The sequence below is a fragment of the Paenibacillus sp. FSL H8-0283 genome, assembly GCF_045040675.1.
GTDB classification, from domain to species: Bacteria; Bacillota; Bacilli; order Paenibacillales; family Paenibacillaceae; genus Paenibacillus; species Paenibacillus amylolyticus.
Genome location: NZ_CP150295.1, coordinates 6,512,809 through 6,570,479, shown reverse-complemented (window position 1 = coordinate 6,570,479; position 57,671 = coordinate 6,512,809). Strand labels below are relative to the sequence as shown.

The 57,671-nt window shown below is 48.2% G+C and carries 36 protein-coding genes (2 of these 36 only partly in view); 31 read left to right on the top strand and 5 right to left on the bottom strand.

Annotated elements, in window-relative coordinates:
* The 6 genes from MHI52_RS28840 to MHI52_RS28815 form a co-directional block, all read left to right on the top strand.
* Window positions 1–32, top strand: the 3' portion of a protein-coding gene (locus MHI52_RS28840; RefSeq protein WP_235193706.1) for an SDR family oxidoreductase. 691 nt of this gene lie to the left of the window's left edge; 32 of the gene's 723 nt are visible here — the last part of the coding sequence; its start codon lies off the left edge, out of view; its stop codon occupies window positions 30–32.
* A 43-nt stretch (window positions 33–75) separates the two neighbouring features.
* Complete coding sequence (locus MHI52_RS28835) at window positions 76–714, top strand: ThuA domain-containing protein (protein ID WP_036667831.1); 639 nt, start codon at window positions 76–78, stop codon at window positions 712–714.
* A gap of 72 nt (window positions 715–786) precedes the next feature.
* Window positions 787–1,167, top strand: a complete 381-nt coding sequence (locus MHI52_RS28830; protein WP_405158073.1) for a phasin family protein — start codon at window positions 787–789, stop codon at window positions 1,165–1,167.
* On the top strand, window positions 1,168–2,838 hold the full coding sequence (locus MHI52_RS28825) for an ABC1 kinase family protein (RefSeq protein ID WP_405158072.1): 1,671 nt from the start codon (window positions 1,168–1,170) through the stop codon (window positions 2,836–2,838).
* A gap of 518 nt (window positions 2,839–3,356) precedes the next feature.
* Window positions 3,357–4,808, top strand: coding sequence for a SulP family inorganic anion transporter (locus MHI52_RS28820; RefSeq protein ID WP_405158071.1), 1,452 nt, complete (start codon window positions 3,357–3,359; stop codon window positions 4,806–4,808).
* Between the two features lie 1,446 nt (window positions 4,809–6,254).
* Entirely contained in the window at window positions 6,255–7,859 is a 1,605-nt protein-coding gene (locus MHI52_RS28815) for a DEAD/DEAH box helicase (protein WP_047840771.1), read from the top strand.
* Window positions 7,860–8,350: 491 nt separating this feature from the next.
* On the opposite strand, the gene MHI52_RS28810 is transcribed toward MHI52_RS28815, so the two are convergent.
* Window positions 8,351–9,283, bottom strand: coding sequence for a hypothetical protein (locus MHI52_RS28810; protein WP_340907305.1), 933 nt, complete (start codon window positions 9,281–9,283; stop codon window positions 8,351–8,353).
* A 408-nt stretch (window positions 9,284–9,691) separates the two neighbouring features.
* Here MHI52_RS28810 and MHI52_RS28805 point away from each other — a divergent pair, with 408 nt between their 5' ends.
* From MHI52_RS28805 to MHI52_RS28705, 21 genes are all read left to right on the top strand, one after another.
* Entirely contained in the window at window positions 9,692–11,485 is a 1,794-nt protein-coding gene (locus MHI52_RS28805; protein WP_340984048.1) for a VWA domain-containing protein, read from the top strand.
* 297 nt (window positions 11,486–11,782) lie between these two features.
* Window positions 11,783–15,172: a tubulin-like doman-containing protein gene (locus MHI52_RS28800; protein WP_076253675.1), complete on the top strand. Its 3,390-nt coding sequence runs from the start codon at window positions 11,783–11,785 to the stop codon at window positions 15,170–15,172.
* Window position 15,173: 1 nt separating this feature from the next.
* Window positions 15,174–17,621: a transcription initiation factor TFIID gene (locus MHI52_RS28795; protein ID WP_405158070.1), complete on the top strand. Its 2,448-nt coding sequence runs from the start codon at window positions 15,174–15,176 to the stop codon at window positions 17,619–17,621.
* Window positions 17,622–17,706: 85 nt separating this feature from the next.
* The gene (locus tag MHI52_RS28790; RefSeq protein ID WP_405158069.1) at window positions 17,707–18,990 is read left to right on the top strand and encodes a vWA domain-containing protein; all 1,284 of its coding nucleotides are present in this window, start codon (window positions 17,707–17,709) and stop codon (window positions 18,988–18,990) included.
* 19 nt (window positions 18,991–19,009) lie between these two features.
* The gene (locus MHI52_RS28785) at window positions 19,010–19,657 is read left to right on the top strand and encodes a hypothetical protein (protein ID WP_036612754.1); all 648 of its coding nucleotides are present in this window, start codon (window positions 19,010–19,012) and stop codon (window positions 19,655–19,657) included.
* A 90-nt stretch (window positions 19,658–19,747) separates the two neighbouring features.
* Window positions 19,748–21,007, top strand: coding sequence for a TRAFAC clade GTPase domain-containing protein (locus tag MHI52_RS28780; RefSeq protein ID WP_024632789.1), 1,260 nt, complete (start codon window positions 19,748–19,750; stop codon window positions 21,005–21,007).
* Window positions 21,004–24,210, top strand: a complete 3,207-nt coding sequence (locus MHI52_RS28775; RefSeq protein WP_405158068.1) for a hypothetical protein — start codon at window positions 21,004–21,006, stop codon at window positions 24,208–24,210. Before MHI52_RS28780 ends, MHI52_RS28775 begins: the two co-directional genes overlap by 4 nt.
* A 654-nt stretch (window positions 24,211–24,864) precedes the next feature.
* The gene (locus MHI52_RS28770; RefSeq protein WP_036612750.1) at window positions 24,865–25,749 is read left to right on the top strand and encodes an ABC transporter ATP-binding protein; all 885 of its coding nucleotides are present in this window, start codon (window positions 24,865–24,867) and stop codon (window positions 25,747–25,749) included.
* A gap of 239 nt (window positions 25,750–25,988) precedes the next feature.
* On the top strand, window positions 25,989–26,468 hold the full coding sequence (locus tag MHI52_RS28765) for a glutathione peroxidase (RefSeq protein WP_405158067.1): 480 nt from the start codon (window positions 25,989–25,991) through the stop codon (window positions 26,466–26,468).
* A 484-nt stretch (window positions 26,469–26,952) separates the two neighbouring features.
* A complete protein-coding gene (locus MHI52_RS28760) occupies window positions 26,953–28,314 on the top strand; it encodes an FAD-dependent oxidoreductase (protein WP_405158066.1) in 1,362 nt (453 codons plus the stop codon).
* A 377-nt stretch (window positions 28,315–28,691) separates the two neighbouring features.
* The gene (locus MHI52_RS28755) at window positions 28,692–29,543 is read left to right on the top strand and encodes a formate/nitrite transporter family protein (RefSeq protein ID WP_036667815.1); all 852 of its coding nucleotides are present in this window, start codon (window positions 28,692–28,694) and stop codon (window positions 29,541–29,543) included.
* Window positions 29,544–29,968: 425 nt separating this feature from the next.
* The gene (locus MHI52_RS28750) at window positions 29,969–32,032 is read left to right on the top strand and encodes a molybdopterin-dependent oxidoreductase (protein WP_405158065.1); all 2,064 of its coding nucleotides are present in this window, start codon (window positions 29,969–29,971) and stop codon (window positions 32,030–32,032) included.
* A gap of 192 nt (window positions 32,033–32,224) precedes the next feature.
* Window positions 32,225–33,448, top strand: coding sequence for an MFS transporter (locus MHI52_RS28745; RefSeq protein WP_405159430.1), 1,224 nt, complete (start codon window positions 32,225–32,227; stop codon window positions 33,446–33,448).
* Window positions 33,449–33,653: 205 nt separating this feature from the next.
* Window positions 33,654–34,568 carry a class I SAM-dependent methyltransferase gene (locus MHI52_RS28740; protein WP_405158064.1) on the top strand — a complete coding sequence of 305 codons (915 nt, stop codon included), beginning with the start codon at window positions 33,654–33,656 and terminating at the stop codon, window positions 34,566–34,568.
* Window positions 34,569–34,837: 269 nt separating this feature from the next.
* A complete protein-coding gene (locus MHI52_RS28735; protein ID WP_405158063.1) occupies window positions 34,838–36,385 on the top strand; it encodes a response regulator in 1,548 nt (515 codons plus the stop codon).
* Window positions 36,386–36,717: 332 nt separating this feature from the next.
* Window positions 36,718–37,578, top strand: coding sequence for an ABC transporter permease subunit (locus MHI52_RS28730; protein ID WP_235193717.1), 861 nt, complete (start codon window positions 36,718–36,720; stop codon window positions 37,576–37,578).
* A 15-nt stretch (window positions 37,579–37,593) separates the two neighbouring features.
* Window positions 37,594–38,463, top strand: coding sequence for a carbohydrate ABC transporter permease (locus MHI52_RS28725; RefSeq protein WP_036667808.1), 870 nt, complete (start codon window positions 37,594–37,596; stop codon window positions 38,461–38,463).
* 27 nt (window positions 38,464–38,490) lie between these two features.
* Window positions 38,491–40,140: an ABC transporter substrate-binding protein gene (locus MHI52_RS28720; protein ID WP_405158062.1), complete on the top strand. Its 1,650-nt coding sequence runs from the start codon at window positions 38,491–38,493 to the stop codon at window positions 40,138–40,140.
* Between the two features lie 92 nt (window positions 40,141–40,232).
* Entirely contained in the window at window positions 40,233–42,008 is a 1,776-nt protein-coding gene (locus tag MHI52_RS28715) for a sensor histidine kinase (protein WP_405158061.1), read from the top strand.
* Window positions 41,987–43,279 (top strand): ABC transporter substrate-binding protein, encoded by a 1,293-nt coding sequence (locus MHI52_RS28710; RefSeq protein ID WP_405158060.1) that lies wholly within the window; start codon window positions 41,987–41,989, stop codon window positions 43,277–43,279. Before MHI52_RS28715 ends, MHI52_RS28710 begins: the two co-directional genes overlap by 22 nt.
* 197 nt (window positions 43,280–43,476) lie before the next feature.
* Window positions 43,477–45,051: a hypothetical protein gene (locus MHI52_RS28705; protein ID WP_405158059.1), complete on the top strand. Its 1,575-nt coding sequence runs from the start codon at window positions 43,477–43,479 to the stop codon at window positions 45,049–45,051.
* 53 nt (window positions 45,052–45,104) lie between these two features.
* Here MHI52_RS28705 and MHI52_RS28700 read toward each other — a convergent pair whose 3' ends face one another.
* From MHI52_RS28700 to MHI52_RS28690, 3 genes are all read right to left on the bottom strand, one after another.
* A complete protein-coding gene (locus MHI52_RS28700; protein WP_036612711.1) occupies window positions 45,105–46,817 on the bottom strand; it encodes an ABC transporter ATP-binding protein in 1,713 nt (570 codons plus the stop codon).
* Window positions 46,818–46,895: 78 nt separating this feature from the next.
* Entirely contained in the window at window positions 46,896–47,924 is a 1,029-nt protein-coding gene (locus MHI52_RS28695; RefSeq protein ID WP_405158058.1) for an iron-hydroxamate ABC transporter substrate-binding protein, read from the bottom strand.
* Between the two features lie 109 nt (window positions 47,925–48,033).
* Window positions 48,034–49,680, bottom strand: coding sequence for an ABC transporter substrate-binding protein (locus tag MHI52_RS28690; RefSeq protein ID WP_405158057.1), 1,647 nt, complete (start codon window positions 49,678–49,680; stop codon window positions 48,034–48,036).
* 724 nt (window positions 49,681–50,404) lie between these two features.
* On the opposite strand from MHI52_RS28690, the gene MHI52_RS28685 reads away from it, so the two are divergent.
* Window positions 50,405–51,394, top strand: a complete 990-nt coding sequence (locus MHI52_RS28685) for a LacI family DNA-binding transcriptional regulator (protein ID WP_127548952.1) — start codon at window positions 50,405–50,407, stop codon at window positions 51,392–51,394.
* A 161-nt stretch (window positions 51,395–51,555) separates the two neighbouring features.
* Window positions 51,556–54,948, top strand: a complete 3,393-nt coding sequence (locus MHI52_RS28680; RefSeq protein ID WP_405158056.1) for a GH36-type glycosyl hydrolase domain-containing protein — start codon at window positions 51,556–51,558, stop codon at window positions 54,946–54,948.
* 79 nt (window positions 54,949–55,027) lie between these two features.
* On the opposite strand, the gene MHI52_RS28675 is transcribed toward MHI52_RS28680, so the two are convergent.
* Entirely contained in the window at window positions 55,028–56,227 is a 1,200-nt protein-coding gene (locus MHI52_RS28675; RefSeq protein WP_405158055.1) for a methyltransferase domain-containing protein, read from the bottom strand.
* 267 nt (window positions 56,228–56,494) lie between these two features.
* Here MHI52_RS28675 and MHI52_RS28670 point away from each other — a divergent pair, with 267 nt between their 5' ends.
* Together MHI52_RS28670 and MHI52_RS28665 are read left to right on the top strand one after the other, a co-directional pair.
* Window positions 56,495–56,995 carry a GNAT family N-acetyltransferase gene (locus MHI52_RS28670; RefSeq protein WP_127548957.1) on the top strand — a complete coding sequence of 167 codons (501 nt, stop codon included), beginning with the start codon at window positions 56,495–56,497 and terminating at the stop codon, window positions 56,993–56,995.
* 27 nt (window positions 56,996–57,022) lie between these two features.
* Window positions 57,023–57,671, top strand: the 5' portion of a protein-coding gene (locus tag MHI52_RS28665; protein WP_076209748.1) for an SDR family oxidoreductase. It continues 140 nt past the right edge of the window; the window shows 649 of its 789 coding nt (coding positions 1–649); the start codon lies at window positions 57,023–57,025; its stop codon lies off the right edge, out of view.

Genomic DNA, 57,671 nt, shown 5'->3' with positions numbered 1-57,671 from the left:
TGGACTACAAGGGAGAGAAGCTCCCCTGGTAGTTGGTTTTATACAGTGAGGTGAACAAGAAAGGAGATTAATTGAATGGATCATCGTAAAAAAGCATTACTACTTGGCGATTATACACATCCGGATTGGCACCCGCTTCAGGGGGTGGATGCGGAGATTAGCCGAATTTTCCATGATACTATGACAGTGCAGTGCAGTGAGAATCGGAATATGTTACTGCAAGAAAATATAACCGGGTTTGATGTATGTATCTCATACATGGACGATTGGAAGGGTAAAGTCTCTCCACAGCAGACAGCAGGTTTGTTGTCCTATGTAAGTAATGGGGGTGGACTGGTCATTATACATAACGGCATTTCGCTCCAAAATCGTTATGAGCTCAAACAGATGATCGGTGCCAAGTTCCTGCATCATCCGGCGTATGCACCGCTTGAATTCACTGTAACGGCGGAAAGCCATCCCGTGACGGAGGGCATTTCGAATTTCACAATGGAAGAAGAACCGTATCAGTTCGAATTTGGTTCTTTTGCCGAAACGAAAATATTGCTGGAATATCAATCCGAAGAAGGACCAAAGCCTGCGGTTTGGGCTCATCGATATGGTGTTGGGCGTATTGTTTATCTGATGCCAGGTCACCATGTGCCGTCTTTTGCACACGAAACGTACCGGAAGTTACTGCTGCAAGCAGGCAAATGGGCTGCACGTTACGTTTGATCGGACTGACATTTTTGCATGCGGAGTGTAAGGGGTATAATATAGAGATCAACGAAGAGGAGGATGACAAAAATGAGCGATTTGTTCAAAAAGGCGATCTCGTTAGGGCTTGGTCTTACTGTCGTAAGCAAAGAAAAAATTGAGAAAACCGTGGATGATTTGGTCAAGCGCGGGGAACTTGCGCCCGGTGAATCCAAAGCTTTGGTTGAACGTCTGCTGGAACGGGGCGATGAAGAGCAAGGCCAGTTCAAGAGAGTGATTCAAGAACAGGTCAAGCGTGTGCTTCAGGAAGCTGGTGTGGCATCCGAAAGTGATGTAACCAGTCTGGAACAGCGCGTTGCCGTTCTGGAGAAAAAACTTGCCGAACTGGGCCACTCACCACAGCTTCAACCTGATGAATCCCCAGCTCCACTTGAAGTTCCTCCTCCTCTCAAAGGAAACGAGATCAAGTAGATGGCAGTGCGAATCAAACATGTCGGCAGATACCGTGAAATTGCCATGGCGCTAGTGCGTCATGGCTTCGGTTATATGGTCGAGGAGCTGGGCTTGTTCCAGCTGCTCGCTCTGCCCAGACGGTGGATGTCGCGTGAAGCACACACCACCAAAACGCTGAGTGAACGTATTAGGCTTGTGCTGCAGGAGCTGGGGCCAGCTTTCGTTAAGCTGGGGCAACTCGCAAGCACAAGGGCAGATCTGTTGCCTGAGTCTGTCATTCGTGAGCTGGTGAAGTTACAGGATCAGGTCCCGCCGTTCTCTTCCGAGACGGCACGGGGTATTTTGGAACAGGAATTGGATACACCGCTGGAGGAGATCTTTTCCCGGTTCGAGGATACCCCTGTAGCTGCGGCCAGCATTGGACAGGTGCATCTGGGCAAACTTCAAAGCGGTGAATCGGTAGCCATCAAGATTCAGCGTCCCGGTATATCGCGTATTGTGCAACGTGACCTGGATATTTTGCGTGAGCTGACAGCCATGGCTGAGAAGCGCTGGGACTGGGTGAAGCAATATCAGATTCCGCAAATGGTCGAAGAATACGCTCAGGCGTTGATGGCCGAGCTGGATTATACAGTCGAAGGCCGCAATACGGAAAAGATTGCACAGCAGTACCAACAGGACAACAAGGCGAAAATCCCGGCAATTTACTGGGATCAGACTTCGTCCCGTGTGCTTACTATGGAGTATATCGAAGGTATCAAGCTCAATGATCGTGAAGAACTGGTCAGACGCGGCCATGATCTGAATAACATTGCCGAGCGGCTGGTGGATTCATTATTGAATCAGATCTTTATCCAGGGATTCTTTCACGCTGACCCACATCCGGGCAATCTAATGGTATTGAAGGATGGACGTCTTGCCTTTATAGACTTCGGTATGGTGGGCAGTCTGAGTGATGAGATGAAACAACAGCTCGCTTCACTTATTATTGGGTTAATGCGCAAAGATACGGACAGTATGATCCGGGCGATTGAAAAATTGGGCATGATGCCAGATGACATGGACCTGCGTGGTCTTCATGTGGATTTGGACAAGTTACGTAGCAAATATTACGATATTCCCTTTTCCAAGATTAGTGTGGGTCAGGCGTTGAATGATTTATTCGGCGTAGCCCAGAGGCACCGGGTTGTCATGCCTGCCGATATTCTGCTGCTCGGTAAATCGTTGCTAACGATGGAAGGTGTAATTGAACATCTCGATCCTTCCCTGAGCATTGTAGATATGGCCGAGCCTTTTGGGCGGAAGCTGATCAAGGAACGTTTTAGCGCTGGAAGAATCAAGAATCGCTTGTTCCGCAGTGCGGCCGATATGGCCGAGAGTGTCATTGGTCTGCCAGGGCAGTTAAGGCAATTATCATCCATTATTAGCAAAGGCAAGCTGAGGCTGGAGATTAGTGTCCCTGAACTCGATGCACTCATGCGCAGAATGGACCAGATCAGCAATCGGCTGTCTTTCAGTATTGTGTTACTTGCCTTCTGTATCATTATGGTGGGCTTGATTATCGGTTCGTCGATCAGTCATCAGTCCACGATGCTGTGGGATATTCCGGTCATTGAGATTGGTTTCCTGGTGGCGATTCTGATGGTGGCTTTCCTGCTCTATTCGATATTCAAATCGGGAAGGTTCTAGCAACAGCATTACATCACAAGAATACCCGTAAAGAGACTTTCTTCAAAGGATCTTTGCGGGTTATTTTTTGTGAATAGAGAATTGGTGAGTAAATTATAGAAAGATTAAGATAATAGAAGAAAAGGTTCTGTTTTTTCGTCTTAACTGTATTAGTACATATCCGGTCCTGTGACTATAATAATAGGTCAGTACATTAACGGACCCGGTTTTTCTGAGAGGGGAAAACCTATGGGCGTCAGGATCAGCTCCTGATGTCGCACGAGTAAGACAACTGAGGCAGTAATGGAACACCAGCGGTACACACTGGAACGGAAAAGACATGAGTGCATATTAACCCGTCAAGGCTATATGGATGGTAAATAATGATGCAACTCAGGGATGAGCATAGGTGAATGACGCGGAGAGGAATCCGTTGTTTTGTGCTGTCCTGGGTAGTTGGTTAGTGTGAACGGCTTCCGTTACTCATCAGCAGGATTGTCCATTATAAGGAATACACGTAGGAGGAACGGCAAGAACATATGAATACTTTAAAACAACAATGGTTTGGCAACATTCGCGGAGACGTGCTGGCAGGCATTACGGTAGCGCTGGCGTTAATTCCGGAAGCCATTGCGTTCTCCATCATTGCAGGTGTTGATCCGATGGTCGGATTATACGCTTCGATTACGATTGCGATTGTGATCTCGATTGCTGGTGGAAGACCAGGCATGATCTCGGCGGCAACAGGTGCCATGGCGGTACTGATGGTTGGACTCGTCAAGGATTATGGCGTGGAATATCTTTTTGCGGCGACGATTTTGACGGGCATTATCCAGTTTCTACTGGGCATATTTAAGGTTGGACGGTTTATTACGTTTGTGCCTCATTCGGTACTGACCGGATTCGTTAACGCACTGGCTATACTCATCTTTATGGCGCAGTTAACCCACTTCACGGGAGCGAACTGGATTATGTATGCGATGGTAGCGGGCACGCTGGCGATCGTTTATATTTTGCCACGGTTTTTCAAAGGCATTCCAGCTCCACTGATTGCAATCGTCGTGATGACGATTATTACCGTGGTGTTCCATCTGGACGTAAGAACGGTAGGAAACATGGGAAATATAACGAGCACTCTGCCGATGTTCCATTTGCCAAATATTGCGTGGACTTGGGACACGCTGATGATTCTGTTGCCTTATTCATTCACCATGGCACTGGTTGGATTGCTGGAATCTCTGCTGACGGCAACCATCGTGGATGAGATGACCGAGACCAAGAGCAGCAAGAACCGTGAAGTACGTGGTCAGGGTATTGCGAATTTCGTGAACGGTTTGTTTGGCGGCATGGGCGGTTGTGCGATGATTGGGCAGTCGGTCATTAATGTGAAGTCTGGCGGACGTGGAAGATTATCTACGTTTACTGCGGGTGCGTTTCTCGCGATCCTGTTGTTGCTGTTTAGCGGTGTGGTGAAACAGGTACCGATGGGGGCACTCGTTGGTGTGATGTTTATGGTGTGTATCGGAACATTCGACTGGAGTTCTATCAAAAATATAACTCGCGTGCCGCGCGCGGAAGCCTTTGTCATGATCGTGACGGTGGCAATTGTGGTCTATACTCACGATCTGTCGATCGGGGTTATGGTCGGCGTTGTGCTCAGTGTGCTGCATTTTGGCTGGAAACAGACCAAGATTCGCGTACAGGCGAGCCAAGAGCAAGGGCAGAAAGTTTATCGGGTTCACGGACCATTCTTCTTTGGCTCTTCGTCCCGCTTTGTAGATGAGTTCGATGCAGAGGCCGATCCGAAGGAAATCACGATTGATTTCGGAGGGTCACATATCTGGGATAACACTGCGGTTGTGGCTATCGGCAAATTGAAGTTCAAATACGCGAAGCTAGGCAAAACCGTGCACCTGCGCGGGTTAAACGAGGAGAGCACTCGTATTCTTGAACGGAGTGGGTTTGCTACAGCTGGAGGGCACGGTTCGTAACTTGGTTGCAACGAAGGTTGTTGTCCAAAGGTGCAATGTCTGACTATAGTTACGCGGACAAGGTGAAAAATGAACGGTTTAGTAAATCTGGAATTAAGGATCTAAACAAGGAATAAAGTTATGAAGGCTACTGTCCTAAAGTAGTGTTGAGCAGACATGCGACAGCCCTATGTAGTAGATAACATAAAAATATACTTCTTATCAGCGGCGCACTTTTTCCCAATGTAAGTCTGGGAGAGGGCGTCGTTGTTTTTTTTTATTAGAGTGTGTGGTGTGTACAGTGAAGAAGAGAACAGAAAAAGAACGAAGAAGAAGTAGTAGTAGTTCTAATGGTGGTAGTGGTAGTTCTAGTAGAAGTTGTAGTTGTAGTTGTAGTTGTAGTAGCAGTTGTAGTAGTAGTTCTAGTAGAAGTATAGGTAGTGCTTGTTGTTGTTCCTAGTTCTAGTATTTGTAGTTGGTGTTCTGGTTCTAGTATATGTTGTTATTGCTGTAGGTGATGTTACTGTGTTGATGCTTGTGTCCTTCCCTATGTGTAAATTCTAACGAACTTAGCACGTCTTATATGGGGTTATTTCATGTTTTCGTTATTCTAACGAATCTTAGACATCTTATTTTGCTGATTCCACCTATACTGATGTCGTTTCGCGGGTATTTCCGAGTAATTAAGTGACTGGAGTTCGTTAGAAAATCCAAACGGCTTTAATTGGCGTAATAGGGTGCCCTGGATTCGTTAGAATCAGTGGTACGTGGGAGGTTCAGCGTTAGAGCTATTTTTGAACCACGAGAAATCTTGAATCTTGATCTCAATGTACGGAGTTATGTGAGGTACTCTTTCAATTCCTGAAACTTTTGCAAAATAGCTTCCTTTTGATCTGTTTCAGAATATCCTGTACAACAATTTATAGAATCATAGCAGCTATCTCAATCTCAACGAAATCTCTAAACTATCCAAGGATTATGAACATAACGATCCAATACATCTTTCTCAAGGAGCGCCATCAGACACTGTAGCCCGCATAACCTCCGCCTGACCATGTGCAGTTCAATCCTCAACCCCATTCTACAGAGTCAGGGTCATACTTCGAGCTAGCGCTTTAGCTTACTCCACTCATCATCATTCTCAGAGGGGCTCCTATAGTTACTCTCAAAACCAACCTCACACACTCTCTCATAACCGTCCTCAAACTCACTTGGTCGATACAAGTTACGCTGATCTTGGGGTTTTGTGCTACAAGTTGGGGGTGTAACGCTGTATCCCCTTTTGTTTTGCTTGACTAACGTGTAAACTACAGGGTATGGAGAAGAAGAGCAACGAGTGGATTGCTTTTTAAAAAATTCATTTCATAATCATGATTGATATAAGGAAAACTAGTCTTGATGGCAGATACTGATACTAAGGTCATTATGAAATGGACTTATCTAAATGAATATACAGAGGTGTAACGATTGGCAAACTTTGAACAACTGGGCATTCGCCCGGAATGGTGCGAGATCCTGAAACATCAGGGCATCGCCGTGCCGACTCCGGTACAGGAGCGTTCGATTCCGGTACTGTTGGGTGGACGCGATATTATCGCTGAGGCACAGACAGGGACAGGGAAAACGCTGGCATTTTTGCTGCCGATTATTCAGAAAATTAACGTATCCGACCGTTCTCCGCAAGCGCTGATTATCGCGCCTACGCGTGAGCTTGCGCTGCAAATTACGGAAGAAGCGAAGAAGCTCACGGCAAATGACGATAAACTGCACGTGCTTGCCGTATACGGTGGGCAGGATGTGGATAAACAACTGCGTAAATTGCAGAACGGTACCCAGATCGTTATTGGTACACCGGGTCGTCTGCTGGATCACCTGCGCCGTGGCACGTTGAAGCTGGATAATGTGAAAAAACTGGTGCTGGATGAAGCCGACCAAATGTTGCACATGGGCTTCCTGGACGATGTGGAGACGATTCTTAGCGAGCTACCACATAAACGTCAGACAATGCTGTTCTCAGCAACGATGCCTAAGGGCATTCGTAACCTGGCGAAGACCTACATGAAAGATCCGGAAGATGTAAAAGTATCTTCCCAATCTGTTATCCCGATCAAACAAATTCGCCAGCAAGTGCTGGAATGTACGGATCGTGGTAAATTAGAAGCGCTTCGCGGCATGATTGATACGTATCGCCCATACTTGGCGATTATTTTCTGTCGTACCAAGCGTCGTGCATCCAAGCTGAACCAAGATCTGCGTGAAGCAGGTTATGCAAGTGATGAACTTCATGGAGATCTGTCCCAATCCAAGCGTGAGAACGTAATGAAAGCGTTCCGCGATGCCAAACTGCAAGTGCTGGTTGCTACAGATGTAGCTGCACGTGGACTTGATGTTGAAGGCGTTACGCATGTATTTAACTACGATATGCCGCATGATGCGGAAAGTTATATCCACCGGATTGGTCGTACGGGCCGTGCAGGCGGTACAGGTCTTGCTGTAACGTTTGCAACAGAGCACGACAGACCGGAACTTGCACGTATTGAACAAGGTATTGACCAAAAGCTGTCCCGTATCCAGTGGACAAGCGAAGGTCCAATTGCTTCAACTGGAGCAGCTAGACGTTCCATCAACAGTCAAGGGGATGACGAACGTTCAGGCGGACGCTCTTCCGGAACTGGCAGTGCCCGTCGCGGTGCAGGCCGTAACGATCGCAGAGATGGCGGACGTGGGGGGCGTGGTTCCCGCGGCGGCGAAGGTGGCCGCAGTGAAGGCGGACGCAGTGGTGGTCGTAGCGGTGGCCGCAGCAGCGACAGCAGTCGTGGTGCAGCGGGTCAAGGTGGACGCGGTGCGGGTCGCAGTGGCGACGAGCGCAGCGCAGGTCGTGGTTCCGCGCGTAGCAGCGACAGCAGTCGCGGAGCAGCGGGCCAAGGCGGCCGCGCAGCTAGCAGCGGCTGGGCTGGCCGTAGTGCCGACAAGCGCACCTCCGGGCGCAGCAGCGAAGGCTCTCGCCGTCCGGAATCCGCAGGACGCGGACCGGCGAAGGGCGACCGTCGCGATTCTCGTCGCGGACGGTAAAGCCTTGGCGCAAGCGGCGATATAGCCGCAATTGCGCAGGCACCATGCCATGCCACAGGGTTTGGCATGGCACATATGAGAGGGTTCGGGTACAGATGTACCGAACCTTCAGATCAAGGGTCGCGACGGAACCACGTCGCGGCCCTTTTTCACCAGGACAGATGCTCATTTCCGCTTATTCTTTTTGTCATCTTCGAGTGCCTGTTGGCGCGCCTGCTTGATCCATGGAAGATGCCATTTAGATATTCCTCATCTAGTTTTTCTTTCTGTCCGTGTACTTCGCATAGCACGTGGCAGACTGCCATAAAATTCAAAACACCTCATCCTAGACCTAAGGATGGGGTGTTTTTGGATTAATTCTTATATCATTAGAAGCATAACCTTCGATCTGTGGTGCTGACGCGCATGCAGGGATGGATGAAATTGCATTCGTCTATATACAGGGAGTGAGTTTGCACTAAACTACGTTTTTCTTTCTCAATATATCATCCCTACAGCTGAACATCTGCATATTGATCCCGATATTTCTCGTTATAAACCCGACCTACCGACTCTGCCAATCCCCCTCGTGCCTTGCTCGGATAGCGTTCAATCGTGTGATAAAGTCTCATGAAGCGATCCTTGGGCATAAAGCGGGCGTAGCGGGTAATAAGACTAGGGAATAACTCAATATATTTGCTCTTGCGCACGGCAGCAGCAGCTACGGCTGTAAGTATCTGAATTCCATTGTGGAGCTGTAAAATGTTCACTTCATAGGTCGCGATATAACGAATCGCATCTTCACGGATCAAATCCGGCTTAAGCCGAGCAATCTCACCAATATATTCAGCCAGCAGCCGCTCGAAGCTGCGTAAGAGCAAGGGCTTGAGCTGCAGATCCATATCACTGCGTAGGACAAAGGATTGTAACAGCGCAACCTGTTGCAGTCGAATCCGGTCATTGTAGACGAGTGAGCCGATCTCGCGGAGCATCTCATAGGCAAGTGCTTCATCCTGCTTTCGAGCTTCGGCGACCAGAGCCCAGTTGCGGTTAATACCCTGGCGGATGAGTTCCTCATCCTGTTGCAACGTGCGCTTCAACTCGCGCTGCTGCTCTACCTCGAACGAACGTTTCTGCATGAAGATGAGTAAGGCCAGAAGCAGCAGGGAAACGCTGGCTGCCGCCATGGTCTGATCTATGGTTTCACCAAAATAGGTGGCAGCAGCACCGAACAATATGGTAATGAACAGGTCGCGTGCAATGCGGCGTTTTACACGGGAAGTTGCCTTCGCTTGAACGGAATTGAGGGTACCCCGGCCACAGGCCGTGCACTCCTCTTCCCACAGGCAGGTGTACTGTCCACAACGTGAGCAGACTTGCAACTTTTCATAGGCATAGGTCGTTCGATGAAATGGTCTTATGGATACAACTAGTTTAGTACTCATGCTTAATCACGCTCACCATTCAGAATAGTGTAGAGGGTACGATCCGTGTCTTCGCGGGAAATTGGTTTCCTCCGATGAAGCTGGAGTGCAATTACCTTTATGATGACAAAAAGAAACAATATGGCGAGGCATCCGTATGTAACCATAATCCGTTCCCTTCTATGGCTTGGTGAACAAGCGTTGTTATATTGCAGTTTGCTGGCAATAACTATATCATATTTCCATAGTTGGTACTTTTGTGCCAGTTCAAGGCATGAAATCGTCGATTTTTGTCAGTCATTACAAAACTGTAACTCAAGATAGGGGTGCTTTTCAGAATTTGTTAGTAGACTGTTAAGATTTCCTTAAGGCTTGACGCCTATAATAAACTATTCCCATTTTAATCTCAAACGTGAAGGAGTACATCCAATGCTGCGGACACGCAAAATACGCTGGCTTAGTGGAACGATGGTTCTGCTGACAATTCTAACGCTACTGTTACCTCAAGCGTTGCTGCCACAAGCTGCAGCGGCTCAGGCACAGACAAGCGGAATCGATGCGGTACTTGTAGCCGATGTAAGTAACTCAATGAATACAAGTGACCGTGACAAGATCAGTAATGAAGCCATGAAAATGTTTATTGATATGCTGCCCGTCCAGGGGGACAAGGTAGGGATTGTCGCTTATACCGATCAGGTGGAGCGGGAAAAGGCTATGCTGGAGATTCAGTCCGATGCGGACAAGAGCAGCCTGAAGGATTTTATTGATCAGCTTGGCCGGGGGCCATATACCGATGTCTCAGTTGGTGTCGCCGAAGCCGTCAACATACTGAATCATGGTGCAGACCCAGCCCACTCGCCAATGATCGTGCTACTGGCGGATGGCAACAATGACTTTAACAAAACCAAAGGCCGTACACAGGCACAATCTGATGCTGACCTGGCAAAAGCCGTGAAGGAAGCACAGGATCAGGGTATTCCGGTGTATACGATTGGATTGAACGCCGATGGCAAGCTGAACAAGAATGCACTTGCAGATCTGGCTCAGCAGACTGGAGGTAAATCATTCATTACCGATACGCCGGATGATCTGCCACAGATTCTGAGTGAAATCTTCGCCGATCATGCCAAACTGAATGTGGTGAAGCTGCCCTCTGTAACGGGAAACGGCAGTTATCAGGAAGTTACCGTGAATGTACCGAATGACAGTGTATTGGAAGCAAACATTTCGATCATGTCTTCGAAGCCGGTGGAAGTGCAATTGACGGACCCTTCCGGACAAGCTGTGGACCTGAAATCGGACGCAGCCAAGCTCTCGACGTCGAAGAGTTATTCACTCGTGAAGCTGTTGAAACCCCAAGAAGGTGACTGGAAACTTCGGGTAAAAGGGGCTCCGAAAGACAGCATCGATATCAACCTGTTGTTCAACTATGATCTTCAGCTCGTTGTGGACCCAATTAAGACCAAGTCCTATACCAAAGGGGACAAGGTAGATCTTGCAGCCAAACTGGAGAATGGCGGTCAGCCACTTCAGGATAATGATCTGTATACAGATATGAAGGCGACGCTGGTGGTGAAAGATGTAGATACAGGCAAAAGTGAAGAACAACCGCTGGAAAACACAGGTTCTGGTTTTGCCGGAACGTTTGAAGTACCGGACAATCATAACTATGAATTAGTCATCCGTGCGGAAGAAGACAGCTTCTACCGTGAAAGTGAGCCAATCACGATCAACGCGAGTGGATCAGCCGGAAGTGGATCTCAACCAACAACGTCAGGCGGTGAACAGGACAAGCCGTTTCCTTGGTTGCCTGTCATCCTGGGTGTTATAGCCCTGATCGTGGTTGGTGTTGGTGCCTGGTTCCTGATGGGCTGGCTGAAACGCAAAAACCGGGGATTTGTAGGTCAGATGGTTGTGGAGATTCGTGATGAGAACACGGGAGACAAGTCTTATCCGCAATATAAAAAGCTGGTATCCTTCCGGGGCAGATTCCATCTACATCAGTTGTTGCAACTGGACCCTGAGCTGAAGGAAACCGAAAAATATGTATTTACGCCCAGCAATGGGGATCGAATTATAATCCGTAACACCGCAGGCGGTACGTTGGAGAAATCCGGTCGTGCAGTCGATGCAAGCTCAGGCGTTGAACTGAAGAACGGTGACCGACTGAGCATCCCGCTGCAACAGGCGGACAAAACGATTTTGATCGAGTATTTGGTGTGAAGGATTATAGCTAAATGAATGTAAGCTATATAAGTTGAACTAATCCATTTACACGAGAACGCAGAGGACAGAAAAAAGCTGGAGAAGCGAAAGCGTTCGCCTAAAAGCTTTCTGAAAGAAAGCTACATCGGAAGCATACGCTATCCCCAGATTTTCACCGTTGAAAAAGAGAATCAAAAAATCTGGGGATAACAGCGATCGGAAGGTTGTTCTGTCAACGGAGTGGCAAGTGTAAATATTCTTTAGTTTAATTATATAGATTGAAGCATACGTGCGTTAATCTAAGGAGGACATGGAATGAAACCGATTGTTAGAGAACATATTCAGCAACTGGATGTATCACTTGGCGGAGGTATTGTCAGTGAGAAGATCAGAGTTGATACGATTGATAATCCCATTCTGATTATTGGTCTGGGAGGAACGGGAATTGATGCGTTGCTGCGTCTCAAATATCAAATCAACCGTCGTTTCAAGCTGCCACAGGACCCGGTATCCAAGAAAAAAATGGACAAGCCGGACAATGTGGAGTTTCTGGCTTTTGAGACAAACGAACAGGATCGTGCCAAAAAGTATAAAGGGATCGGACTTGATCCGATCAATGAATTCGTATTGCTGTCCAATGCCGAAATTGGCGGACTTCTACAGAACCGTAGCGTGCTTGAACCGTATATTACGGACTGGCTGTCTCCCGAACTGAGCATTACGGACGGCATGAACGGCGCCGCAGGGGTGCGTCAGGCTGGACGTCTGCTCCTGTTCACCAAGATTAATCAGGTCGTACAGGCTATCGACAAAAAGATCAAAACCTTATCCGTAGGCACCAACAAAAAACTGATGGTGTTCCTGCTGACAGGTCTGTCCGGCGGTACAGGCAGCGGCTGTTTCCTCGATATTTCCTATATCGTGCGCGGCATTATCGAACGTGATCACGGCTCTGCCGGGATTGACCGCGTGAATACGCTGGGATATCTGTTCACGCCAGATGTGAACCTGTCCAACAAAAGCTTGAGTGAACACACTCGTGAATACATTCGTAAAAACGGATATGCTGCGCTCAAAGAGCTGGATTACTGGATGAACGTGGATAGCCGCGGTGAGCGGTTTACACAGAAGTACGGCAATATTTTAACCGTGAACTCACCACTGCCTCCATTTAACCTGTGTCATCTAATCTCTGCTACGAATACCGAAGGCAAATTGCTGGAGAACGCCTACGATTACTGCATGAACGTCACGGCCGAGAACATTACCAACTTCATGGCAAGTGAGGAGAAGCAGTCGGGTGAGGAGTTTGCGATCCATGACTATATCAGCAACATTCGCACCAACATTGCACAGATGAACAAGGTGTACCCGGCTAACTATGATTACAACATCATCGGTGCATCTTCGGCTGTCCTGCCGATTGAAGAGATGACCACTTATCTGGCGTATCGCATGTTCGATAAAATGAACACCATGTTCTCCAAAGCACCAAACCAGGAGGATACCGAGAAGTTTGCCCGCAAGCTGGGTATTGATCTCGAAAGTGTGGTCAAGTCCTTTGAAGCGCGCGTGCCAGAGCCACTGCCTGGGTATCAGAACAGTGAGCGTTTATCCTATGGCAACGTGGTGAAATCACAGGTTGTGAATATGGACACCGAACTGGAACAGAACTTCCTGGCTCGTGCCCGTGAAGAATATATCAAGGCGAAGAAACAACTGCCAGGCGAGATTGCCGGTCAGTTCACCGAACAGATCCGGCGTATGTTTTTGCATCCCGAACAAGGTCCGTTCTATGTCTCCCGTCTGATTTATACGGAAAAAGGTTTCTGTGTACTGAAGATGATTCAGTCGTACATCGAAACGTTGCGTGAGAATGCCTTCCGCATTCCACGTGATATTGAAGCAGCTCAGGAGCAGTCCGAAGAGAAACTGGGCGATGCGAAGAGTGCTTTTGTCTCCAAAGAGAAGAAAAAGAATGCTTATATTGAAGCAAAAATTCATGAGTACTGGCTGCACGCCGACGTGGAACGCAACGATCAGATGATCGAGTTCTATGAAGATCTGTATGAGTTGCTGAACCAAGAGAACAGCCGCATTTATAACGTATTTACCGAAACGCTGAACGCCCTTAGCTCGATATTCGCCAAGAACGGTGATCTGCTGACACGCGGCGAGGAACAAGCCGATCACAAAGGCAACAAAACATATTACTGGAACGTTGTGAGTGTACCGGATATCGTCAGTGTGGTGGACGGGCTGTTGGATAAACGTGATACAGATGATCTGATCCGTGACTTCTCTCGTGAATTGCTAGAAAACTCCAGCCAGTGGGTGAAAGAAAACGAGATTGATATCGTCAGCTCCATCTCCGACTTCCTGAGTGAGAAATTCGGTGATCTGATTACCCGTTCCATGGAAGATTTCCTGGTGATCAAATATGGTCAGGATGAGTCAGTCGAGAAATTCGTGGAACGTTTCATTGCTGGCAAGTTGGATGATGAGGCGGTTCCGGTGTTCAATCTGAGCAACAGTACAGGCAGTCTGCATTTCCCTTCATGGGGATTTGTATCGGTACCGGCACAGGCGCCAGGCATCTTGAAAGGGATTCGCAATTATCAGAACAATGCGGTAGGCAAATCTCATTTTACCGTTAAGGAAAGTGAAGTGCGTAACCGGATATTCTGGCTGAACACCCGCAACGGGGTACCACTCTTTGTGTATACACCGCTCAAAGTATATGAGGAAAGTTATGAACGTACCATTTTGGACAAAGAAGGCATTGGTCGTCACTTGGTGCAAACGGAGAAAAACAACTGGACCTATCTGCCGTCTCCGATTCCGGAGAAATCATGGGGAGATGTGTACGAGAACGCCCGCGTGAAGCAGTATAACGCCCGTGTGCGTAACGAATTTGAGCAGGCGCTTGGATACAACATTGTGACAGCCAAATCCATTGATGAGAATACAAGCAATCGGTATGCGATTGTGACAACAGAAGCGTTTGATCTGTCTGCCAAACTGGGAGCCTACGACATGCGTCTGACGTCCACCACGCCGAACCTCGGCGAAGTGAAGCGGGCCGTGATCGAGCTGAAGCGTCTGCAAACCGAAGGGTTGCCGCGTGTAGGCGTTAAGGATATTTTCGGAAGTATTAATGAAGATATGGCCAAAGAAAACCTGGTACGCTCTCCGCAGCTGATCGCACGTGTCCGTGAGGAACTGGCAAAGATGAATGCCATCTCGGCCAAAGTTGCCGAACTCGAAGGCATTCTTGCCCAGTACCAGGACGAAGAGCAGTGGTATGACCGCTTCATCGAAGCGTTATATACTGACACCATCGTCAAAAAAGGTGCCCTCTACGTCTATGACCGTGACCCGGAAGAAGACGCATGGGAGCCGTTCGCAAACTTGATGAAGAGCCGTAACTTTGCCGAGTATGAAGTGTTTGGCAACTTCCGCGGTCTGGCGGAGAAGGATCGCAGTACATTGCTGCGCAAAGCCTCCCGCCGCGATAACGATCTTACAGCTTCTGAGGATATCACCCCACTGCTGACAAAGCTGGATGATCTGGCTGCGCTGTTTATGGAATCGCGCGATCGTCTCGAATACGAGCGGGTAGAACTGGCTAACGGAGAAGACATCTATCAGTTCTACAGAACAATGTCGTCCAAGCTGAACGACATTCGCAGAAGGCTGAAGTAAGATGGCGGCCGGGATGGAGTTCAATTCGAACAATACCCTGAAGCGTGATCTGGAGAAGTATGCAGCGCAGTATGCAATAGAGCAGGAGCGTCAAGGCAGCCTGGGTGATGGACGCAGCAGTATCCATTACCCGGCGCTGTTCATGTTTGTGGGTGATCTGGTTGCACCTGCAGTGTCTGCTGTGCAGGAGATCAATCGGCTGAAATGGGATAACGGAGACGGTGTGGTCTACGTTCAGATTGGTACAGAAGATCAGAAAGAGCATCCGGGTGAAAAGAGGAATATTGGCTCGTCCGATGATGGGCAGGTGACTTGTCACCGCTTACCTCTGTCCGCTGGGCAGACGGAGCGACCGTCCAAAACACGGCGCAAGGATGTACACCGCAGTTTCCACGAATCGGATCAGGCGCTCTACGATCTGAATCGTACGCTTCGTCGGGTCAGTAACCGAATTGCCGAATATGGACGGTTATACTCGTCATTTGATCGGATTTACGTTACGGTGGTAACGAGAGCGGATGATCCGCTGAATGTATTGTTGCCAGAGCTCACTAAGCTGACGGAGACCATTTTGTCCCAAGCCTTCAAGTCGGTGCAGACGGATCTGCATGTATTGGTCAGCGAGATGGAACAGGTGGATTCCTTCGGGTATGCCAGCGCAGCAGGCCTCGCTTTTCTGCGGGAACTGGATTATATGCAGTCGCTGGACTACACGTTCAGCGGTAAGCTGCTGGTGACGGAGGATGGGATCTCCATTCCGGTTACACATCCCGCGTCACCGTTGTTTGATCTGGTATATCTGTTGTCCGACAAAAATGAGCGTGGAACCGGCGTTCCCGGTGGCTGGATCGAAAATGCCGAGATCATCTGCCGCATCTGCCTGCTGAAGAACAGGAAGCAGGATGTGGATCACTCGGGTAGCGTTTCAAGCACGGGAGCGAACACGTACAACAATACATCTTTTAAAAACAATATTCGTACCACCTCTGATCAGCATGGTTATGCCAGCGCGGGTTTTGCCGAGATCAGGCGGCCAAACAAGCCGATTGCACTGGCGGTGTTATATCACATGTATCGGTATCTGCTCGCACGCATGCGGCAGGAGCCCGACTGGAGCATTAAGGACAAGCTATCTTTCTTTGGACTGGACGCGGCCTCGGTGGAACGCAAAGTCGAAGGTCTGCTGCCCAATGAAGATCTGGTTAGTGGCATGAGTGGCATCATGACGCATAACGTCAGTTTCTCTGATCTGAAGCCGCTCTCACTTCGTGAAGCGGAGAGAGCGTTGTTTGGACAAGGAGCTGAAGCGTACTTCCGCGATAACGTTGTCCGTCTTGTCGAAGAGCGTGTGCGTGAGCGCAGCTCTGGCGGCTCTCTGCGCCGTCAGGCTGAACAATCCCGCGCGGAGCATCCAGAGGTTGGTTACTTCCAGTGGGCGGCCTGGAGTGACAGTGAGCCTGGCAGTGTACGTGAAGCGCTGCTCGGACTGATTCGGGATAAATCGATGCAGCTTGAATCGGCACGTGCTCTGCTGGAGCAACGTCAGCAAGAGCGAGTGGAAGATCAGTCGTTCAAACGAGCGTTGTTCCGTGATAAACAGAATGTGCGCAATCTGATTGACTGCATGCTGGAGCGAGTGTATGTACCAAAGGTAGAATTACTGCGACTGGAAAATGAATTACATCTGCTGCGTATCTACGATACGGAGATGGAAGAACTTCACCGTTTTAGTCGCCACGTCACAGCAGCACTTGAAGCGCTGGAACGCACACTGCGAGAGACAGCTGCCCAAAGTATCGCTGCTGCCGATGAATACATCGGCCAGAACGTGATGGAGTACTACGGCAAAGTGACGGAAGAGCTAATCATCGACCTGGAAGCCAAACGCGGACGGGATGTATGGTTTGAGGACCGTTACATGGGAGACATGAACCGGCTTGCCACAGAAGGCGATGACCGTCTGTTGAAACGACTGATGGAGGTATGTCACTCGTTGCTGCTTACGGCCGAGCCATTGCGATTGCCATTTGAAGAAGAACTGTTGCAGCGGGCGAATGTCACGATTGCCTACGGAGATAAAGATGTATTAACCCGCGATGATCTGTTCCGGAGGTTGTACCACACGCTGGAGGATCAGGCGGTTGTTCGGGTCCGGGTATTCGATTATACGCAGGAACATCGATATGAAGAGAAGTATTTCTTTGGTGACCATCATAGTTCTTTCATGGACTACGCGGCACATGCCGAAGAGACGTCACGTATCTACAAGTTGGGTGTGGTGTACGAAGAACGAAGTAGTGGCGTGGAGAAGCTGAATCTGATGGGCGGTTTCCATCTGGAGGATCTCATGGTGTATCGGAACGGCAAGGTATATTATGACTCGTACACGGAGAATGGCTATGAACTTCACCCCGCTGGTCTGGTGGAAAAGTTGTCACCCATTCGTTAAGACGCCGGCGGTGTCCTGACACCCAGCACCAATCTTGTATTAACTCAGCCTGTTTACGGCTGGTATGGAAAGGATGCATGTAGACATGCAGCGAAAAATCAATCTTCTCCTGGTCCTGTTCAGCCTGATTGGCGGGGCAGTGGGCTTTGCGGCAGGAGAAATCATGCTGCGTCAATGGCTTGGGGAGATGCCACGTCTGTTGCTGATGGGATTATACTTTGGCGTACTGGCGCTGAGCGTTGGATTGTTCTGTTTGATCGCAGAGATGATCTCACCCAAGCTGAATGGTGCTTCATGGAAGCTCCGGTATCTGGGACTGTCGTGGAAATTGCTTGTTCCGGCAACACTGGCTCTGTTATTTGTTGTTGGACTCGCCCTGCAATTGTTGTATCAGATCAATCCGGGCGGTGTGAAGCAAGTGAAGGACATCGTACTGATGATCGATAACTCGGGCAGCATGAGCGAGACAGATCCGGATAACGGACGCTTTGAAGCAGCCAAGACACTAATCAGCCAGATGGAGAGTGACAAACAGGTAGCTGTCATTACGTTTGATGACCAACCGCAGTTGTTACGGCCGTTTATTGCGCTGGATAGTGAAGCGGCCAAGAATGAGGTTTATAGCAAAATCGATGGCATTGTCACAACTTCGGGCGGCACCAATTTTGATGCCGTGCTGCGGGAAGGCATGGAACAGATTCAGGGCAAACAGGACCCGAAACGCGGTACAGTGGTCATCTTGTTATCTGATGGCTTCAGTGAAGCGGACACGACCGATATTTTGTCCCAATATAACAACGAACAGATCTCTATTAATACAGTCGGCCTAAGCCTGGTGGACCCATCAGGTACGGATCTGCTGCGTAATATTGCTCAGCAAACGGGCGGCATGTACTATGATGTACCAGATTCCGGTGGTCTGAATCTGGCATTCCAGCAGATCTACGATACGATTGATGAACGGACGCTGGTAACGGAGCGTACAGGCATGATGGAGCACAGCGTTTATCTGGCGATTTTCCGTGTAGCAGCAGTGTTACTGATTGGCGTGGCGCTGGGTGTGTCACTCGGACTCGTGTTTGATAACCGTCATCTCGCGCTCAGCTTTGGTATAGGCGGTGCGGTGTCGGGTCTACTGGCAGGGCTTCTGCTGGAGTGGGGACTCGACGGTTCGAACGTGGGGGATACATTCGTACGTCTTGGTGCGATGCTCATTTTGTCTGGCGTATTGACCCTCTTCTCCTGGATTGTTCCGATTAAGGAGAACACGCCGCGGAAGAGCCGAGGTCGTCGTGAAGCTGGTGGCGGAACTTCTTCAGCTGAAGGATTCGGTCAGAGACCAAGAGATACACGCAGCAAAGGATTCTAACGTCGGGAGGTCAATGGAAATGCGGTTTATGGATGCAGACCCTTCGACACCCTTGATTCGAAAACTGACACTTGCGGTGGACGAAGGGCGTTGTACACTTCGCTGGCTCTGGCCGGAACGGGTAGAAGCTGTGTATGTGGAACGGCTGGAGCTGGATATGATGAGCGATGATCGTACCGGGGAAGAGCCTGCACAGGGCAAGCTGAAGCTGTACACGAGAGAGGAATATAAGGCGAGCAATGGTTACACGGATCGGATTACAGGTTTTGGTGCCATCAAGTACACCGTGTATGTGTGTCAGATGGAGGAAGAGGGACCTGTACTGATCCGTCAACGAGACGAGGACAACATGGTGATTGCAAGCGCAGGGAAGGCGGATATCCGCTTTTCCATTCGCTACAAGAGCGGTTTTTTTCAGAAACGAAAAAGTGTATTGATCACCGTCACAGCGGAAGTACCTGTTCCAAAGGAAGCCCTCTGTTATGTTCGCAAACAGGGCGGGGTTCCGCTGAATAAGGAAGATGGTACGGTGTATCCTTTTGTGAGTGATTTTGCTCCCGGAAGAAATGAGATGCCGCCCGTTGAAGTTGCCAAGGATGATTATGTGCGATTATTCTTCACGGATGGACCGAAATATGGAGCCGCCTATCGGCTTATATCAGACTAGATAGTTGGACTAGCGATTGGGAGGTTACTCTGTCATCGTAGTGCAAGTGTATATCACCTTAGTCTGACTGATCAGGGGAGGGGAGTGGCTATGAGCTTTTTTAGTCGGTTTTTGAAGAGACAACAGCCGGAGGAACGTCCGCTGTTTTATGATATTGTATGCCCTTATTGTTTCAGCAAGTTTTCACCGGAAGAGGTGGTGTTCCGCGCTGCCCATCACCGTGATGATGATGAGGACTACGCACTCGGGGAAGATGCGAAGTTGAATCGGTATCGCGAAAGGTTCGGACTCGACACGGTATTTGATATGGAGGCGGTATTGGCACCCCATGATGTACCGGAGGAACACCGTATTTATTCCGATAACATCGTGATGGGGCTGAACGATCGGTATGGTGTCGTTACGCGTCGCCGCTTGTGTCCGCAATGTCATAACGAGCTGCCTGTTACGGCGGGTAAAGCACCGAGCAATATCATATCCATCATTGGTGCATCCCAGGTAGGTAAATCCGTCTACATGACTTCATTAATTCATACATTGCAGCATTATACGGCCGATCATTTTGACGCGGCTTGCATGCCATTGAATGCGGAGATCAGCCGCCGGTTCCGTGCGGATTATGAAGAACCTTTGTTCGAACGGGGCGACCTGCTGGATTCCACGCAGAAGGAAAAGTTGCAGGAGCCGTTTATCTTCCAGTTTGTGTTCAAGGACGAAGATAAAGCGCCGCTGACACTGGTGTTCTTTGACGTTGCGGGTGAAGGTATGGTGGAGCAGGACTATCTCGGACTTCATGGGCAACACATCAAGAACTCGGCAGGTATCCTGTTTATGGTGGACCCGCTTCAAATTCGTTCGATTCGGGACAAAATCCGCATTAACCTGGGCAACGAGCCGGGAGAGTGGACACCACGATACGATGAACCGCGAGATGTGGTGCTGACGATGTTTGGAGATTTTATCGCGTATCAGGACAAAGCCAAGACCAATATTCCAACAGCGGTTGTGCTCACCAAAAGCGACATGCTGCATTCCCTCAAGGATGAAGAGGGGGATTATATCAAATCCAACAGTAATGTCTTCCGCAACATGGTGCACCGCGATTGGTTCGACTTAACCGAGTTCGAGAATATCGACGGGGAGATCCGGCGTTTTATCGAGAAGGTGGATCGCCCATTCAAGGGCACGATGGATGTGTACTTCAAGGATACAGCCTATTTCGCAGTCTCTGCGCTGGGTAGCAATCCGGTGGATATGAAATTGCAGGGTGTGGTTAGTCCGATTCGCGTGGATGAACCCTTCTTATGGCTATTGTACAAGCTGAAGTACATTGAGGGGAGAGTGGGATGATGCGTTCTTCCGTAACCCCGCCCATTGAACAACAGTTGTATACCCGAGAGCGGCGCGGGGTGTTTCGCACAACAGAGGGGTTTGATACGGTTGCGGCATCGCCGGGACTGGACCCTTCTTTTATCAAAAAAGTGCTTCACCCCTACTGTGTCTATGATGCTCCAGCGGAGCTAACAGGCCGTAGCGAGAAGGACGAGACGAAGTTTCCGGCTGCCATTCACCTGCTTCATCTGGAGAGTGGGGAGACAATCCTTGGGCAAAATGTGTACCAGTCTGCGGATTTCACCGGGCTGCGCAGTGCCTTTTTTGCACATAATTACGTCTTGTCTCCCGAACGCTCGGAAGAGCAGATGAAACAAGGCGGCTGGCTGGATGCCGTGTTCGCCACGTCATATGACATCGAACAAGGTACAGTTCTGCCGGCGCTTGCTGAATTGCCTATATCACCTAGGAGCGGACAGGGTGGGGCGACCGATGCTGGCGTAGGATCACCCACCCAAGTGCTGAGCACCTTGAAGATGAACGAAGTGCTGTTCAAGCGCCTGCTCTATGCGGTAATGCAGTCTGTAGCGACACGCAGAAAAGTATACATTGCTCTGGACCTTCCCGCAGAGGAAGTGACCGCAGGGGCCAAAGGATTGTTACGTTTGCTGTACACGGCTTTACCATACGCATTCCGGCGGCAGCTGGGATTCATGACGTTTGCCAAGGAGCCACAGGCCAAGAAGGGCATCCACGTCCAGTTTGTTGAGCGAGGGACGTTACGTCCAAAAGACCGGAATACGGAGAAGGATTTCACCTTTGATCTCGTATCAGGCAGAGTGACACATGCGGATGCATCTGTGGCGAAGTTACCTTATGCAGAATTCGCTTGGGCCTTATTGCAGGAACCTGCGGCGGCGGATGCGTTCTATACGTTTGCGGATGAAATGTTGTCCGGCATGGAACCTGGGCGGGAACTTTCCATTGAAGCCTATGGCGAACTTGCGGTGTTCTATGGTCTTGAACAAGGCATGGAAGACCTGTATCTGGATAACAAAAGTCATGTCCTGAGTGGCTTGCTGACCTATTTGAAGCCGGATGGTGGATTACAGCAACGTTCCCGTCTGAACGAGCTGTTCCTGACCTTGCTCAGCAGGGAACTGGACAGCGTGAAGCGTGAGAACGTACCCGAAGAAGACGTCGCAACTCGCATTGGCGAATATTTCAGTGTTGCCGCGCCCGTGGTGCAATCCCGGATAGTGGACTATTTTATCTACGGTGTGAATAATGCCCGCGCCCAGAAGCGTATGCGTGCTGTGCAGGAATTGTATGCTGTGCTGGATCGGGATCCACAGCTGACTCGGGCTTTCTTTGATAAAGTGCTGGCCAATGAATCGCTCACTAAGCTGTTGTTCGAGCCTTATCTGGACAATCAGCTGAAACGCACGGAATCGGCAGCGAACGTTGTGGAAGTGATCCGAAGATGGGTAACGTCCCATCCATCTGCGATCCACTACAGCTTCTTGCAGGAGCGGACAGCCAATGAGCTGCGTGAACGGTTATGTTCTGCGCCTAATCCGGTACAGTCTGCGAATGAAGCCCTCCAGCGTGTTAACATACTGGATCGGGTATCCGCTGATGTCACCTATGATACAGGCATTACGGCACGAATTGGTCAATCTGAAGCTACATCCCGTCCTAATCGCAAAGGGGGATCTCCGTCTGCCAGTCAAGATCCGGCATATCAGGAGGAGTTAACCCGCCTTGCAGACAAGCTTGCTTATGTCATTAACCTGTTTATGATTCAGGATCTGGATCTGGAACGGGTTAACCGTGAACAGCTATTAAGCATTGATATTTTGCAGCATGGCAATGAGGTTCGGGATTGGGCGGCACGTCAGGGTTCTGATGTATCTGCTCGAACGAACATGATGCTGGCTGCGAGAGTGTGGCTTAGTGGCGAGGGGAATGAAGAAGAGGCATTGGAGGCACTTTCCCTGGCAGAACGCAATGAACTTCAACGCTGGACGCGTCGCTGGCTTGCCGGAGAGCTGCAGGCTCATCCGGGGATTGCGGCATATGAAGCTTTGCCGATGGCTTTTTATAGGGGAGGAAGCGGCAGCAATCGGTTGGATTATCCTGGCCTGATTGAATTCATCCGCACCAATGCAAGTCGTGCTGAAGGGCTGTATCCATTCTTCGAATGGTCAGGAGATCATCGAATGTTTGTCCGGGGTTCCAATGCGCATAAAGGATATGCGGATGCCATCGTGGCGTATTTCAAAGCCCATGACCGTGAAGCTTTCAAGTCGAAGTCAGCTTTCAAACCGTATTACGTGAGAGCCAGCAAGACAATGAAGCCGGTCTATGACCGTGCGAAGACGGAATTGTCCTCTCCACTGGTGCGGATGCTAACGGGTAAAAGGAAAAATCTGTTTGGATTAATCCTCTTGATCCTGGTTCTGGGTATTGCTGGCGGTACATATGCATGGATGAAAGATTCTGTAGAGCCGCCAGCGGCATCCCCTCCATCTACCCAGGAGCCTGTCATACCGGCTGAACCTGAGGTGCAGCTCGCGGAGCAGATTGCTTATATGATTCCTGCGAGTGAACAGGAGGGTACGCAATCACCTGCTCAACTGGTGATCCGTTTCAGGAATGATACGGGAAGCACTGAGTTTGAGCAAGGCAAACTTCAATTGACGATGAAAGATGGCAACACGCAGGAGTTGGATGCTACAGGTAAGTGGGAGAGCTTTAATCGGAATGAGGAGCCAGATAACCAAGTTCCTTCCGATGGTGGCTCAGGAAGTACTTCCGAAGGAAGCACGGATGGTTCTTCAGCGGGAAACATAGAGCAGACGGAGGATGGCGATCAGCAGGCCGATCCTTCAACATCGGGTGATTCCACTTCAGATCCTGCTACTGATACAACAACGGATACAGGGACGAATGCACCGTCTAATGCTGGGAGTGGAGACACGGAGCAAGGTACGGATGCCGATCAAGCTACTGGTTCCACATCGCCTGACACATCTGTATCCAATGAACAGGATGCGAACACTCCTGCACAGATGTCTATTGGAGAGGTAGATCGTCTCTATCCGTATGGATTGCAGATCGATCTTCCAGCGAATATGGATGCCGAGAGTATTGTTAGTGTGAAGAGTACGCAGGGCAGTATGACTGTAATCCAATTGATTCCTCAGCCGAAGCTGTAAGTTATTTTATATGAGCATGTTGCATAGATTCATTAAGTGTCTTTTGATCCAATAGAAAATGCTGACATCATACCTTATTAAACGAGCGTATGTGAGATGACCTTGAACTTTAGATTTCAAGGTCATCTTTTTTTTATTTGATATGGCGGCTGAATAGATTGAACTAACATTTACACAAAAACGGAGAGGACAGAAATAACCTTAAGAAGTGAAGCGTTCGCCTAAAAGCTTTCTAAAGGAAAGCTACATCGGAAGCATATGCTATCCCCGGATTTACCCTCTAAGAAAGGATAAAAAAATCTGGGGATAACAGCGATCAGAAGGTTGTTCTGTCATCGGAGTGGCCACATTCACAATTCAGACACAAAATTTGCGATTCAAGAGTTTGAAAGACAGTCAGAAGTGATAAAGTGCGCGGAATGAATGAGAAAAGATCTCATGTGTACTTGAGAAAAGAGCGGGATTTCTGCTACAGAAAGTCCAAATAAAGCACGAAAAGTGAAGAAAATTTGGTTTTTTATGTTGACAAATGATAATGATTATCAGTATCTTTAGTGTAGAAGATATTTGCGTCGGAAATCACAGAATTACAATTTCGTTTTTGTTGTCATAGCCGGATTACATAACCGGGATAAATGAGAGAGGGATGATCGCATGTTTCGTCTGGAGACGACCAAGCTGGATATCGCTTATGAGGAAAGACTAATTGTAGAGGATCTGAATATTCAGATTCCCCAAGGAAAAATTACAGCACTTGTTGGAGCCAATGGTTCAGGGAAGTCAACCATCCTGAAAACGATGGCACGCATTATGGCTCCAAAAGCAGGTAATGTATTGCTCGACGGGAAGTCCATCCATAAACAGTCCACGCGTGAAGTTGCCAAGCAACTTGCGATTTTGCCACAGAATCCAACAGCCCCTGAAGGTCTTACCGTTACTGAATTGGTATCGTATGGTCGCTTTCCTTATCAAAAAGGATTTGGCTCCATGCGTGCGGAAGACAAACGTATGATTGAATGGGCTATCGAAGTGACAGCCATGACTGAATTCCATGATCGTCCGATTGATCAACTGTCCGGTGGACAGCGTCAACGTGCCTGGATTGCCATGGCACTTGCACAAGAAACAGATATCCTTTTCCTGGACGAGCCGACTACATTCCTGGATATGGCTCACCAGCTCGAAGTATTGCAATTACTGGAGCAACTGAATGCCACAGCCAACCGTACCATTGTTATGGTTGTGCATGACTTGAATCATGCTTCCCGCTACGCACATCACATGATTGGTATCAAAAAAGGTAAAGCCATCGCTCATGGTTCACCTGTGGAAGTTATGAACTCAGATGTACTTCGTGAAGTATTCAACATTGAAGCAGATATCGTGATTGATCCGCGTTCCGGTGTACCGCTCTGCTTGCCTTACGCTCTTGCAGGCGAACGCCAGCAATCGAAGACGCCAGAGCAGCTGGTCATGAACAGTGCGATGGTTCATGCTGGAGGACGGGCAGAACCACGTGTTCAAGCGACAGGAAGTTAACGAAATGGGCCATATGTGGTCCTTACATTATAGAATGAAGCCGCTGTGCGCTATCGCACGCGGCTCTTTTGCATTCATGGGGAATTTGCAACGCATGGTAGCAAAGGGAAGGGGTAGACCCGGGATTTGGTAATCGCATTGGATCAGGTCTATAATAATAGGACAGGCTGTGAGTCCGTTGGTTATGCCAACGTGCTCGCAACAGCCCAAACCAACATATGTCATGGGAGGAATCAGTCATGTCCGTATATTCATATCAGGCGGTAACCACCGCGAACCAAGAAGTGTCACTGGATCTGTATCAAGGTAAAGTATTGGTCATTGCCAATACAGCCAGCAAGTGTGGGCTGACCCCGCAATACGGTGAATTGCAAAAGCTTTATGATCGTTATCGTGATCAAGGCTTGGTTGTACTGGGTTTCCCTTGTAACCAGTTTGGAGGGCAGGAGCCAGGTACAAGTGAGGAAGCGGAATCATTTTGCCAGATTAACTATGGTGTGAATTTCCCGGTGTTTGCCAAGGTAGATGTGAATGGTGAGGACACTCATCCCCTGTTCCAATACCTGAAGGAGCAACAACCTGGCATAGGCGAAACAAGCGACATCCAATGGAACTTCACCAAGTTCCTTGTTAACCGTGAAGGTGAAGTGGTAGGTCGTGTTGAACCGAAAGAATCTCCGGAGACAATGATTGCAGATATCGAGAAATTGCTCGGTTAATACAAGAACGTTTGAGAAGCCTGTCCTTGCATAGCAAGGATGGGCTTCTTTGATTATTTTATATACGCGGATTTATTCTCTTCACAGGTAGGAGTTGGATCCATGAAATCAACTCTGTAATGAAAATTAAAGCCATTTATTTTTTGTAAAAGTCAAACAAGAATGCAGGAGACGCCTCTAACTTTATACGTCCACACTGTGTTCATACAGGGATCACGGAAGCCATTACATAGCATAAACCCGCCCAAATCCGGGGACAATGAAATCAATACAATGAAGGGAAGAAAGGCTTAAATACAGGGAAATGACCTCCTTCGACAAACTTTTTTTGCTCAACCTATTGCAATGTGAAAAATATCACATTATAATGAGTGTATAAAGTGAAATAAATCACATACACAGTTTCGAACAAGAAGTGAAATGTTTCACAACCATAACAACCTTATATTCAAACTCATTTATATATTTCGAGGAGGAACTTTTAATGAAAATCGCAGTTATCGGATGTACACACGCAGGAACCGCAGCCATCGTAAATACCGCCAAATTGTACCCGGATGCTACCATCACGGTGTATGAGCGCAATGACAATATCTCCTTCCTATCTTGTGGCATTGCGCTCTACGTAGGTGGGGTTGTGAAAGACCCTGACGGTTTGTTCTATTCTTCGCCTAATCAACTGGCAGAGCTTGGTGTTGAAACCAAGATGCTTCATGAAGTAACAGCAGTAGATGCCAAGGGCCATACTCTTCAGGCTAAAAACCTGCAAACCGGGGAAGAATTTGAAGATACGTTTGACAAACTGATCGTGACAACGGGGTCATGGCCTGTCGTTCCGAAGCTTGAAGGCATCGAGATGGACAACATTTTACTTTGCAAAAACTACAATCATTCCAACACGATTATTGAAAAAGCCAAAGATGCCAAACGTGTTACCGTTGTAGGTGCAGGATATATCGGCGTAGAACTGGTTGAGGCTTTCCAGATGAACGGCAAGGAAGTTACCCTGATCGACAGTGTGGACCGTATTTTGAACAAATACTTGGACCCTGAATTCACGGATGCGATTGAAGATACGTTGACTGGACGCGACATCAAGCTGGCTCTTGGTCAAACGGTACAGAAGTTTACTGGTGAAGATGGCAAAGTAACTAAGGTGATCACGTCCAAAGGAGAGTTCGAAACCGATCTGGTTATTCTGTGCATTGGTTTCCGTCCAAATACAGAGCTGCTCAAAGGCCAAGTGGATATGCTGCCAAACGGCGCAATCATCGTGGATAAATATATGCAAACGAGTCAAAAAGACGTCTTCGCTGCGGGTGACAGCTGTGCTATTCATTACAACCCAACAGGCAAAGCAGCGTACATTCCACTGGCAACCAACGCCGTGCGGATGGGTACACTTGTAGCCCGTAACCTAGTTCGTCCTACAACACCGTATATGGGTACACAAGGCACATCGGGTATCAAAATTTATGAGCAAAATATCGCGGGTACAGGGATGACGGAAATGTCTGCTGCTGACGAAGGCCTGATTGTTGAATCTGTCGTACTGGAAGACAGCTACCGTCCGGAGTTTATGCCAACGGCTGAGAAACTGTTGCTTAAAGTGGTATATGAGCAGGCTACTCGTCGAATTGTCGGAGCACAGGTGATGTCTCAGGTTGATCTGACCCAATCGATTAATACGATCTCGGTCTGCATCCAAAACAACATGACCGTAGATGAGCTGGCCTTCATCGACTTTTTCTTCCAGCCACATTACAACAAACCGTGGAACTTCCTGAACACGGCGGGTCTGCAAGCACTGCCTCCAATTGAAGTAAAAGCACCAGCAATGGTGTAAGGAAGCAGAATAGATGGTTTAACAGCGATCTTGATAAACGCCATACAAAGATAAGTCATGCTTGTCCGTAAATAAGAGGTGTACGATAACTGCCAAGATTACGAAACAAGGCGGACGATTATAAAGGAAAGAGAAGACTGGCGAGTATATCGTCAGTCTTCTTTTTTGTTGTTTTAGCTACAAAAGGCCTTACTACACTCTTGCTGTCATAACTATTCCAAGACACTCTTAAAGTATCTTTTTAAGTAACATTGTGATAATTTGCACAAAGTTATGTTTAGGACCGAGATACAATTAGGATGTGGTATTCAACGCATAACTAATGAATTTCAGATGGTTTTATCCAATGATGAACAATGAAGGAGAGGATGAATGATATGGCAGCAAAAACACCTCTTGAGGTTGCACAATATACGGCGCAAACAGGCAAGAAGAAGGCTCAATATCCGGTGTCTTCTGTACTGGTGCTTAGTTTTCTGGCAGGGGCTTTTATTGCGCTGGGTTTTCTATTGGATATTCGGGTAATTGCTTCTGCGCCAGCAGAGTGGGGGAGTCTGGTCAATCTGATTGGAGCAGCAGTGTTCCCGGTTGGATTAATCTTGGTACTCATAGGTGGTGGCGAGCTGCTGACGGGCAACATGATGGCAGTTCCACTTGCAACGATTGCACGAAAATTATCTGTGGGTAGTATGTTGAAAAATCTAACCTTAGTGACGATTGGTAATTTTGTTGGAGCTTTGTTTGTCGCGTACGCGTTTGGACATGTGCTTGGTCTGACCGGAGAGGGTGTATATCTGGCAAAAGTGGTGGATATGGCTGGGCATAAGCTGCATGACGGCTTCCTGCAAGCTTTCATCTCTGGCATCGGCTGTAACTGGCTGGTCGCGCTGGCCGTGTGGTTATCTTATGCATCCGATACGATGAGTGGCAAAGTACTGGGCATTTGGTTTCCAACGATGGCATTTGTGGCGATTGGATTCCAGCACGTTGTGGCCAATATGTTCCTCATCCCGGCGGCAATTTTCGAAGGACATTATTCGTGGGGTCAATATGTGATGAATTTCATTCCGGTATGGCTCGGGAATCTGACTGGTGGTGCTCTGTTTGTAGCTGCAGCCTATTGGGTGGTGTACCTGCGCCAAGCCGAGCCAAAAGTGAAACCAGAGATGGCGACGTCGATCGAACCTATGGAGACGGAGGCTAGAGTAATGTTGAGCAAACAAGCATAGAGGGCACAGCGAGGTATGGATACACGTATATTAGAAGTGAAGACGATTCTGATCTTGCTCGGTTCATGGCGAATATGCTGTGATGGAGCAGGGTGGGATCGTTTTTTTGTATGGGGTTCTTGTTGGAGTTTAACGCAAAATAAATTCGCCATGACAAGGTTCGGGGGAACGAAACCTGTTCATGGCGAATTTCGGGAGTGGTCCATGATATGGCATGAGGAGGAAGTGGGGAAACACTAGCCTAATGCCTTATTTTTAATTTACCCCTGAATTCTGAAGTTGAATCAAACTCAAAAACATTTTTTTGAAAATAATTTAAAGCCGCCATAGCGGCGAATATGAAGCAAAAACATACTGTTCTCTTTGCGCGATAACCTCGAAGAAGATATGATATAGGGATAGCTTTTAAAGAGGGGAGCCTTACGATGATCGATCAGGAGAATGGTGTATTTGCGGCGGTGTGCCCGCTCGACTGTCCGGACACTTGTGGTCTGTTATTACATAAAGAGAACGGCAAAATTGTGAAGGTGGCAGGCAATCCGGATCATCCGATCACCAAGGGTGCCATTTGTAATAAAGTCAGAAATATGACCGAGCGGGTATATCACCCCGAGCGTCTACAATATCCGATGAAACGTGTAGGAGCCAAAGGCGAAGGCAAGTTTGAACGAATCAGTTGGGATGAAGCGATTCGTGAGATTACGACCAAATTCACTGCATTGTCCGAAACCTACGGCCCGGAGAGCATCCTGCCCTACAGCTTTTACGGTAACATGGGTATTCTCGGCGTAGACGGCATGGATCGGCGTTTCTTCAATGCGCTTGGTGCGAGTGTACTGGAGCAGACGATCTGTAACTCCGCTGGAAATACCGGCTGGAAATATACGATGGGCGCCAATCGGGGAACAGTGCCGGAAGATACGGAGCATGCAGATCTCATCCTGGTGTGGGGTGGCAATATCGTCAGTACCAATATGCATCAGGTCGTTTTGGCTGAGAAAGCACGCAAGAAAGGCGCCAAGATCGTCGTAATCGATGTTCATCGCAATCGCACGGCCCAATGGGGCGACTGGTTTATTCCGCTGTTTCCGGGCACGGACAGTGCACTGGCGCTAGGATTAATGCATGTGTTGTTCGAACGGGGACTAACGGATGAAGCGTTTATGCAAAAGTATACGATAGGTCATGAGGCACTACGTGATCATGTCCGCAGTTACACCCCTGAACGTGTTGCACGCATTACGGGCGTGCCGGAGGAAACCATTGTGGAGCTGGCCGAACTATACGGCAACGCACAAGCAGCTCATATTCACATCGGCAATGGCCTCCAGCACCATGATAATGGGGGGATGAACGTGCGTAGCGTTGCATGTCTGCCTGCCATTACAGGGCAGTGGCTGAAGCAAGGCGGCGGTGCCGTTCGCACTAACAGCTACGCGAGCACAAATAGCGACGCGCTCGAACGTCCGGAGCTGCGGCAGAATCCGGAGCCGCGAGTGGTAAACATGAACCGGATTGGTGAAGCGTTGCTGGAAGCAGCGCAGCCAATCCGAGCGATGATGGTTTACTGCAGCAATCCACTGGTGGTGGCACCGGATACCGAGCGGGTGGAGCGAGGTTTTGCACGGGAGGATCTGTTCACGGTTGTGCATGATCTGTTCATGACGGATACGGCGAAGTATGCAGATATCGTATTGCCAGCCACATCTTCATTTGAAGCGACGGACCTGTATACCTCCTATTGGCATCAGTACGTTCATCTGCAAGAGCCGGTGATTGCACCGATTGGGGAGAGCAAGAGCAATGTGGAACTGTTCTCACTGCTTGGGCAGGCTATGGGGTACGATCCTGCAATCTTCGGAGAAACGCCGGAACAGATGATTGAGGACGCACTTCAGGGCACAGGCAACCCCTACATGAATGGGGTCACGTTGGAAGGACTGAAGGAACATCGATTCGTGAAGCTGGATATGACGCCATATGCTGCATATCTGGATCAGCTGCCCACGCCTTCAGGCAAAATTGAATTGTATTCCGAGACGATGGAACAGAGAGGGCTTCCGCCGCTCCCTACCTATAGTGCTCTGGTTGAAGGATATGATGGGGAGCATCCGGCTGGACCTGCCGATACGTATCCATTGATGTTCCTGTCGCCGCCAAACCATAATTTCCTGAACTCCACCTTTGGTAATTCAGCCAAACATCAGCGTTTGGAAAAGATGCCTCTATTGCAGATACACCCCGAGGACGCCATCCGTAGAAACCTGGAGGATGGAGATGCAGTAGTCGTATGGAATGATCGTGGGCGCATTGAGCTTACCGCCAAAGTAAGTGAAGCCATGTTGCCGGGAACCGTCATCAGCCAAGGCTTATGGTGGGATGGTGACGGGAAGAAGCAGCGGGCGAATTCACTGACGTCCAATCGGTTGTCGGACATGGGCAACGGGGCTACCTTCTTCTCGGCCACTGTCGAAGTGAAGCGTCAATGAGTGTGCTTGCAGCGTAATTTTTTTGAGATAAGATGAACAAAGGACAAAATGTAGCAGGATCTAAAGAGCAATACATGTAACACTTCCAAAGGCCTTCGCTCTGGCTGGTTATGGTTATGCCGTCAGGGCAAAGGTCTATTTTTTATGGCTATTTGTTTGTGCAGAGGTACTAAGGAGAATGAATTAACGATGATGAGATGGCTGGATAACTATCCAAAAGAAGTGAGAATATTTTTACTGGCAAGTCTGGTTAACGCAACCGGCAGTGCCTTGATGTGGCCGCTGACCACCATGTATGTGTTTGATGAGCTTGGGCGGACGATGGCAAACGCGGGTTTTGTGATCCTCATTCAGTCCCTGGGTGGCATCTTCGGACAATTGCTCGGAGGTTCGTTGTATCACCGGGTGGGCGTGAAGAAGCTGATCATTGGTTCACTGGCGCTTAATGCGTTAGGTTTGTTTGCGTTGCCGTGGATTAGTGCGTATTGGGTCGTATTTATATGTGCCATGGGCTGGATTGGGCTGTTCAGTTCATTGTCGCTACCAGCGATTCAAGCCTTTATTGGCTTCCGGTTTGCGGAGCGACGCGGTGAATTATTCAATATTATCTATGTGGCGAACAATATCGGGGTGGCGATTGGTACGGCGTTGAGCGGTTTTCTGGCTGACTTTTCCTACCACCTCAGCTTTGTACTGAACGGGGTGACCTCAGCCGGATTTGCAATTTTCTTCTGGTATTATCTGTCGCGGGTTGAACCGGATCAGGGGGAAGTACATCTGACGAAACGGAAAACCGTCCCTGATGGGCCGGGCGTCTGGGCATTGCTGTGTAATACCCGACTATATCTGTTTATGAGCTTGGGCGTACTCTTCCTGTTATTCGGCAACTCCATCTGGAACACAGGTGTGTCCCCGTATATCATCTCTGAGGGTATGGAAAAAAGAATGTACGGTCTGCTCTGGACCCTGAACGGGGTGCTGATCTTTGTGGGCCAACCTTTTACCAGCTGGGTGAAACGGACCATGGCCCGTACCTCCACTGCCCAGATGACCGCGAGTGCGGTATTCTATGGCATGGCCTACATTGTGATGATTACCATGTACAGCTATCCAGGCATGGTGCTTGCAATGGTACTGGCCACGTTTGGGGAGATGTTGATCTCCCCTGCAACACCTGCGTTTATCTCGGAGCATGCCGGCAGGGCGGCACCTTTTTACATCGGGATATCGGGTGGGATCGGTGCGGTTGGACGGGTTATCGGCCCCTATGCGATGGGGGTCCTGTATGACAAACAGGGACTTATTCCGGTAGCGTGGCTGGCAACAGGCACAGCAGCTATTGCGGTACTTGGTTTTGTGTTGCATGCGGTGTTGAACCGTAATCGTGAAGTGAAGGAGTATGCAATGGACGCCTAACAGATCTCATCGGGTTGGATAGGATGCGGAAGGAAGAACGAGTTGAAGTGGACGTTAAATCCACTGTAAACTGTCTGTTCATCCGTAAATTATGGTTGACAAAAAAATGTATTTATGCTATAATTTACATATAAAAACATTCCGTATATAATAAGATTCTCCTGGCCAGGGGAATCTTATTTTTGTTTGTACGGGAGGAATAAGTATGAAGCAAAATGAATCCAGTATCACATCATTGATTTCGACTTTTGGCCGAGCTTATCACAGCCAACATGACACACCCCTCATTTTCGATGATTTTATGGCGAAATTGCTGATCTCTCCTCAAGAGTTTTCAGATATCAGCAATAACATGGTTAGAGGCATTCATTTTTTCAACCCGGATATGGCTCACGAGCTCAAGGACGACCGGGAAAAGGTTCTAAAATGGATTACCCAGGTACAGTTATCTCCAATAACTCTGGCTCGGGCCGCTTACTGTGAGCATGTACTTTTGCATGAAGTCGCGTTGGGAGTGAAGCAGGTAGTCATTCTTGGCGCCGGGATGGATACGTTTGCTTTGAGGCATCCGGAATTGGAGGACACGCTGGATATCATTGAAGTGGATTATCCGGCTACACAGCAATTCAAGAAAGAGCGGCTGAATCAGGCCGAGCTGACTATTCCGGACAATCTTCACTTTGTACCCATGGATTTTACGCGTGAGCTTTCGAATGACAGCTTGACTATTGAAGGTTTGAAGAAACGGAAGACGTTGGCTAGTCTCTTGGGTGTTTCGTATTATTTGCCCCAGAATGATCTGTTTAACGTGATTCGTCATGTGTTTGCGAACCTGCCAACCGGAAGCTCTATAGTTCTGGATTATGCAGATGAGCACCTTTTTGAGGAAAAAGGAATGTTTAATCGGGTTGAAAATATGGTTAAATTGGCTGCAATGGGTGGTGAGCCCATGCAATCCGGCTATGCATATGTGGAGATGGAGGCCTTGCTTGATGAAGCAGGGCTACTTATTTATGAGCATCTGACTCCCGAGGCGATTCAGGAACAGTTTTTCCAGGATCGAATCGATCATCTAAGGGCATTTGAAACGATACATTTCATTCACGCAGTAAAAAAATAAATCGATCCGGGCATGTAAGTCACCTATATAGCCGGCATTTGCATAGCAGCGGCAAACCTTCACCCTGTGGCAGGGTGAAGGTTGTTTGGTTTGACCAAAGGAACAGCACAAGCCATGATTCTGTAGCCAATAACATCACACGTGATACAAATGTTCAACAATCAGACTTGTTAGGGTGCAATTCCATGTCATTCAATGTCCTCCCCTCTATTTGTGCATAATGCCCATATAATAGAATGGAACTGGTTAAAGGCAGGAGGATGCATACGATGTACAAGGTTTTGCTGGTTGATGATGAATTTATGATCTCGGACGGGATCTCCAGTGTGGTGAACTGGTCCAGATTAGGAACAGAACTGATCGGCATTGCTCAAGATGGATTGGAAGCGCTTGCTTCAATTGAGCGGCAACGCCCGGATATCATCATCTCGGACATCCGCATGCCGGGAATGGATGGGTTACAGCTGGTTGAAGCTGTGGCAGAGAAGTATCAGCATATCTCGTTTATCATGCTCACGGGTTTTACGGAGTTCGAATATGCGAAAACGGCCATGCAGTATGGGGTAAAGCACTATTTGCTTAAGCCCTGCAGCGAGGAGCATCTTGTACAGGCTATCAGTGAATTGGTCAGTGAGAAGCGAGAGTTAACCGATCAGGAGCGTTTTGTGCAGTCGATCCAATATAATCTGGAGCGAGTACTGCCACATGCCAAGGAATATTTTCTGAAAGAGCTAGTCACGAACAGAACATACGGGGTCAAGGAATGGAAGTATTTCGAGGAATTATTCGATGTACAGTTTCAGGATCAGCGTGTGCGGTTGCTGCTGGTAGAGATTGAGGGGGATCATGAGTATTTGCACTTGTTCGCGGTGAAGAACATTGCCGAAGATATTTTTCACAATCCAATATTAAGTGCCACGGTTGGAAGGCATGTGCTACTAATCATGGAGGACAAGTTGTCTGAAACGCAGTTGTTCCATAATATCGATGAGATTCGCGCCACATTTACCCGATATTATCATGATGATCTCACGATAGCGCTAAGCGAGCCAGGAGACCTCTCGCAGGCACGCCATTTGTACATGCAGACGCTGGTTTATCTCAATTACCGCTTTTACCTCGGTGAGGGCAGTCTTATTATGGAGCGGGATATTTACTCTCCCGGAGAACGCATTCTTCCTGAATTCGAATACGATCCGGAGCGGATGGTTACTGCAATCAAGGCGGGACACTGGCAGGAAGTGGGATCAGAGCTGAACCGGATGTTTCAGCTGCTTGCCAGCTTGCGATACGATATATCCCAAACGAAGTCCTATCTTATTCAGATGTTTATGGAGATGATTCGACTCAGTGGCTCTGCCGAGATGAAAAGGTATATGGACCAGTTGCCAGGCATGATTGAATCCAGCACCCTGCATTCTTTTCAACAGTTTTTGCTTGCCGTTGGCAAGGAAATCACCCTGCGTCGCTATGAACAACATCGCTCCAGACAATCGCAGATGGTAGGCAGTGTGAAACAGTTGGTAGAGAAACGCTACAAGGACGAGACATTAACACTCCAGTCCATCGCTGGGGAAATATACATGAATCCAGACTACATCGGCAAAATGTTCAAAAAAGAAACCGGTGAGAAATTTACGAACTATGTGTTAAGCTACCGCATCCGTAAAGCGTTGGAGCTTCTGGAGCAGGACGGGAACTGCACTGTATCCTCGCTTGCCGAACAGACAGGCTTTGGTGCCAACTGGCCGTATTTCAGCAAAATGTTCAAGAAATACACGGGATTCTCCCCTTCCGAGTATAAAAAAGTACCCTAAGACAGCGTTGCTGTCGCTTCTACATAGCTAATCTTTATATCCGATCTACATCTAATCTGTGATCGGGCCCTGTACGCCATTCATCGGCAGCAGGGTCTTTTTTTGTCGGACGGAACTCGGTTTTGAACATCCATTTATCGGAAATGAGCATGGGAAGAAAAGGCGCTCGCTTCTATCATTAGAAGTGTCATGTTAGTGAATGAACATCGAGAGTGGAGGTTGAGTGGATGGAGCTGAATCGAAGCCGGGGGATTGAACCTGGGCGTTTGAAGCCAGCTGGCAAATGGAGTTCGGTGAAAAAGGAACTTGTCCGCAACAGATACGTTTATCTGATGCTCGTTCCTGTGGTAGCCTACTATCTGATTTTCAGCTATGGGCCAATGTACGGGCTACTGATGGCATTTCAGGAATCCTACAACCCGATCAAAGGAATCTTGGCAGGCGAATGGGTTGGATTTGACAACTTCACCATGTTTTTTGAAAGTTATTATTTCTGGCGACTGATTAAGAACACACTGATTTTGAGTTTTTACAGTATTGTATTTGGTTTCCCGGCTCCGATTCTACTAGCACTGTTGCTGAATGAAGTCCGGAAGAAGTGGTTCAGAGGTGCAGTACAGACCATCAGTTATATGCCGCATTTCATCTCGGTTGTCGTCGTGGTTGGAATGTTGAAAACGTTCTCATCTTTGGACGGTGGCTTGTTTAACGTCATTCGTGACTTTTTTGATCTGCAGCCAATTATGTTTTTGGCGGAAAAAGATATGTTCCGTCCGATGTACATCCTGTCCAACATATGGCAGGGCGCAGGCTGGGCCTCGATTATTTTTTTGGCAGCACTAAGTGGTATTGATCCTCAGTTGTATGAGGCTTCCAAAATTGACGGTGCAGGCCGCTGGAGACAGCTGTTACATATTACACTGCCGGGCATTATGCCCACGATTGTGATCATGTTAATTTTGCGTATGGGGGCGGTCATGAATGCGGATTTTCAGAAAATATTGCTGATGCAAACAGCACCGACCTATGAGACATCGGATGTCATATCCACCTTTGTTTATCGATCCGGTATTTTGGAGGGGAACTATACGTATTCAACCGCCATCGGACTATTTAACGGCGTCATTAATTTCGCGCTGCTCATTATCGCAAACGCGATCAGCAGAAAGCTTAACTCAACCAGTCTATGGTAATCGGAAGGTGAAGCGATGAAACAGTCTATAGGGGAACGACTTTTTGATGTATTTAATACACTGCTGCTCTTGGTGATCATGGTTTTATGCTTGTACCCGATGCTGTACGTGTTCAATTCTTCAATCAGCGACCCGGACCAGATGCTGCGTTCCCGTTCACTGATGCTCATTCCTGAAGGTTTTCAGCTGGGAGCGTACAAGTCGGTATTTCAGGATACTCGCATCTATACTGGATATATGAACACCTTGTTCTATGTTGTGGTGGGTACCGCCATTAATCTGCTCATGACTTCACTGGCTGCATATGGGCTGTCACGCGGTGATCTGATGGGCAGAAAAACGCTGATGAAATTAATTACGTTCACGATGTTCTTCGGCGGGGGTATGATTCCAACTTTTCTGCTGATTCAGAATCTGGGCATGGTGGATACCCGTTTTGCGCTTATTATTCCGGGTGCCATCAGCACGTTTTATTTCCTCATTATGAAAACAAACTTTGAGGGCATTCCGATCAGTCTGATCGAATCGGCGAAGCTTGATGGTGCCAATGACTTTCTGATTTTGTTCCGAATTGTACTGCCTTTGTCAAAGCCAATCCTGGCGGTCATGATGCTGTATTATGCGGTTGACCATTGGAATGATTATGTCGGACCGATGCTCTACCTGCGCAGTCAGGAGTTGTATCCGATCCAGATTATTATGCGTGATATTCTGATCAGCAGCAGTACAGAGGCCATGGGCGCTGGCGCTGATACCGGCTTTGCCATTGGGGAGAACATCAAATATGCGACTATTATTATCTCCACGCTGCCGATTATGCTGGTATATCCGTTCATCCAACGTTATTTTGTTCAGGGCGCTCTAATCGGTGCTGTGAAACAATAAAAAATGTATCCTATGGAGGCGAATTACGTGAAAAAAAGAATGGGGTCCATCCTGTTGTCATCGCTACTTACCATGTCTTTACTGGCGGGCTGTACGGGGGATAATGAACCAGGTGCCGCAGAGCCAGCAGAAGGAACAGAACCTGCGGTTCAGGCGTTGACCGAGATTCCGCTACCGATTACAAGTGAGCCTTTTACCATTGACTACTGGCGCGCCAATGATGCCAAACTGACAGCTTCCTTGAACAATTTTGGCGATATGGCGGCTTATAAGGAAAAGGAGAAGCTGACAGGCATTAAAGTGAAGTTTACACATCCTCCGCTTGGACAACAGCGTGACCAATTCAATCTGTTGATCTCCACGAAAGAGCTACCGGATGTCATTTATTATAACTGGGCAGATGCCGTTGGCGGACCGGAAAAAATGATCAAGGATGGTCGAATCATTCGATTGAACGAACTGATCGACAGTTATGCACCGAACTTAAAGCGGATTATTGAATCCGATCCGGATGTGAAAAAGCAGATTGCACTCGATGATGGCACGATCTATATGTTCCCGCTGCTGAAGCTGGATGCATTAAAGCTGAATGCCACTTCTGGTTTAATTATGCGCCAGGATTGGCTTGATGCATTAAATCTCAAGGTACCTACCAACATCGATGAGTGGTATACGGTGCTTAAGGCATTCAAGGAACAGGACCCCAACGGAAACGGCAAGTCTGATGAGCTACCATTTACCGGAAACTGGGGACCGGGTAACCTGACCAAGCTCCATGATTTTGCCGCGGCCTTTGGTGTCATTGGTGGCTTCCAGATGAATGGAGACAAGGTGGAATTCGGACCGATTCAACCGGGCTACCGAGATTTCTTAGAGACCATGGCCAAGTGGTACAAGGAAGGGCTGATTGATCCCGAGATCATGACCAATGACGGTAAAGCTTTCGATTACAAGGTCACCAGCAATCTGGCAGGCGCATATCAGGGTGGTGTGTTCAGCGGCATGGGGAAATACTTCAATCTGATGAGAGATACGGATCCGAACTTTAACGTGACGGGTGTACCATGGCCTGTATCTCCGGATGGAACTTCGTATGCGACATTTAATCTGGACGCTAAAGTGTTGTCTTATGGTGAGGCTATTACGGCTTCCGCAGACGAAGACAAATTGAAATATATTGTTCAGTGGATGGACTACAACTATAGCGAAGAGGGTAGTGATCTGTTCAACTTTGGTATCGAAAATGACAGCTATGTTCGTGACGGGGAAGGTGTCAAATTCACAGATACCATCATTGATAATCCGAACGGTCTAACGTATGACCAGGCACTGGCTTCCTATGCCTTATCCATTATGGACGGTCCAATCAATCAGGATAGTCGTTATCTGGATGCATTATTATTTGACGATGGACAGCGTGCGGCAAATGCGGAATGGATGAAAGCAAGCTCAGCATTAACGCTTCCTCCAATTCGTTTGTCAACAGATGAGGTGACCACAAGTACATCCATCATGAGTCAGGTGAATACGTATTTGAATGAGACGATGACTGCCATTATTAGCGGACAGAAGCCGATCACCGAATTTGACAAGATGGCCGAAACAATCAAGAGCATGGATATTGACCGGGCGATTGAGGTTCATCAGGCTGCGTATGATCGATATCAGTCCAAATAATACGTGAGAAATCGAGCGCTAAAACTTTGGGGAAACCTTTCTGTATGTGATATACCTAGTAGTATCACGTGGTTCAAAGGAGCGCTTTGGTCATGACAGCCTACCGCAAACTCAGCATCAAAATGAAAATGTTTCTGATGATTATGTTCATGATGGCGTTTATCATCATCCTGGCGTTTGGGTCTTTGTACTATACGTACTCGGTGTATGACAAACAGCTGTTTGATAAGTCGTCCCGACTTCTGAACCTTTCTTCGTCTACAGTGGATGTTGAACTTCAGAAGTTGGAAGCGTTATCATTAAACATGATCTCCGATACGCAGATTCAAAGAGCTTTGAAGTCGTTGTTGGATGACAATAGCGCATATTCAAGTTTTATTGAACGAAAAAAGATCACGGATCGGTTATGGGAGCATATCAGTGGGGCTGCACGATATGTGCAGTCCGTTCATCTGATTGATTCCAGGGGAAGAGTGAATAAATATGGCGAGACACTAACCGTATCCCAGGAAAAATATGATCGGATGATTGCGGCTGCGGAGCAGGCCAATGGTGCAGTGCGCTGGTTATACCCGGATGACGATGACCCGATGCTGGTTATGGTCCGTCAGGTGCGAGCCTACGAACCGATGACTCTGGAACCGGTAGGCATACTGTTTCTGCGTATTAATATCGAGCGACTCGTTGAGGAGTATGCGGGCATCGATAGCCAGGACAGTGACATTATTTTAAAAGCAGGCAGTGATGTGGTGTATCCTTATCGCCAGCTTCCAGAAGCGGTGTCCGCCGGACTGAATCCACTTCCAGGCAGTGGGGGATATGAGATCAAGAATCTGGATGGGAGGGAGATATTTCTTTCCCAGAAGAAATCCGCATACACCGGCTGGGTTTACTACAATATGGCCTCTTATGATGAAATTTTTGAGCGTATTATATGGTTGAAAAATATACTGATCGTCGTTTATCTTATCGCCATTCTGGTTGTTCTCGCGCTTGGTATGGTGTTCGCACGCAGTCTGACAAGGCCGATTAGGCAGCTCATCAGTCAGATGAAGGAAGTGCAGTATGGGGATCTGGAGAACATAGACGCCAATCTGTCCATTCCAACGCACCAGCACATGGATGAACTGGGATTGTTACAACGTACGTACCGAATGATGATCACACATATTAATACATTGATCAAAGAAAATTATGCAAGCCAGCTGGTCATTAAAGAAACGGAGTTCAAGGCGCTACAGGCGCAGATCAATCCTCACTTTCTGTATAATGCGCTGGATTCGATCCATTGGCTCGCCAAAAAGAACAGGCAGGAGCAAATCTCCAGTATGGTGCTGTCACTTGGGTATTTGCTGCGTTCCTCCATCAGCTTCAAACAAAATATTATTACCATTGCCGAAGAACTGGAGATCGTCAATCATTACATCACCATTCAGACCTATCGTTTCCGGCAACGGCTGGATTTCCGTATGGATTTGCCTGCTCCCTATCTGGGTTGTGCCATTCCAAAGTTGACCCTACAGCCACTACTGGAGAATGCCATTCAATACGGATTGGAACCACAGGTTGGATCATGTCTGATTCGAGTGTATGCCGAGATATCAGCTGGCAAGCTGGCTCTTATCGTGGAGGATCACGGTCCCGGCATGGAACCCGAATATGTGGAACAGGTGCTGCGCGGTGAAGTGAAAACCAGAGGCACAGGTATTGGTCTACTGAATATCAGGGAGCGGGTACGTCTGGCTTTTGGCGAAGAATATGATGTTCTGCTGGAGAGCAGGCCGGGGCTTGGAACGAGAGTAACGGTGCTGCTGCCACCCCCATCACCAGGTAAGGAGGAGAAGTTATGGGAAGATGGATGCGAATGATAGGCATGCTCTGCCTTATGCTGACTCTTCCTGGCTGCGTGAACCAGTTGGATCAAAGGCCAGGCATGATTGTGGAAGAAGAGCCGATAACGCTGCGCATCGCTTGGTGGGGTGGGGAGTTCCGTAACAATGCAACGATAGCCGTTATCAACCTGTATGAGAAGTTGAATCCACATGTGAACATCGAATACGAATATAGCAGTTTCAATGAATACTGGAGAAAACTTGCCCCACATGCAGCAGGCAATGCGTTGCCCGACATTATCCAGATGGACATCTCCTATCTGTCCCAGTACAGTTCGCTGCAACTGTTGGAGGATATGACGCCGTACATGAAGAACGGGCTGATTGACACGACAGATATTGAGAAGGAACAGCTGGAAAGTGGAAGCCTGAATGGAAAAACCTATGGTCTCAGTTTGGGGGTTAACGCCATGCTCAGCATCTATGATCCGGAAGTGTTAAAGGCCAATGATATTGAATTGCCAACGGATACGTGGACATGGGCGGATTTTGACCGGATGGGCGAGCAATTACTCGGGAAAGGCATCTATCTGGGAACCTATTTTACGCCGGAACAGTTTTTCGCGTATTACTTGAGACAGTATGGTTCCAAGCTATACGCGGAGGATGGCAAGAGGTTGGGTTATGAGGATGATGGGCTATTTATTGAATACTTTGGCAGGATGCAGAAGCTCGCAGAGAAGAAACTTATTTTTGCACCGGATATCTGGACATCAGACATTGGCCAGCCTGATAACGACCCGTTTTATCTGGGAGAGGCTTTGTTTAGTTGGGGGTATTCCAACCAATTTATCAGCACCGCTCAGCGTTATGGCAAACCCTTAACCATCTCCCCAATGCCTGGGCCAAACAGCCAGGATGGATTGTTCTTGAAGCCAGGCATGTTTTTCTCCATGGCGGGCAATTCCAGACATAAGGAGGAAGCGGCCAAGTTCATCAGCTTTTTTGTGAATGATTTGGATGCCAATCTGCTGCTCAAAGGGGAGCGGGGTGTGCCCGTCTCATCCAGTGTCAAAGAGCGGATGAAGCTGGTGGTTGAACCGGAGCTGGCGCAGGTGTTTGATTATATCGATTGGGTTGCGGATAACAGCACTCAGATGGACCCGCCTGATCCCGTAGGTGCGCCAGAGGTCACTGCGGTATTACGTGAGTTGTATGATCTGCTGCTGTTTGGCAAAATTACGCCTGAGCAAGCGGCGGTGGAATTTCGTGAACGGGCGAATGCCATTCTGGGTGGGAAGTTATAAGAATGGACTAGATCATATATGTATTTAATGGACTTGGGGCTGTTGTCGTTCACAAGCTCAACCTTCATTCTACTCGGGTGAGGGTTTTTGTTATGGAATGGTGTATATTTCCTCTAGTATAATGAAAATGGGTAGTTGTCCTATCTGTAGATTAGATAGATTCTATCCATATATTAATGGATGAGGAGTGTCAGGACATGTCCATACATCAGATAGGTCACAAGGTGTCTTTTGCCGATATGAAAACGAAGTTGCCTCAGGAGAGCTGGATGTACACTCAGAATGAAGCGCACAACGGTGAATTTGAAGCCGAGGAAGTATGGTTACATTCTGGTGATCTTCATATCAGTGAACTGTTGTTGGATGAAGGACCCTTTTTGATCTTAGTTGAAGGAAATCTGACAGTGGATCGTTATATTGGAAATACAAGTTCCGACGCGGCCAGTTCAAATCTGGTTGTACTTGGGAATCTCATAACGCCCTATATGATCGTGGGTGGGCAGGAAATATATATTACAGGTAATCTCTATGTGGAGGATATGTTCTGGGGGGATTATAACCATGGAGAATTGACAGTGAGAGGGAATGTAGAAGGTGGATTGCTGGTAAGTACCGATCAATATACGATTCAGGTTCAAGGACAGCGTAATGTGAAGCGTCAGCTTGAAGAATGGGAGGATCTCGGACCATGGCGGGGCTTTGACATGTTGGCGTTATTCGTTCCTGAATGTGTGATTGATGAAGATACAGAGCCGTTTCCTTGGCGAGAAGAAATGTTAAAGAGGCTGCAACAAGGACAACCTGTAATCAACCGAAAGTACATTCATGCTGATGAATCAGAGCCAGATGCGCCGGATTGGTTCGAAGATCATCGGATTACCGCTGAGAACATAGAGCGTCTTACTCATCCATCTTTGTTGCCTGTAAGAGAGGAGGATGAGTTACTGAACAGCTATGAATTTTGGTTGGACGAGCAATTTTGCCGAGTATCGGTCTATGGAGATGAGCATACGGAGGGTTATTTCCGCAGTCTGTATTTTCAGGATGACCACAATTGTGCATTGTTGCTTAAGATGGAGCCATCAGATCAAGGTTCCAACTCTCCTGATAAACATATCGTACAACCGGGTGAACCTGTCTGGATGATCTCAGGAGCATATCGTTATCTAAACAATGAGAAGTCGGAATGGAACGTATTTTCGGAGAACTCACCTGCTGATATTCAGCAGTTAAGCGAGCAAGGATGGAGCACCTTGTTGCAGTCTGTATCGAATTATCAGTATGCCCGTTCCTTAATTTCGCACCAACTGATCCACGATTTATTAGCACTGCCTGTCGTGGAGCCATATGACGATTATTATGATGATGATCGGCACGGGCTGTGGATTGGAGAGTTATATTATGCATTTCGACAAGCAGGTCAGATGTCTGATGGTGTTCCCCAGCCAGCTATGCTACGTATTGGAAGAGAGTATGTGGATGCTCAAGGGGAGACGCAGGTGGAGAAATACTATTATACCCTGCACCAACATGCGGACGGCTCGGAAAGTGTGTTGATCGAATACTCGGCTCAGGATGACGAGGAAGAAGATTCATTGTTGCTTGAACTTCATTACATCGGCGGCTCTCAGTTACTGCATGCCGTTCACTTGCTGGAACATGGACGCAAAGTGCTCATTCAAGCGAATGAGGATTTACTGAATGGGGAGCTGCCTTACGCTGCTGAATCATTTGCAAAACGATTTTGGAAATCCAAAGGATACCTGAAATGAACAAAACAACCTTCACCTCTATTACAAGAGGGAGGGTTGTTCTGTCATTGCATTTAACCAAATTGGGCTTGATGCAGTCGGCTGTACGAGCCTTTACGCGCGAGCAGTTCTTCATGACTTCCTTGTTCAGCAACGCTGCCATTCTCCACCACCACGATGCGATCGGCGTGTCTAATGGTCGCCAGTCGATGGGCAATCACCAATGTCGTACGGCCCTGAGCCAGCTCGGACAAGGCCAGTTGAATGGCAGCTTCCGTCTCGGTATCGAGCGCGGAAGTGGCTTCATCCAAAATGAGAATAGGTGGGTTTTTCAGGATCATTCTTGCGATGGATAAACGTTGCTTCTGTCCGCCGGACAATTTCACGCCACGTTCACCGATCATGGTGTCCAGTCCATCTGGCTGGGATTGTACCAGCTCTTCCAATTGGGCCCGGCGAATGGCTTGCCAGATTTCCTCATCGGAAGCATTCAGTTTGCCGTATGCAATATTTTCACGAATTGTTCCGTCAAACAGGAAAATATCCTGCTGCACAATCCCGATATGGGAGCGCAGTGATTCCAGCGTCATGTCCTTCACCGGAATGCCATCAATGGAGATATGTCCTGCATCCACATCGTAGAAACGTGGGATCAGACTGCATAACGTCGTTTTACCTCCGCCCGAAGGTCCAACCAGAGCAACCGTCTGGCCTGCCTGGATATCCAGATTAACCTGAGACAGCGTAGGTTTGTGTTCTCCATAAGAAAAGGTAACGTTATGGAAAGCAATATCACCTTTGACATCCGGAATCGGTTTTGCCTGGGGTGTATCTTCTACATCCGGTACAGCTTCAAGCAGCTCCAGGTAACGTCTGAATCCGGCGATGCCTTTAGGGTACGTCTCGATGACAGAGTTAATCTTCTCGATCGGTCCGAGGAATACATTGGAGAGCATCACAAAAGCGATGAACTCCCCGTAAGTCATACTTCCTTGAATAACAAACCAGGTTCCGCACACGAGTACAAACAGCGATACAAATTTCATCAGGATAAAACTGAGTGAAGAGTTCCAGGCCATAATACGGTAGGTGATTAGTTTTGTAAGCCGGAAACGTTCGTTGTTCTCAACGAAACGTCCTACTTCATGTTTTTCATTGGCAAAAGCCTGTACCACACGGATGCCGCTCACATTGTTCTCTACTCGTGCGTTATAATCGGCGATATCCGCAAACATGCGCTTGAACGCCTTGGACATTTTGCGACTGAAATACAGCGACAGGTAGATCATCAGCGGCACGATGATGAACGTCATCACAGCCAACTGCCAGTTGATCCCCAGCATAATCCCGAAAGCTCCGGCGAGTGTCATGAGGGCAATGAATAGATCCTCGGGTCCGTGATGCGCGATCTCACCAATATCCATCAGATCGTTGGTCATGCGGGAGACCAGATGTCCAGTCTTATTGTTATCGAAGAAGCGGAAGGACTGTTTCTGTACACGCTGGAACAGTTCACGCCGCATATCGGATTCGATGTTAATGCCAAGCTTGTGGCCCCAATAGGTCACTGCATAATGGAAAAAGGAACTGAGCAGGTAGATGCCGAGCAATCCAACACACGCCGCTAAGATCATGGACCAATTGCCAGCCGGAAGCAGTTGATCGACCACCCGGTTCACGGCAAGTGGAAAGGCCAGCTCCAGCAGAGCGGCAGCGATGGCACAGGAGAAGTCCAAGATAAAGAGTCTTTTGTAAGGACGATAATAAGACATAAAACGGCGAAGCATATGTAAGTCCTCCTCAATATGACATAAATGCCCGAGCAGGCTTATTAGCCTGTCCGGACACCTGTATTCATGCTTATGTTATTTACGGTTTTGCTCGGCACGTTCTACGATCATATTGGCAAATTCTTCAGCCTGACCTTGAATCGCAATCGGGTCGAAGTACCAGTAACGGTCTTCCAACAATTCGTACACCTGATTGTTTTTCACAGCCGGCAGGGATTGCCAGATGGAATCACCTTGGTAATTTTTAGTGTTCTCTCCAACGGTTAAGAAGATATGATCCCCTGCATAATCACCAACAACTTCACGCGAAATTTCTTTCCATTGGGTATCACCCATCAGTTCTTTTTTGGTGATTTCGAGTGGGGCAAGTTGCAAAGCACTGTAAACCGCTTGTCCTCCTCGACCAAAATTGTCTCCATATCCATAATAACTCTTGTCGGATACTTCAAGGATGGAGAAGGTTTCCTCCGGTTTAATGACTGTTTTCACCTTAGCGCGAGCGGCTTCAATCCGTTCATCGTACGTTTTCAGCCAAGCTTCGGCTGCTTCGGATTTGTTCATCAGCTCTCCGAATCCCCGGATTTCGTCATGTACATTGGTGAATGTACCATATGGAATGACCACGGTCGGTGCGATTTTTTGATAACTCTCAATTTCGCTGGCCTGATCAGAGTAGGTAATGATCAGATCCGGGTTCAAGGCAATAACCTTCTCCATGGATACCGCCGCCCGATCACCAATACTCTCTATGCCCGCCACCTGATCGGCATAGAACGGGTTTTCCAAATAATATTGAACAGCCCCAACGGGTTTCACACCCAGTGCGAGCAGATCACTTACGTACATATCTGTAACGATCCGTTTCGGTTCAGCCGGAATCTCAACATCCCCGCTTAATGACTTGTAGATCCGTGTGCCATTCGAATTATCCGAACCGGACGATGTGTCTGTGTTCGTCTCGGAAGAGGCTGTTGTTGTTTCGGTTCCCGCTGCCGATGTCTGTTCAGTGGCAGTCGAGCCTGTTCCGCTGCTACATGCAGCCAGAATCATAATGATGGCGAGCATAAGAAGCAAGCCGGAAAAGCGTTTTTTTGCAGCAAACATATTTTGTTCCCCCTGTGTATAATCAATAATGATTATTATTCTCATTAATAACATAGAGGAAGATGTGATATTTGTACATGGACAACTATGATCACTACAGCATGGACAATTATGATGTGAGGTGACGCATGATATGCTGCAACTGCTCCATAACGGACAGGGGATCAAATCCATAGAACATGTCGGCATCAATCTCGTATACGCGTCCTTCACGAACGGCAGAGAGGGTGCCCCAAGATTCCTGATTCAGCAAGTTATCCAGCATTTCTCGTTCGGCAGGTTCCTCAGGGAAGGCGACAAACATGTGATCTGCGGCATACAAGTGAATCTCGGACAACGGAACATGAACGTACCCCGTAAGTAACTGTCCATCCTGCTCCATACGTGAGGGCGGAGTGAAGCCCAGCGATTGATACAGCACATGAGAAGCTCTGCCCCAGCCATGACCGTAGATATAAGCTCCGTCTTCTCCAATCATAAACATGCAAACGGCGGACCCTCGTGTTCCTTCCATTTGTTGGTCCAACGTATGATTGGCTTCTTGCTCAAGTTGATGATATTGATCTAACAAAGCTTGTGCATTGGACTCAAGCCCTGTGATTCGACCCAAAAGAAGAAGCTGCTCCTGCCAATCGAGTTCCTCAAAAGGCATTAGAATGGTCGGTGCGATCAGACGTAGTTCATCGGAAGCGGGATGCGGTGCATACCCGATAATGACATCGGGCTGAGCGTGTGCAATCAGATCCGTATGTCTAACCAGCTCATATTCGGAATGTCGCTCAAATGGTTCATGACCATCATGATCATGTTCCCCCAGTTTTTCTTCCATCCAGCTGGCGACGGCGCCCATGTGGGGAGCATGGCCCAGTGCCAGAAGTGAGGCTGTATAATTGTAAGTCAAAGATACAATCTTCTTGGGCATTTTTCGGTAGTGTGTTGGTGCTGATCCAACCATCTGTTTGAATTTGCGGCTCAGATAAAAGGTGTCCCTGTAGCCTGTCAGTTGTGCAATCTCCTGTAGCGTAGGGTTCGCGAACAACAGATGCTCCTGAGCCATCCGGATCCTGAGACGGGTCACATATTCAACAAACGTAAGACCTGTATGTTTCTTGAACTCCCGTGAAAAATGCTCAGGACTCACATTTGCATCCCTAGCCAATTGTTCGCGGGTCAGCGGATGGGTATACATCTGATGGATATGTCTAAGCACGGCATCAAGCCAGGAGTGATCTTCATGAGCATAATGAGTCACATGATCCCGCAAAATATCCAGTAACTCATAGAAAAGCATATGTGGCCTAAAGGGGCTGGAATCACGGCCTGCCGTACTGGCTTGAACCAGCTCTACTGCCCTGTCGGTGAGAGTACGACTCGCAATGGGAACTGGTATCCCGAACGGCCAGAACAGCTGTTCATTTTCAGTGGAATCAAAAGCAATAGCAATGCCCTGTACTGGCGACAGGGAGCCGCGTTTGTTCTCGTGCTGAAGCAGGGTTCCAGCTTGTCGAACGACTGCAGAGCCTGCATTTAATGTCAGTTTACCCTCTGCACTGATCAGCCTGGCCTGGCCAGCAGTAATGACGTATAGCACATGAAGAGTGCTCCACATCTCATCTATGCGGGAGAATGCCTCGCGGTCGTGAAGCTGCACCAGATGGCACAGCTTGAAGAGGGCAACAGGTACGGACTGAATCTTCTGCAAGGAAATGGGACGGGACAGCGATTTTTTATGGTAAATAGGCTTGGAAATATTCATTTGATAACTGTCTCCTTACATAAGTCAGCAGGGACAGTATTCGTCTCATACCCCTGGTGTACTGGCGTAATTCTCGGATCTCGACTATTATGCAGTATATACTATAAACGGAGTGACGTGGATGGACAGATTGAACAAATCAACTTTTTATTTGAAAAATAGATAAAGTGGTTGAAATCGCTATCAACACCGACTATAATGAAAATGTCGAAACGTTTCAATCTGGCGTTTACTGCCAGTTTCATTGTATTAGGCACGAACTGTTTATAGAGCGCCAGATTGAAAGACGTGTCATGACCATCACTAATGGTACGGACTGGAGCGGGATGCATTCAAGCGTGGTCCCATAAGGATGGAAACGAGGGTTTTTTTTGAGAACACCTCGAAACGTTTCGATTGACATCCATCGCTATGATATGTAAAAAGATTAATAAACGATCATGAAGGATTTAGTGGTTGTTCTAACCATGTATCGTATAGAATGTGGGTAACCTTGAATTTGTTCTTTATAGGTTCAACTAAACTTTTTACGCGAGAACGGAGAGGACAGAAATAACGTGAAGAAGCGAAGCGTTCGCCTTTATCCCCGGATTTTCCCTTTGAAGAAGGGAATTAAAAAAAATCTGGGGATAACAGCGATCGGAAGGTTATTCTGTCATCGGAGTGGTAAGTGTAAATATTCTTTAGTTGAACTTATATATAGTTTAGAAGGAGCGAACGTGGAATGGCAACGATTAAGGATGTGGCAAAGCTGGCAGGTGTAGCACTCTCGACTGCTTCCTATGCGCTGAGCGGGGATAGCAAGGTTAGTGCCAAGACCAAGGCTAAAGTGCTTGAGGCAGCACGAGAACTGAATTACCGCAAGAACGGCTTTGCCATGGACCTGAAACGGAGCCGGACAAACACGATCGCTTTGATCCTGACCGATCTGTCGGGCCCGTATTACTCGGAGTTGATCCGTAGTGTACAGGATGTAGCCCTCGCGAACGGATATGACCTGATTGCTTGCAGCTCCATGGGTGGACGGGATTCAACGGCAGTGCGATTTTTGCGTGAAAAAAGAGTAGATGGAGCCATCATTCTGGCGCATAACATTCATGATGATATTCTGGTAGAATCTGCCGGTCATCGTTTTCCCATCATTGTGATGGATCGTCAGCTGTCGAGTGACCATCTAGTCAACGTGCTGGTGGATGGAGAGCAGGGCGGTTACCTTGCTACCCGCCACCTCATCCAGGCTGGACATCAGAAGATTGCTTATATCAGCGGTCCATCCAACTCGTATGACAACGCGCTCCGTTACCAAGGGTATCTGCGAGCGATGCGGGAAGCGGGACTTGAAGAAAAGTCCAAATGGCGTCTGAGCGGTAATTTTGTACGTGAGGGCGGATACAGTGCAACCAAGATGATGATCATGCAGGGCGATCTTCCCTCAGCGGTATTTTACGGTAACGATGAGATGGCGATTGGCGGCCTGAAGGCATTGGAAGAGCGTGGTGTATCGGTGCCAAATGATATTTCCGTGATCGGTTTTGATGATATTCAGTTGTCCGAATATGTGCATCCACCGCTGACAACGATACGCCAGCCGAAGCATGAAGCCGGTTCGCTCGCCGGACATCTATTATTCCAGATGCTCAATGGCGAAGCGGTTGACCCTTCATATACGTTAACGATTAATATGATCGAGCGCAGCTCTGTACGTTCGGTTTAGAACGAGTCTGAACAACAAAGAACTACCCGCATGCTGAAGTGAAAGTTTAATGATGGGGTTATCGTCCGGACGGGCTTTAAAAAGCCGGTTTGAAGAGGCCCCTATTCTTTTTCAGATTTATCGAAACGTTTCGATTTTAACTAATTCAAGGAGTGAACCTTATGACAACGATGATTAATGAACCGATCCGGTTAAGTGCCGGAGAGTTATCCTTTACCTTTTTGAACAGTGGCGACCTATACCAGGCTACATCCGGTACAACGATGTTAAACCAGTTGCTCAGCAACCAGATTGATGGATCATTGAACAACCTGTACCTGCGTGTACATGAGGGAGAGAATATCAGCTCGTTCCCGTTGCTCGGTGTACGTTCGAACAGCAAGGTGATTACAAGCAAGGCACAATCCAGCAACCAGTTGATCTGGGAGGGCACAGTCCAGCTGGAAGGTAGCAAAAAAGGCATTGGCTATCAGGTCGTATTTACAGCTACACCTCAAGGTGTATGGTTCTGGGATGTGAAGCTCACAGGACAACAACATAACGTAGATGTGGTATACGGACAGGATGTTGGGCTTGCAGATCCAGGTGCGGTACGTAGTAATGAGGCTTATCTGTCACAATACATTGACCATACGGTGTTTGAAGATGAGGCGAAAGGTTATGTCGTTTGTTCCCGTCAAAACCAGCCTCAGGGCGGTGCATTTCCATATATGCAACAAGGTTCCCTGACCAAAGCAGTTGGTTACTCCACAGATGGATTCCAATTCTTCGGTCTGTCATACAAGGAAACGAATCAACCAGAGAGCTTGAATCACCCAACGCTGGCAAATGAGACATATCAGTATGAATTTGCCTATACGGCATTGCAATCTGAACTGCTGAATCTGAACGGAGAAGCTCAGGTGGTCTTCTATGGACTGGCGAAGCCTAATCATGCCGAAGGAATCTCTGCACTGGAGTTCGGAGATGAAGTTACCGCAGCATGGAATGAAGTACAGGCTCTGACTGTGGAAAACGGCGATACGTTGGAACAGGTGAAACTGTCCTCCTTCCTGGGTGAACCGCTGGTAACACTTGATCTGACGCAAGATGAGATTCATGATCTGTTTCCTGATCGTCATCAGGAAGAGCACAGTGGTGAGGAACTGTTGTCCTTCTTCACAGGTAGCTATGAGCATATCGTTCTGAAAGCAAAAGAACTGCTCGTAGAGCGTCCACACGGTCACATTCTGATGAGTGGTGGCAACGTGCAACTTGGAGCACAGGTTATTACGACAACGTCGTATATGTACGGTATTTTCAACTCACAACTCGTTATTGGTAACACCAATTTTAATAAAATGATCAGTAATGCCCGCAATGCATTAAACGTGCCGAAAACGGCGGGACAACGCATCTATGTGGAAATGGACGGACAATATCGTCTGCTGACGATGCCTTCCCTGTTCGAGATTGGCTTCAACTATGTACGTTGGATCTACAAAACGGCATCCGATACGATCATCGTGACGAACTACACAGGGGCACACACCACTGAAGTGAGCATGAACGTACGCTCCACAAGTGGCACGGCATACCGTTACCTGGTAACAAACCAGATTACGATGAATGTGAATGAATACGAGTATCCGTTGCATATGACGCAGGATGGCGATACTTTGATCTTCAAGGCTGATCCACAAGCGATTAGTGCAGGGACGTACCCAGATCTGCAATACCGCATGTCGGTGGACGGCGCAGCTGTGAATGTAGGGGACGAAACGTTGCTGGCAAGTGGTATCCGCAGTGGTTCCGCATCACTGGTTACGCTTAGTCTGGAAGCGAGTGCTGAATGGACGCTGAAGGTACAAGGGGTATTGGAAGGTCAAGCGGACAGCGGAGTGGTAGCAGGTTCAAGCCTGACGTTTGAAGAGGAAGTGCAGGCATACCGCGAGTTCTTCGCAGGTGTGATGAACGGTTTCCGTTTGTCCCGTGGCGAAGGCCAGAGTGCTGAGGATCTGTTCAAAGTAAATGCGCTGGCTTGGTGGTACACCCACAATATGCTGGTTCACTATTCTGTGCCTCACGGTTTGGAGCAGTACGGTGGCGCGGCTTGGGGTACACGAGATGTGTGCCAAGGTCCGGTGGAGTACTTTATGGCAACGCAAAAATATGAGCAAGTTCGCGATATCATCAAAATGGTGTATACCCACCAATATGAAGATGATGGCAACTGGCCGCAATGGTTCATGTTTGATAAATACTTTGCGATCCAACAGGAAGAGAGTCATGGCGACATCATCGTATGGCCGTTGAAAGTATTGGCGGATTACCTGACAGCGACTCGCGACTATGCAATCCTGGATGAGAAAGTACCTTATACCGTCAAACATAGCTTCGGGTTCACGGAAGAGACGGCAACGGTACTGGATCACGCGAAAAAAGAGATCGAATATATCCGTTCGCACTTCCTGCACGATACGTTCCTGTCTTCCTACGGAGATGGCGACTGGGATGATACGCTCCAACCAGCCAATGCACAGCTGAAGCAATACATGGTAAGCAGTTGGACGGTGGCATTGACATATCAGTCCGTGAATGTGCTCTCGCAAGCGCTGAAATTCAAGGATGCGGACTTTGCACAGGAGCTTGATGTGCTGGCTCAAGGCATTCGTGAGGACTTTAACCGTTACATGCTGGGCACAGATGTGATTCCAGGCTTTGTATACATGGAAGAAGCGGACCAAGCGAAGCTGATGCTTCATCCAACAGACACAGAGACAGGCATTCAATATCGACTGTTGCCAATGACGCGCAGCATGATCGGTGAATTGCTGAATGCGGAGCAAGCAGAATCGCATTATGCCTTGATCCGTGAGCAGTTCCTATGCCCGGATGGCGTGCGTCTGATGAATCGTCCAGCTCAATATGCTGGTGGTGTAAGCACACACTTCAAACGTGCAGAGCAAGCGTCCAACTTCGGACGTGAGATTGGTTTGCAATATGTGCACGCCCATATCCGTTACGTGGAAGCGATGGCGAAGCTGGGTAAGACAGATCAGGTGTGGAATGGTCTCGCGATGATCAACCCGGTTGGTATCGGCGAGGTTGTACCTAACGCGGAGATTCGCCAAGCGAACTCATACTTCAGTAGTTCGGACGGTAAGTTTAATACGCGTTACGAGGCACAGGAGCATTTTGACCAGCTTCGTAAAGGGACTGTACAAGTGAAAGGCGGATGGAGAATCTACTCCAGCGGCCCTGGAATCTACATGAACCAGCTGATCTCCAATGCGCTTGGCATTCGTCAAGAGGGCGGCGATCTGGTCATTGACCCGGTATTGCCAGCTGAGCTGAACGGCATGCAATTCGAATTCGAGTATGCGGGTGAGCCAGTGACGTTCATTTATCACTTGAACGAAGGTGCTGTGAGCCGTGTAGCGGTGAATGGCAAAGACATTCGTACTGAGCGTACAGCGAACCGTTACCGTCAAGGCGGAGTAAGCATCTCACTGGATGAGTTCAGACAAGCACGCAGTGCAACTGAGCGTACGGTTGTTGATATCTATATGTAATTTCATAGCATGATGTACACCAAGGTCATCCTCCTTTAATCAAGGCGGGATGGCCTTTTTGGCATATGCTCATAATCCACTAGCGCAGCGGGACCGCCAGCAACGTGTACAACAGCTCATTATGCCGCACATGCTTGGTTACATAGCCCTGTTGTTCCAGCCAGCTGCATAGCTCACCCAGCAGAGGGAAGTGACGCTCGCGTAAGGCGCGCAGCTGTTCCTCGTGTCCTGTGGTTTCTGCCTGCCGAATATAGGAATCACGGTGAGTCGCATCAACAAACATCAGATCCGTTAGACCGATACGTCCACGCGAGGTTAATACCCGCTGCATCTCCTGTAAAGCCAATAGTTGCTGATCTGGACTTAGATGATGGAAAGCAAAGCTGGATACAACAAAGTCGAAGGAATGATCGGTAAAAGGCAACGCCAGAAAATTACCAAGTTTCACATGCATCTCAGGATATTTGGTACGACATCTGCGTAGCATCTCCCGGGATTGGTCGATTGCAGTCATGTCTGCGCCGTGCTGTAGCAGTTTTCCAGCCAGATTACCTGTGCCTGTACCAATATCAAGTCCTTTCTCACCAAGGGCGGGAGAGATCCAATGAGCTGTCTGTTCGAGCGCTTCGTCATAGTTGTGATACAGATAAAAGGAAGACTGTACCGTATCATTGGAATCGCCCGGCGTGGAATGACCTGCATTATGGTTTGGATGTGAAACTTCATTCTCATCGCTTATAGGCGAGGGGTCGGCCGAATGATGCCTGTCCTCTGAATTGGGGTGTTCAGTACTGACTCTGCCTTCTGCCTGCACTCGCTGATCATGGATGGCTGCCTGCATGTCATAATTCCACCGATCATGCCAGTTCTGCCGTGCTTCACGCAGGCGACGCGCACTGTCCGCAAGGTCGTGCAGATGGCTGACATCCAGCGGACCGTCCTGACGATTCAGGTCTATCATGCGCTGGGTTGTATCCATCATACGTTTGAGCTCAATCCACTGGGCATACATGACGGCCTGTTGCAGCTCCAGATATTCTTCCAGCCGTTGCTGGTTCCCCTGATCGATCTCTCCGAGCGCGTGTGTAATATCCTGCAACGACATGCCAATCTCACGCAACGCAGCAATGGTCTGAAGCCGCCAGATATCATTCTCCGTATAGGTACGATACCCGTTACTGGACTGTTTGGCGGGGAGAATTAATCCTTTTTCCTCATAAAAACGAATGGCTCTCGCCGATATACCAAGCCTGCTTGCTGCCTCTTTGATGTTCATCATGCATCCCCCTCCTTATCGAATCAGTATAAACCATGACGTTACGGCAAGGTTAAGTGTTTATTTCATTTTGCGAAAAGGTTCAATACCGAGTGGAATTTTAGTCAAAGCTGAGGCTATGCTACAATATATAGAACAAAAAACTTAAATAGTGGAGTAAACGAACAATGTCTTCCTATTCCTAAGTTTCTCAACGTTCTTAACTCTCTTAACTTTCCCGACGTTGTAACGCACAGCGTTGTCGACTATAGCACGAAAGGTTGAATCATTATGCTTACCAGCCATACATTTACGATTCGTCCATCCGAGATTAAAGATGCAGCCCAGCTAATGGAGTTGGATGCCCTGGTATGGGACAAATACACCTCTCCTGCACCGATGCAATGGCGTTCCAGACAACAATATCTGCAACATTGCCCGCCAGGCAGTCAATTGATTGCGGTGCAGGGAGAGCGGGTATGTGGTTATGTGGGCTTTAATCCAGCCACAGGTATGCCCGTCAACCGTCATGTCTACGAGATTCATATTGCGGTTCATCCTCATGATCGGCGTTGTGGCATTGCCACAGCTTTGATGGATGCCATTAAGCAGCATGCGGCCCAACAAGGCGTTCGCAAGCTCAGGTTGCGCGTACTTTCCAGCAATCCGGGAGCCATCACGTTTTATACACAGTGTGGATTTGTGACGGAAGGCAGGTTGGTTTCCGAGTTTTATATCGGAGGCAAATATGTGGACGATATTCTTATGGGTTATTTTATCCAGACCAAATAGAAACATAGCTGAGGAGGAGGAACAACGATGGATATGGGACTTAGGGGTAAAAAAGCATTGGTGCTGGCTTCCAGTCGCGGGCTAGGCAAAGCGGTGGCTGCTCAATTGGCAGCAGAAGGTGCTGACGTCATGCTTGCCAGCCGGAGCGAAGAAAAGCTCGCAGCAGTGAAGCAGGAGCTTCTGGCGCTTGGTGGTGGCGGACGTGTGGAATATTGTGCAACCGATGTGACACGCAAGGAAGATATTGAGGCTCTGATTCACAAGACAGCAGAAATGTTTGGACAGATTGATATTCTGGTGAACAATTCGGGTGGCCCGCCATCGGGTTCATTTGAGTCACTGACGGATGAAGATTGGGAACGTGCATTTGAATTAAATGTGCTCAGTTATGTAAGGCTGATTCGTGGCGCTCTTCCTTATATGAAAGAAAGCGGAGGACACATTGTCAATATCGCTTCAACTTCGGTGAAACAGCCGATTCCGGGTCTGGTGCTGTCCAATACGTTCCGTACTGGCGTGTTTGGATTGGCGAAGACGTTATCCCAGGAGCTGGCTCCATACGGAATATTGATCAACACGGTGGCGCCGGGACGTATTGCAACAGACCGTATACGTGAGCTTGATGCAGCACGGGCTGAGCAGAACGGAATCAGTGAGGAAGAGGTATCTGACCAAT

Excerpts from the sequence above, each read along its gene's own strand:
- MHI52_RS28835 (WP_036667831.1), top strand. The coding sequence starts at position 76 with ATGGATCATCGTAAAAAAGCATTACTACTTGGCGATTATACACATCCG.
- MHI52_RS28830 (WP_405158073.1), top strand. The coding sequence starts at position 787 with ATGAGCGATTTGTTCAAAAAGGCGATCTCGTTAGGGCTTGGTCTTACT.
- MHI52_RS28825 (WP_405158072.1), top strand. The coding sequence starts at position 1,168 with ATGGCAGTGCGAATCAAACATGTCGGCAGATACCGTGAAATTGCCATG.
- MHI52_RS28820 (WP_405158071.1), top strand. The coding sequence starts at position 3,357 with ATGAATACTTTAAAACAACAATGGTTTGGCAACATTCGCGGAGACGTG.
- MHI52_RS28810 (WP_340907305.1), bottom strand. The coding sequence starts at position 9,283 with ATGAGTACTAAACTAGTTGTATCCATAAGACCATTTCATCGAACGACC.
- MHI52_RS28805 (WP_340984048.1), top strand. The coding sequence starts at position 9,692 with ATGCTGCGGACACGCAAAATACGCTGGCTTAGTGGAACGATGGTTCTG.
- MHI52_RS28800 (WP_076253675.1), top strand. The coding sequence starts at position 11,783 with ATGAAACCGATTGTTAGAGAACATATTCAGCAACTGGATGTATCACTT.
- MHI52_RS28795 (WP_405158070.1), top strand. The coding sequence starts at position 15,174 with ATGGCGGCCGGGATGGAGTTCAATTCGAACAATACCCTGAAGCGTGAT.
- MHI52_RS28790 (WP_405158069.1), top strand. The coding sequence starts at position 17,707 with ATGCAGCGAAAAATCAATCTTCTCCTGGTCCTGTTCAGCCTGATTGGC.
- MHI52_RS28785 (WP_036612754.1), top strand. The coding sequence starts at position 19,010 with ATGCGGTTTATGGATGCAGACCCTTCGACACCCTTGATTCGAAAACTG.
- MHI52_RS28780 (WP_024632789.1), top strand. The coding sequence starts at position 19,748 with ATGAGCTTTTTTAGTCGGTTTTTGAAGAGACAACAGCCGGAGGAACGT.
- MHI52_RS28775 (WP_405158068.1), top strand. The coding sequence starts at position 21,004 with ATGATGCGTTCTTCCGTAACCCCGCCCATTGAACAACAGTTGTATACC.
- MHI52_RS28770 (WP_036612750.1), top strand. The coding sequence starts at position 24,865 with ATGTTTCGTCTGGAGACGACCAAGCTGGATATCGCTTATGAGGAAAGA.
- MHI52_RS28765 (WP_405158067.1), top strand. The coding sequence starts at position 25,989 with ATGTCCGTATATTCATATCAGGCGGTAACCACCGCGAACCAAGAAGTG.
- MHI52_RS28760 (WP_405158066.1), top strand. The coding sequence starts at position 26,953 with ATGAAAATCGCAGTTATCGGATGTACACACGCAGGAACCGCAGCCATC.
- MHI52_RS28755 (WP_036667815.1), top strand. The coding sequence starts at position 28,692 with ATGGCAGCAAAAACACCTCTTGAGGTTGCACAATATACGGCGCAAACA.
- MHI52_RS28750 (WP_405158065.1), top strand. The coding sequence starts at position 29,969 with ATGATCGATCAGGAGAATGGTGTATTTGCGGCGGTGTGCCCGCTCGAC.
- MHI52_RS28745 (WP_405159430.1), top strand. The coding sequence starts at position 32,225 with ATGAGATGGCTGGATAACTATCCAAAAGAAGTGAGAATATTTTTACTG.
- MHI52_RS28740 (WP_405158064.1), top strand. The coding sequence starts at position 33,654 with ATGAAGCAAAATGAATCCAGTATCACATCATTGATTTCGACTTTTGGC.
- MHI52_RS28735 (WP_405158063.1), top strand. The coding sequence starts at position 34,838 with ATGTACAAGGTTTTGCTGGTTGATGATGAATTTATGATCTCGGACGGG.
- MHI52_RS28730 (WP_235193717.1), top strand. The coding sequence starts at position 36,718 with ATGCTCGTTCCTGTGGTAGCCTACTATCTGATTTTCAGCTATGGGCCA.
- MHI52_RS28725 (WP_036667808.1), top strand. The coding sequence starts at position 37,594 with ATGAAACAGTCTATAGGGGAACGACTTTTTGATGTATTTAATACACTG.
- MHI52_RS28715 (WP_405158061.1), top strand. The coding sequence starts at position 40,233 with ATGACAGCCTACCGCAAACTCAGCATCAAAATGAAAATGTTTCTGATG.
- MHI52_RS28710 (WP_405158060.1), top strand. The coding sequence starts at position 41,987 with ATGGGAAGATGGATGCGAATGATAGGCATGCTCTGCCTTATGCTGACT.
- MHI52_RS28705 (WP_405158059.1), top strand. The coding sequence starts at position 43,477 with ATGTCCATACATCAGATAGGTCACAAGGTGTCTTTTGCCGATATGAAA.
- MHI52_RS28700 (WP_036612711.1), bottom strand. The coding sequence starts at position 46,817 with ATGCTTCGCCGTTTTATGTCTTATTATCGTCCTTACAAAAGACTCTTT.
- MHI52_RS28695 (WP_405158058.1), bottom strand. The coding sequence starts at position 47,924 with ATGTTTGCTGCAAAAAAACGCTTTTCCGGCTTGCTTCTTATGCTCGCC.
- MHI52_RS28690 (WP_405158057.1), bottom strand. The coding sequence starts at position 49,680 with ATGAATATTTCCAAGCCTATTTACCATAAAAAATCGCTGTCCCGTCCC.
- MHI52_RS28685 (WP_127548952.1), top strand. The coding sequence starts at position 50,405 with ATGGCAACGATTAAGGATGTGGCAAAGCTGGCAGGTGTAGCACTCTCG.
- MHI52_RS28680 (WP_405158056.1), top strand. The coding sequence starts at position 51,556 with ATGACAACGATGATTAATGAACCGATCCGGTTAAGTGCCGGAGAGTTA.
- MHI52_RS28675 (WP_405158055.1), bottom strand. The coding sequence starts at position 56,227 with ATGATGAACATCAAAGAGGCAGCAAGCAGGCTTGGTATATCGGCGAGA.
- MHI52_RS28670 (WP_127548957.1), top strand. The coding sequence starts at position 56,495 with ATGCTTACCAGCCATACATTTACGATTCGTCCATCCGAGATTAAAGAT.